A 57,671-nucleotide genomic window follows, 5' to 3' on the forward strand; every position below is an offset into this window, starting at 1 on the left:
CCGGCCAGCTCATCGACACTCACATGGGTCTCCCCCGCCGAGGAGTAGGTCAGCGTGATCGTCGACCCCGCCGGCAACGCCTTGACCGACAGCGCGACCACCGTGACCGCGCGGTCACCCGCCGACCCGTCGTTGACGTCCCGAACCACTGCATACGTGTTGCCCGCGCTGTCCTTGACCGACACGGCACCCGTGATGCTCGTCGAGGACAACAACGACGACACCACCAGGGTGTGCCCCGCCTGCACCCCGCTCGAGCCGACCGTCAGGGCGGTCGTCGTCCGCGCCGCCGACGCCGTCGCCGACGCGACCCGACCCACGTAGCCCGCCGCCACCGCGGCCTGCGGAGTCGCCGACACCTCGTTCGACAACGGCGACGTCCCGACCGCGTTCACCGCAGCCACCCGGTAGAAGTACGCCGTCCCGTTGCTGACCGACGTGTCGGTGAAGCTGGTCCCGCTCACGTTCGAAGCGACCGGCGTCGCACCTTCAGCGCCCGCGCTCGTCCCGCGGTACACGTTGTACCCCGTCACCGCCGACCCACCATTCGACGCCGGAGCCGTCCACGACAACGCCACCGTCGCGTTTCCGGCCACCGCCGCCAACGACAGCGGGCTCGACGGGGGCGTCGCCCGAGGAGTCGCCGATGCCTCGTTCGACAGAGCCGACGTCCCGACGGCATTCACCGCAGCCACGCGGTAGTAGTACGCCGTCCCGTTGACCAACCCGGTGTCCGTGAAGCTGGTACCGCTCACGTTCGAAGCGATCGCAGTCGCGGACTCACCACCCGCACTCGTGCCCCGGTAGACGTTGTACCCCGTCACCGCCGACCCACCATTCGACGCCGGAGCCGTCCATGTCAGCGCCACCGTCGTGTTGGTGGCCGCCGCCGCCAAGGACTGCGGGGCCGACGGCACCGTCGCAGCAGACTGCGGGGTCGCCGACGCCTCGTTCGACTGCGGCGACGTGCCCACGCCGTTCACGGCTGCGACTGTGTAGAAGTACGTCGCGCCGTTGCTGACGGACGTGTCAGTGAAGCTCGTCAAGGCCACGTTCGAAGCCACCGGCACCGACGACTCACCACCCGCGCTCGTCCCGCGGTACACGTTGTACCCGGTGATTCCCGAACCGCCGTCCGACGCCGGCATCTGCCAGGACAGGGCCACCGAGGTGTCGCCCGCCGAGGCCACGAGGCCCACGGGCGCCGACGAGACCGTCGCGCGCGGGGTCGCCGACGCCTCGTTGGACTGTGGCGACGTGCCGACGGCGTTCACCGCAGCCACCTTGTAGTAGTACGCGCTGCCATTCACCTCGCCCGTGTCGGTGAAGCTCGTCGCCCTGACGTTCGTGGCGATCGGGGTCGCACTCTCCCCTCCGGGAGCCGAACCGCGGTAGATGGTGTAACCCGTGATCGCCGACCCACCGTCGGACGCGGGCGCCGTCCACGAGAGTGTCACGGACGCGTTACCGGCCACCGCCGCCAACCCGGTGGGCGCCGTGGGCGCCGTCGGTTGCGTGGACTGAGGCGTCGCGGACGCCTCGTTCGACTGCGGCGACGTGCCGACCGCGTTCACGGCCGCAACGGTGTAGAAGTACGTCGTGCCGTTGACTCGGCCCGTGTCGGCATACGTGGTCGTCTTGACGTTCGTCGCGATCGGCGTCGTGCTCTCGCCCCCAGCGCTCGTGCCGCGGTAGATGGTGTAGCCCGTGACAGGCGACCCTCCATCGGACGTCGGCGCGGCCCACGACAGGTTCACCGAGCCGTCGCCCGCGACGGCGGCCAGGCTCTGCGGCGCCGTTGGGGCCGCGGCAGCCGCCGTCCCGATCTGGACCCAGGGGTGCGACTCGTCGATCCGGCCGCTGACGAAGCTGCCGTTGACGCAGTGTCCGCTGTCGACTCCACCCCCGTTGAGCACCTGGCCCGAGTCAAGGTAGGTCGTCGTGGCCCCGCCCAGGGTGATCTTCACGTCGGGGATGGCACCGGAGTTGACGCATGATGCCGTGTTCCCCCCGTTGTAGGAGTTGGGAGCGAAGTCCGAGCCGTCGAAGTTGGTCGAGTTCTGCGCGCCGGTTTCGGTGAGGACGAGCGTCCCGTGCGCCTTGACCGTCAGGTTGGAACCCCAGAGGTTGTAGGTGCTCGAGCCGATCGTGACCACCGGGTGGATGCCGGTGACGTCGACACTGCCGGGATTGTCCAGACGGAGCGCTGCCGCGTCCCAGCACGTCGTGCTGTTGGGGTATGCCGGGCATGGCGAGCCGACGTAGCTCGTCGGGTCGGTGTATGGCCACGGTTTCGGCTGCTTCGCACTCGACGCGACGGAGTGCGTGTCCATGTAGCCGACGAAGACGTTCAGGGGCGTCGCAGCCTCTGCAGGCGCGAGCACCGACCCCACCGACTGGAGGACCAGCGCGGCGACGCCAACCACAGCGGCGACGGTGCTCCTGGCCATCCATCGACGCCTCGGGTGCGGGTGATGTGCCCCGACAAACCATGAAAAAAACCGGAACAGCCTGTGCCATGACGGAATTCGCATCACGCACCCCTCCCGACAACTCCCACTCCACCTCATCAAAGGTTGCGCTCAGGGCGCGGGAAGGCACTCATGCGAACGTACTACGTCTTTGTCGAGGGCCGCCGCGAACACGACCCCGAGCCCCACGAGTCCGAAGGCGGCCGACGCGGCCACGGTCGCGGCATACGCTCCGCGGGTGAATCCGGCGAACAGGATCGTGCCGGCGATCGCAGCGCCCAGGGAGGAGCCTTGGTCACGTGGCGCCGTCTTGCGTCGTCAGCCCGTCCGCGCGATGCGCCCTGTGGTTTCTCGTCCAGCTGCCGGTCCAGGGTGATCGCGGGTCGATGAGGGAGAGGAAGCTCGGGGCTGACCCTGGCGACAGCGCGCGCTACGGCGGCGAGCGGACCGCCGTCGTCGGCTCCGGCCACTCGGCCCTGACCGCGCTGGTGGCACTGGCGACCCTGGCCGACCGGGTGCCGGGCACCACGGCGGTGTGGGTGCTGCGTCGCAGGGCTGTCGACAGCGCGTTCGGCGGCGGCGACGCCGACCAGCTTCCCGCCCGCGGCGCGCTGGGCCTGCGGGCGCGCGATGCCGTGGCCGCCGGGCACATCGAGGTCGTCACCGGCTTCCGCACCCAAGCCATCGAACACGCGTCCGAGCAGACGCGCGGCGCTGGCTCGCTGACGCTCGTCAGTCAGGACGGGGCCCGTATCGACGGCGTGGACGAGGTCATCGGCCTCACGGGGTTCCGGCCCGACCACTCCATGCTGTCCGAGGTGCGGCTGCGCCTCGACACCCGCCTCGAGGCCCCGGCCGCGCTGGCCCCGCTCATCGACCCGAACGTCCACTCCTGCGGCACCGTGTACCCGCACGGCGCGACCGAGCTATCCCACGACGAACAGGACCTCTACGTCGTCGGGCTGAAGTCCTACGGCCGCGCGCCCACCTTCCTGGCCCTCACCGGCTACGAGCAGGTCCGCTCCGTCGCCGCGGCCCTCGACGGCGACCACGAAGCAGCCTCCCGTGTCGAGCTCACCCTCCCGGAGACGGGCGTCTGCGGCGGTGCCGGCCTCTTCGACGACGCTGCTCCCGAGGGCAACGGCGAAGGCGGTGGGGGCTGTTGCAGTCCCACCCCGGGAGTGGATCAGCGGTCCCTTCCGGTCGCCGCGATGCCGACGGTGCGCGCCGCCTCGCAGCTGATCCCGATCGGCGTCTTCGCCGGCGGCGCGGGAGCGTGCGGGCCCTCCGGATGCTGAGCCACAGCGCGGAGAAGGCCCGGCCCCCTTTCGGGGAGCCGGGCCTTCTCGCCAGCGAAATGCCACTCTGATGATCCGCGACATTGCTGACCAAGTGAATGTCACTCGTGCTCAAGCAGTTTGCGACATTCCTTGAGGGTTGACTGTCAGCTGCAGCCGCTGGTGCTTCCGCAACCCTCGCAGACGTAGCAGGAGCCGGCGGGACGCATCTTCGTGCCGCAGGTCATGCAGATCGGCGCGTCAGCGGTGATGCCACCGAACTTCTCGAGCAGCTCGGCCGAGCTGTGCACGTCGTTCGAGATCTCACGGGCAGAGGCAGCCCCCGCGCCTGACTTGACCTCGGCAGCAGCCGCCGGCGACTCTGCCTTGGTCGCCTCGTCCGACTTGGGCTCGGCCTTCTTCGAGACCGGAGCCGACTGCTGCAGCGACTCGAGCTCGTCCTCGAGATCCTCGTCGGACTCGTCGGACTCGATCGCCTCGTAGGAGCCGGTCTCGACCTGACGGGCCCGCTCGGACGCCGTGTGGATGCCCATGAAGGAGCGAGTGTCGAAGTCGAGGTAGTCGAGCGCCAGACGGCGGAAGACGTAGTCCATGATCGACTGCGCCATGCGGACGTCGGGGTCGTCGGTGAGGCCGGCCGGCTCGAAGCGGAGGTTCGTGAACTTCTCCACGAACGTCTCGAGCGGCACGCCGTACTGGAGCCCGATGGAGACCGCGATCGAGAAGGCGTCCATCACGCCGGCCAGGGTCGAGCCTTGCTTGCCGAACTTGAGGAAGATCTCGCCGAGCTGCTGGTCGTCGTAGGTGCCGGCCGTGAGGTAGCCCTCGGCGCCACCGACGGCGAACGACGTCGTCTGCGAGCTGCGGCGCTTGGGCAGGCGGCGACGGACCGGACGGTACTCGATGACCTTCTCGACCTTGACGTCGGCGGCAGCGGCGTCCGCAGCAGCCTTGTTGTCCTTCGCCGTGGAGCCACCGTCGGACAGCGGCTGGCCGACCTTGCAGTTGTCGCGGTAGATCGCGAGCGCCTTGATGCCGAGCTTCCAGCCCTGCATGTAGACGTCCTGGATCTCCTCGACCGTGGCCGTCTCGGGGAGGTTGACCGTCTTGGAGATGGCACCCGAGAGGAACGGCTGGGTCGCGGCCATCATGCGCACGTGACCCATGGCCGAGATCGAACGAGCACCCATGGCGGTGTCGAAGACCTCGTAGTGCTCGGGCTTGAGGCCGGGCGCGTCGATGACGTGGCCCTTGTCGGCGATGTACTCGACGATGGCCTCGATCGACTCCTGCTGGTAGCCGAGCTTCTTGAGCGCGCGAGGAATGGTGAGGTTGACGATCTGCATCGAGCCGCCACCGACGAGCTTCTTGAACTTGACGAGCGAGAAGTCCGGCTCGATGCCGGTCGTGTCGCAGTCCATCATGAAGCCGATGGTGCCGGTCGGCGCGAGGACCGACGCCTGGGCGTTGCGGTAGCCGTGCTTCTCACCGAGCTTGACGACGTCGTCCCACGCCTTCGTCGCGAGCTGGTGGACGTCGGAGTCCATCGCGTCGAGCGTCTTGATGTTGTCGTTGGCGGCCTGGTGCTTGCGCATGACCCGCTTGTGGGCGTCCGCGTTGCGGGCGTAGCCGGCGTAGGCGCCGACGACCGAGGCCATCTCGGCGGAGCGCTTGTAGGCGGCGCCCGTGAGCAGCGAGGTGATCGAGGCGGCCAGGGCGCGCCCGCCCTCGGAGTCGTAGCCGTGACCGGTCGCCATGAGCAGCGCGCCGAGGTTGGCGTAGCCGATGCCGAGCTGGCGGTAGTTGCGGGTCGTCTCGCCGATGGGCTCGGTCGGGAAGTCCGCGAAGCAGATGGAGATGTCCATCGCGGTGATGACGAGCTCGACGACCTTCTGGAAGGTGACGGCGTCGAACGTGTCGTCGTCGCGGAGGAACTTCAGCAGGTTGAGCGAGGCGAGGTTGCACGAGGAGTTGTCGAGCGACATGTACTCCGAGCACGGGTTGGAGGCCGTGATGCGGCCCGTCTCGGGGTTGGTGTGCCACGCGTTGATCGTGTCGTCGTACTGGATGCCCGGGTCGGCGCACTCCCACGCGGCCTTGGCGATCTTGCCGAAGAGCTCACGGGCGTCGACGGTGTCGATGACGGAGCCGTCGGAGCGCGAGCGCAGGCCGAACTCCGTGCCGTCCTCGACGGCCTTCATGAACTCGTCGTTGACGCGGACCGAGTTGTTGGCGTTCTGGTACTGGACGGAGACGATGTCCTTGCCGCCGAGGTCCATGTCGAAGCCGGCGTCGCGCAGGGCGCGGATCTTGTCCTCCTCGCGCGCCTTGGTCTCGACGAACTCCTCGATGTCCGGGTGGTCGACGTCGAGCACGACCATCTTGGCCGCGCGGCGGGTGGCGCCGCCCGACTTGATGGTGCCGGCGGAGGCATCGGCGCCGCGCATGAAGGAGACGGGGCCGGAGGCCGTGCCGCCGGAGGAGAGCAGCTCCTTGGAGGAGCGGATGCGGGAGAGGTTGAGGCCGGCACCGGAGCCGCCCTGGAAGATCTTCCCCTCCTCCTTGTACCAGTTGAGGATCGAGTCCATCGAGTCGTCGACGGAGAGGATGAAGCACGCCGAGACCTGCTGGGGGCTCTTGGTGCCGACGTTGAACCACACCGGCGAGTTGAACGAGAAGACCTGGTGCAGGAGGGCGTGAGTCAGCTCGTGCTCGAAGATCTCGGCGTCCTCGGGCGAGGCGAAGTAGCCGTTGCTCTTGCCCGCGGCGGCGTACGTCAGCACGACGCGGTCGATGAGCTGCTTGAGCGAGACCTCGCGGGCCGCGGTGCCGACGGCGCCGCGGAAGTACTTGGTGGTCACGATCGTGCTGGCGTTGACCGACCAGAAGTCGGGGAACTCGACGCCGCGCTGCTCGAAGATCGTCTCGCCCGTCTTCCAGTTCTGCTGGACGACGTCGCGCTTCTCCCACGTCACCTCGTCGTACGGGTGCACGCCGGGCGTGGTGTAGATGCGCTCGATCTTGACGCCCTTGGCGCCAGCCTTGGAGCGTGAGCTGCGGTTACCGATCTCCGTCATGTCGTGCGGCCTCCCTGACCGTGTCTGCTGCTGGTGGTGAGTCTTGCGGGGAGCACCGACAGTGGGTGGTGCTCCGGTGGTGCGTGGAGGGTGGTTACCGCGGGGCGTCGAACCGGGCGGGAGCGCTGGGCTCCTCCCCCAGCGCGGCGCGCTCGGCTCGCAGGAGCGCGATGGCCCCTTCGAAGTCCTCGAGGCTCTCCCACGCCTGGTAGACGCTGGCGAACCTGAGGTACGCGACCTCGTCGAGCTCGCGGAGCGGTTCGAGGACGGCCATGCCGACCTCGTGCGCCTCGATCTCGGCGTTTCCCTGCGACCGGATCGCCTCCTCGACCTTCTGGGCGAGAAGGGCCAGGTCGTCCTCGCTGACGGGGCGCCCCTGGCATGCCTTGCGCACGCCGGTGAGGACCTTGGCCCGGCTGAACGGCTCCGAGGCACCCGACCGCTTGATCACGTTGAGGCTCGAGGTCTCGAGCGTGGTGAAGCGGCGGTTGCACTCGGGACACTGCCGACGCCGGCGGATGCAGGCGCCGTCGTCGGTCGTGCGCGAGTCGATGACCCGCGAGTCGGTGTGGCGACAGAACGGACAGTGCACGCCTGGTCACCTTCCCTTCCCGAGATCCAGTCGTTCCAACGAGATGCGGCCGCCCCGCATGCCGAGTGCCGCCCCTCCCCGATGCTGGTCGGTGTTCGTGGGACCGACGTGGGCTGGGGATGGAGCTGGGGACGACTTGGGGATGACCTGTGCGTAACCCCCGATTGCCTGGGGACTACATGTGGACGTCTTACATCTGTGTAACTACTAGATGTAGGGGTAACTGTAGGCATGGTGTGACCCCGATCGCAAGCACACGATGCAGGTCCGGCGCGTCGAGCCGCTGACCTGCACAAATGCCACTCGGGTCCCAGGCGCACCGGGCGTGTCGCAGCACGTGGCGCCCCCGCCACCCCCACATCTTGGGGTGGGCGACATCCGAGCATCCATCATCTTCCGCTTCCCCGACGAGCCCAGACACGCCTGCGTATGCCGTGGGGCCGGCGACCGGGGGTGCACGACATGGCACGTCCGGGTGCTTGCTCGTGGAGCGGCGATGTCAGAGGCTTCGCGGGTGACAAACCGGACACCAGTGCACGACGTCCTCGACCCGGGACAGCAGCGAGAGGAAGCGCTGGCCGTCTACGGCGTCCTCTTCGACGCACCCCAGCGCGAGCTGCAGGCCCTCGTGGACATCGCCGCCCAGGTGTGCGCGGTCCCGCGCGCCGCCATCAACATCATCACCTCGACGCAGCAGCAACAGATCGCCACGACCGGCTTCGCCGCCTCGATCTGCGCCCGCGAGGACTCGATGTGCGCCGCGGTGCTCGACGACACCGACCGGGTCGTCGTCCCGGACGCCAGCCTCGACGACCGCTTCCGCGAGAACCCCTTCGTGACAGGGATCCTGGGCACCGTCCGCTTCTACGCCTCCGCGCCCCTGACGACGCCGGACGGCGTCATCATCGGCCGTCTGTGCGTCTTCGACTCGCAGCCGCGCGAGCTGGTCGAGGCCCAGGAGGAAGCGCTCGTCGCGATCGCCGAGCGCGTCGTCGACGTGCTCGAGCTGCGCCTGCGGACCCGCGAGCTGGAGGACTCCCTCGCTGCCCTGACCCAGACGAGGGACGAGCTGCACCGCTCCAACGAAGCACTGTCGGTCTTCGCCGGCCAGGTGAGCCACGACCTGCGCACCCCGCTCACCGCGATCATGGCCAGCACGGAGATGCTAGGCCAGCAGCCCGCCGTCGCCGGTGACGTCTGGACGGGGCGCCTCGTCGCCACCGCCCATCGTTCCGCAACCCGGATGGCCGGGATGATCGAGCAGATCCTCGCCCATGCCAGGGTCGGGGCCGAGCTGCACCGGGCCGACACGGACCTGGACGTCGTGCTCGCCTCGGTGCTGGAGGACCTCGCACCGACCCTCGAAGCCAGGTCGGCGAGCGTCATGGCGGGCGAGCTGCCGACGCTGCCCGCCGACGGGCAGCAGCTCTACTCGGTGTTGCTCAACCTCGTCTCCAACGCGGTGAAGTACGCCCGCCCCGGCGTGCCGCCCGTCATCGAGGTGTCCGGCGAGCGCAGGGGCGAGAGCTGGCGACTCTCGGTGCGTGACAACGGCATCGGGATCTCGGCCGGCGACCGCGACCTGGTGTTCGGCCTCTTCAACCGGGTCGAGACCTCGGTCGACGGCAGTGGCATCGGTCTGGCCACCGTCAAGCGAATCATCGAGGCGCACGGCGGCACGATCGGGATCAGCTCGGTGGAGGGGCCGGGGACCGACGTGTGGTTCGAGCTCCCGGCGGTGGTGGATGGTCCCGACGAGTCGGATGCGACCTCGGCAGCCTGACGGGGCGGCGAGCCCGCGCGAGGGCGACCATCGCCAGCACGACGGCGACGAACGCCCGTGGGTCCTGAGCAAGGACCTGGACAAGCAGCAACATGTAGGCCCACAGCGCCGACCCGTCGTCGAGGGACCTGCCGAGAGCCTCCGCCCCCGAACGGCCGGCGTCATCGAGCAGGACCGCGGTGGCCTGGACGGCTGCACCGGCCAGGGCCGCCCCGACGGCCCAGCGCAGCCGGCGCAGCCACGGACGGGCTTGTCGCCCTGGCAGGACCGGAGTGCGTGATGGCTCGAAGCCGCTCGCCCCGGACGGCGCGCAGCCTCGGGCCGTCGGACGCAGGCTGGGCTGTGCCAGTGCACGGACGAGCACGCGCCCGAAGGCCACGACACCGAGCAGCGCGGCGGGAGAGAGTGCGTGGAGCGCGCCGTCGCCGGCGGCCGTCCCACCCGCCGTGATCCAGCCGACCACGACGTACGGCAGTGTCTGGAGGAAGGCCAGCGAGAGACACGCGGTGACGACGAGGCGGTCGCGGCGCGCAGCCACGGCCACCCGGTCGACGTCGGGGTCCACGTCGGGGCTCACGTCGGGGCTCACGTCGGCGTCGGCGCTCAAGGGACCAGCCTGGGCCAGCTCAGCGGGTTGGTCCCGAGACTCGGGCCCGTCGTCGTGCAGGCACGCTCGTCAGCGCCCTGGAGGACCCGGAGGTCAGGCCGGCCGGCGGCGATGACCACGAGGTTGCGCTCGCTGTCCGTGCCGGCACGCAGGTAGTCGGAGTGTCCGGCTGAGGTGCGCCCCACGTCGACGAACTCCGACCTGGAGTGCAGCCAGTGGTTGCAGCCGGACCCGGCCTTCTTCAGCGCGAAGGTCGACAGCCGGGTCGCGCCGGCCACCTCGGCGGCCGGTGTGCCGTGCACCATCCACCCGTAGTTGAAGACGTCGTCGCCGACCGCTCCCAGGACGTTGAGGGAACCGGGCTTGAGCGCGCTTCGCGACACGTCGGAGAACGGCAGCCCGGGCGCGCCGAAGACGGCCACGTCGTCCACGGCGCTCGTGCGCAGGGACGCGAAGCCCGCGAGCGTGGCCCCGTAGGAGTGGGCCCACACGGTCTGGTGGGCGGGCCGGTCACGCCCCGCCTCGATGCCGGTCGCGAAGTCGGCGAGGGCTCCGGCATTGTCGCGGGCGAGCTTGGCGTTCAGCACGTTCCGGTCGATGGAGCTGACGATCTCGTGCACCTGCGGGGCGTCGTAGCCCATCCAGGTCACGATGGCGACGTCCTGCCCGGCCGCGACCGACCGGGCTTCGGAGCGCATGCGCACGAAGATGTCGTCGTAGCGGCGCAGGTCCGTGCCGACCATCGTGGACAGGCCACCCACGAAGGTCACGACATGCTCGGCCCGGTCGACGTCCCCGAGCGCCACCACCGCCTTGACGTCGAGCCCCCTCGGGTCGATGAGCAGGAGCAGCCGCTCGCCACCGTCACGACGTGCGAGCACGTCGCGGACCGCCTGGAGTGCGGCGACGTGCTCATCGGCGCGGGTGCGCTCTGCGGCGTTGCCGACCCATCCCGAACGTCGTGCCTCACGGGCCTTGGTCCACGCCACCTCCTCCGCTCGCGCGAGCAGCACGAGGTTGGCTTCGTGGCGTGCCGTGGCAGGCACACCGTCACGCGGCCCCACCCACTCCGGGTGGTCACGGATCGCCCTGCGACGCTCCTCGTCGGTCATCGAGCGCCACCAGGCTGCAGAGGCGAACACCTGGGCGCTGACACCCCCGGCGGCCGAGGCGGTCGGTGGCGGTGCCAGTGACCCGAGCACCGAGGCACCGACACCGGCACCGGCACCGGCTGCCGACGTCGCGCCTCGGGCCGATGACAGCAGTGCGCGAAGCAGCTCGTCGTCGGTCTCGGCAGCCGCCCGGCGCGCCTGGGCCAGGCACGCATGCACCTCGGCACGCAGCAGCTCGTCGAGGCGGGCACGGCGTGCCTCCAGGGCGGGATGACCGAGTGAGGCCCGGACCGGGAGGAAGAGACGCCCGTCGTCATCGATCCACGCGCCCTCGTCGACCGCGCGCCGGTCGGCCCGACGAACCAGGTCGATGGCCGCCTCCAGGCGGCCGGCCGCGTGTCCCACGGCCTGACCAGCCACGGCGATGCTCGCCGCCAGCCGACCCAGCCCGGCAATGACGACGGCGTACCGGTCTGCGGCGGCCGATGATGCGGCACCCGACCATCGTGGGGCGGCTGCTCGACGCCAGAGCACCAGCTCGGCCAGCACCACGACCCGTCGCCGACGGTCCTCGAGGCCCCTGCTGACGGCAACGAGGGACTGCGGACGGCTCGCGCGGATGTCGCGCACCGACAGCGTCAGCGACCCACCGGCAACGGTCACCGGAGGCCGCCGAACGATCCTTCGACGCTCTGCCGCGCTGCACGCTCGACCGCGTCGTAGGTGTCGGCTGCCGCTGCCAGGGATCGCCCCAGCTCCTTCAGCTCCCAGCGCGTCCCGGCCAACCGAGCCGTCCACGCCGCGGCGACGTCACGCAACGCTGCGCCGGTCCGGCTGCCCGGAAGGGCCGCGGCCACCGGCGTCAGCTCGTCCGCGATCCCGAGTCGTTGAACCCGCACCAGGACCTCGTCGATCGTGCTGACGTCGTCGCGCAGTGCGGCCGTGTCCACCTCGTAGCGCATGCCCTGCTCCTCTCCCCAGGACGGCAACGCTAGGCCGCACGCGGCGCGGCGCTCGTGCGTCATCCACAGGCCCCGGGACGACAGCAGAACGCCGCACCCCTGGTCTGGGGTGCGGCGTCCGTGGCGGGAACGACGGGGTCGAAGCGCCGCTACCGCCAGCCGCTGAAGGTGGAGCCAACGCGGCGGATCAGGTGGGATGGTCGAAGCGCAAGCACGGACGCGGCATACGCGATCGACCAGAGCCCGGATGGGCTGGCCGAGGTCAACGTCCCGGGATGACGAGCTGCTGACCGGCGTGGAGCGCCGTGGAGCTGAGTCCGTTGGCGACCTGGAGCTCGACCACCGCGTCCGCCGTCGACACCCCGGGCAGCTCACGGGCGGCGACACCCGACAGCGTCTGGCCCGACTGGACCGTGACGGTGCGCGGCTCGCCGGTGGCCGACGCGAGCTGGCCGGCCAGACCCACACCGAGAAGGGCGACGACCGTCGCGACGAACAGGGTCACGACGAGCCGACCGAACCGCGTCAGGCGCACGGGTGGCCGCGTGAGGCGCGCCGCGCGGGCGGCCCGGGTGGCGTCCCGGCCGGTGGGCACCAGGACGAGACGGGGCCGACCGGTCGGCAGCGACCGCGCAGGCTCCTCGGTGTGCGGCGAACGAACGGCCTCGAGGACGATGGCGCTCATGGTGACCTCCCCTTGCTTCGGATCTGGCGAACACATGTTCGATAGAACGTCTGTACGAGTTCTAGCACGTATGTTCGATGAAGTCGAGACACGCCTCGAACAGGTGTTTGGCAACTGTGTTCGAACCTCGTAGTCTCTGCTCACACCAGAAACCTCACCAGCCACCACTGACACTGGCCCCGCGCCGAGCGTCACACCGCGGTCTGACGAGCTGACGAAAGGGACACCATGGGCGTCACCGAGCTTCCCGATCGCGAGACCGGCGACGGCCTCACCGTCCGCCAGCGACGGGTGCTCGAGGTCATCCGCAACTCCGTCGACCGCCGCGGCTACCCCCCGAGCATGCGCGAGATCGGCGACGCGGTCGGCCTGGCCAGCCCCTCCAGCGTCTCCCACCAGCTCAACGCCCTCGTCGCCAAGGGCTACCTGCGGCGTGACCCCAACCGGCCGCGCGCGCTCGAGGTCGTCTCCCCCGACGCCAAGGCCGAGGAGCTGGGCTACCGCGGGGGCGACGCGACGCCGCAGCGTGCGCGGGGCGACCAGTACGACACCGACACCGACTCGGGCGACGCCCGCCCGGAGGCCTCCTACGTCCCCGTGCTCGGGCAGATCGCCGCCGGCGTGCCGATCACGGCCGAGGAGGTCGTGGAGGACGTCTTCCCGCTCCCCAAGCAGCTCGTCGGCGAGGGCGACCTCTTCCTGCTCAAGGTCAACGGTGACTCGATGGTCGACGCCGCCATCTGCCACGGGGACTGGGTCGTCGTGCGCCAGCAGCAGCACGCCGACAACGGTGACGTCGTGGCGGCCATGCTCGACAACGAGGCGACGGTCAAGACGTTCAAGCGCAAGGACGGCCACGTGTGGCTAATGCCGCACAACCCCGACTTCTCCCCCATCGACGGCGACCACGCCACGATCCTCGGCAAGGTCACGGCCGTCCTGCGTCGCATCTGAGCCCGCGGTCCGATGACACCGTCACGCACTCGGGACGTCGTCCTCACCTACCGGTACCTGCGCGGGGCGATGATCGCCCTGCTGCTCATGCTGCTGCTCTCGGTCGGCTACCAGTGGTGGTGGGAGACGGACCACTCGTGCTGGCTCGGGTCGATCAGCGCCTACTACTACACGCCCGCGCGCTCGGTCTTCGTCGGCTCGTTGTGCGCCCTCGGCGTCAGCCTCATCGCCTACAAGGGTCACTCCCCCGAGGAGGACGTGCTCCTGAACTTCTCGGGCCTCATGGCCTTCGTCGTGGCCATGGTGCCGACCGTGCCCGACGCACGGTGCGGACCGAACGCCTACACCCAGACCCCGGTGGAGATCGCTGCCGCCGTGCGCAACAACATCTGGTCGCTCGTCGTCGTGGCGGTCAGCGCCGCGGTCGTCGCCGCCTGGCTGAAGCGCGGCGCCACGACCCGCGATCCCAGTGAGCTCCCCACCGCGCGCTCGGTCGTCATCACCGTCGTCTGCGGTGCGGTCCTGCTCGGCGAGCTCACGCTCTTCCTTCTGCTGCGCGACCGGTTCATCGCGTTGAGCCACGGCATCGCCGCAGGCACCATGGTGGCGGCAGTCATCGCTGTCATGGTGCTCAGCGCGCTGCGCGCGGAGGAGCGCCACCAGTCCGTCGCCTCCCACCAGGGTGCCACCTACAAGCGGATCTACATCGCGATCGCGGTCGCCCTGGCCGTCGCCCTCGTGGTGACGGTGCTGACGGCCCTGACCTGGAGTGGACTCGACCACCTCGTCCTCATCTCCGAGGCCATCATCATCGTGCTCTTCTGCACCTACTGGGGTGTGCAGACCAAGGAGCTGTGGGACCTGCGCGACGGCACAGAAGCGCGACCGGTGAGGTCCGTAGCCGAGTAGCCTTCTGGTCGTGGGCGATTCGTCGCCATCCGATGCCGACGATGCTCAGGCGTTCGGAAGCTCAGAAGGTCAGGGAGCAGCGGAGGTCCTCCAGGGTCGGGCCGAGCGGGGCGTGCAGCCGCAGCGTCGCCTGCGCGTCGCCCCGCGTGGCCGAGCGCGTGACGATCGCGACCGGCACGCCGCGCTGGTGCGCGCGACGCACGAAGCGGTACCCGCTCATCACGGACAGCGACGACCCGAGCACGAGCACCGCGCCGGCGCCCTCGACGATCGAGAAGCACTGCTCGACAAGGGCTTTGGGCACCGACTCACCGAAGAAGACGACGTCGGGCTTGACGGTGTCGTTGCCGCAGACCAGGCAGCGCGGCGCGTGGAACGAGTCGACGAGCGCGTCGGCGAGCACGATGTCACCGTCGGGCCGCACCTGCTCCCCCCACTGCGAACCCACCGTGCGTGCAGCCTCGGCGAAGCGCTCCATGAAGCCGGGGTTCGCCTCGGTCATCCTCTGGTGCAGGCCGATTCGCGAGGTGTACTCACCGCAGGTGAGACAGACGGCACGGTCGAGGGAGCCGTGCAGCTCGATGACGTCGGTCGCTCCCGACGCCTGGTGCAGGCCATCGACGTTCTGCGTGATGATCGGCCCGACGTACCCGGCCGCCTGCAGGTCGGTGACGACGCGGTGGCCCTCGTTGGGCTCGGCCGCGTTGAAGCGCTGCCAGCCGATGTAGCTGCGGGCCCAGTAGCGTCGTCGCGCCTCGGGCGATCCCGCGAACTCGCCGTACGTCATCGGCTCGACGCGGCGGGTCCCGTCCGGTCCCCGGTAGTCGGGGATGCCGGACTCCGTCGAGAGGCCGGCACCGCTGAGCACGACCACCCCACCACCACTGACCAGGTCCACGAGGTCGTCGAACGTGCCGAGGTCGTGCGTCTCGAGCGGCAACGTGCGCGAGGTCGAGAGCCGCGTCGTCGCCGCGGTGAGCGTCGGTTGCGGAGGTATGCCGTTCAGCTGATGCACCCGGTCAGCCTACGTCGGCTGCCGCCGCCTCCCGGTCCCATGTCGAGGGTGTGACAGCACGTCGGCGAAGCTCCGCCTTGCGCACCTTGGCCGTGGGAGTTCGCGGCAGCTCGTCGACGAGCTCGACGTAGCGCGGACGCGCGAAGCGCGGCAGGACGGAGTCGACGCGCTGGACGAGCTCCGCGCAGTCGAGGCTCACGCCCGGGGCGGGGACGACGGCCAGCATCACCTCGTCCTCGGTGCCGGCAGGGACCGACGGCACGGCGTAGGCGGCCACCTCGGCGACGCCCTCGAGTGCCGCGACCGCGCTCTCGACCTCGAAGGACGAGATGTTCTCGCCGCGGCGACGGATGCAGTCCTTGGTCCGGTCGACGAAGGTCACCCAGCCCTCGGCGTCCATGACCCCGGAGTCTCCGGTGTGGAACCAGAAGCTGCGCCACGCCGCGACCGTCGCCTCGGGCAGCCCGTGGTAGCCGGCCATGAAGCCGAACGGCACCCGCGGGCGGACCATGATCTCCCCGACGGTTCCTCTCGGTACCGGCGCGTCGGTTTCCGGGTCGCGCACCTCCACCTCGAACCAGCGGTCGAGGACGAGACCGGCCGTGCCGGGCCGCGACTGCCCCAACCGGCCGTAGAGCGGGATGTTGACCTCCGTCATGCCGTATGCCGTCACGACCTCGGGCACGCCGAAACGCTCCCGCCACGCGGCTTCGTGCGCGGGAGGGTTCGGCACGGGACACACGACGCGGAGGCCAAGCTCCCGGTCGTCGGCGCGGGGCGGCTGGGCGATGACGAACTCGGACATCGAGCCGAGGAGGTTGGACACCGTGCAGCGGTGCACGCGCACGTCCCGGCTCCAGGAGCTCGCGCTGAACCGGGGGCGCAGGACCGCGCTGGCCCCGGCCAGGATCGTCGCCCCGAGCTGCATGAAGAGCCCGTTGGCGTGGAAGAGCGGCATCGTGACGTAGTAGCGGTCCTCGCCCGCCAGGCCCAGCCCCTCGATGCTGCCCACACCGAAGAGGACGCAGTGGGCGTGCGGCATGACGACGCCCTTCGACGGGCCGGTGGTGCCCGAGGTGTACATGACGCAGGCGGTGTCGGCAGCCCGCGGCAGCGGCCCGTCCCATTCCGGCGCCGACTGCCATCCGGTGAGGTCGATGACCTCCAGGCCTGCGGCGGACCCGAGCGCGTCGCGGACGGCACGGGTTCCGGCGGCGTCAGCGACGACGAACCGGGCGCCGCAGTCGTCCAGCTGATGGGCGAGGAACGCACCCTCGAGGGCGGTGTTGACAGGCACGATGACGGCACCGAGCCGGCCGAGGCCCAGCCACACCCGGACGAAGTCGAGGCCGCTGGGGAGCAGCACCGCCACCGGGTCTCCGCGGCCCACCCCGACGGACGCGAGTCGGGACGCCACCCGACGCGCGTCACGTGCGGCGGCGGCATACGACAGCGAGCCCTGCCCGATGACGTGGACCAGCTCGCGACCACCCAGCTCGTCGGCTCGCTGCTCGAGCACGAGCGGGAGCGCCCAGCGAGTCACGTCATCGTCGAACATGACTGCCAGACAACCACTCCCACGCGGGGATCCCCGTGTGGCGGGACGATACTGGCGGAGCGGCGAAGTGGCCGCCCGACCCACGGCAGGTCTCGGCACGCGAGCTAGCGTGAGCCGCATGAGCCTGCGCGACGCCTTCGGCACCGATGTCCTCGTCACCGGTTGGGGCCACACCCGGTTCGGCCGCCTCGACGACGAGTCCCTGGAGAGCCTCGTCGTCAGCGCGGCCAGCGAGGCCCTGGAGTGCGCAGGGGTCGAGCCGGGGCAGGTCGACGAGGTCGTGCTCGGCACCTTCAACTCGGGGATGTGGCCGCTCGGCTTCGCGTCGTCACTCGCCCTCCAGGTCAGCGACGACCTCGCGAACGTGCCCGCGACGCGCGTCGAGAATGCCTGCGCGTCGGGCTCGGCGGCCGTGCAGCAGGGCGTCAAGTCGATCCTCGCGGGGACGGCCCGGACCGTCCTCGTCATCGGCGCGGAGAAGATGACGCACGCACCCGCCGACGTCGTGGGCGCAGCACTGCTCGGCGCGGACTACGAGCTGGCGGGACGCGCGTCGACGACGGGCTTCGCCGGGCTCTTCGCCGACGTCGCCCGGCACTACGAGAAGCTCCACGGCCCGGTCGTCGACACCCTCGGCTCGATCGCCGCGAAGAACCACCGCAACGGCGTCCTCAACCCCTACGCGCAGCTGCGCAAGGACCTCGGCGAGGACTTCTGCCGGACGGTGTCGGACCGCAACCCCGTCGTCGCCGACCCGCTGCGCCGGACCGACTGCTCACCGGTGTCCGACGGCGCCGCCGCCCTCGTGCTCTCGACGCGCCCCACCGGTGGCCGTGTCGACCCGGTGCGCCTCGCCGGCTTCGGCCACGCCAACGACTTCCTGCCCGCTGGCAAGCGCGACCCGCTCGCGTTCGCGGGGACCACGGCCGCCTGGGAGCGCGCGCTCGCCATGGCCGACGTCGACGTCGCGGGCCTCGACCTCGTCGAGCTCCACGACTGCTTCACCATCGCCGAGCTCGTCGTCTACGAGGCGATCGGCCTCGCGGCGCGGGGCGAGGGGCACCGACTCCTCGAGGCCGGCGCCGTGCACCGCGACGGCCGACTGCCGGTCAACGTCTCCGGCGGGCTCAAGGCCAAGGGCCACCCCGTCGGCGCCACGGGGGTCTCACAGCACGTGCTGGCCGCGATGCAGCTGTCCGGCACGGCCGGTGACATGCAGCTGCCGACGGCGCGGCGAGCCGCCATCCACAACATGGGCGGTCTCGCAGTGGCCAACTACGTGAGCGTCCTCGAGTCGGTCTAGGGCCGGCTCCGGCCGCCGGCGCCCCATCCCCAGGGTCTACGCGACATCCAGATTCTACCGTTTTCCATAATCATCGGTTATGATGGACGCATGATCGATGCTGCCGGCCTGCGGGTCATGAAGGCCATCGCCGACGAGGGAAGCTTCACGAGCGCCGCCAACGCGCTCGGCTTCACCCAGCCGGCCATCTCGCAGATGGTCCGGCGCCTCGAGCAGCGCACCGGAACCGTCCTCGTCGAGCGCTACGGCCGCCAGGTGCGCCTCACCGAGGCCGGTCAGGTCCTCGCCCGCCACGCGGTCGGCGTCCTCGCCGCTCTCGACGCCGCCGAGGAGGAGATCACGGCCATCGCCGGGCTGCGCGCCGGACGGGTCCGCCTGCAGGCCTTCCCCAGCTCGTCGGCCACGCTCGTGCCGCGCACGCTGGCCATCCTCAAGGCCCGCCACCCCGACATCACCGTGACCTTCACCGAGGCGGAACCGCCGGAGTCGCTCGCTGCCCTGCGGCGCGGCGACTGCGACGTCGCGGTGGCGTTCGCCTATGAGGGCGGCGACCTGGGCGAGCTCGAGGAGGACCTCTCGCTGCTCGTCACGCGCCGGCTCATGGACGACGAGGTGCGACTCGTCGTCCCCCGTGCCCACCCGCACGCCGGCGACGAGGCGGCGTCGCTCGCCGACTTCTCCGGCGAGGAGTGGATCGCCGGGTGCCCTCGCTGCCGCGGCCACCTGCTGTCCCTCGCCGACACCGCGGGGTTCCGCCCGAACGTCGCGTTCGAGACCGAGGACTACGTGGCCCAGCTCGGGCTCGTCACCGCCGGTCTCGGAGTGGCGCTCGTGCCCGACCTCATCCTCAACGCCGCCAAGCACGACGAGGTCGCGACCCTGCCGCTCACCCCCGCGTCGCGGCGGCAGATCCTCGCCGTCACGACCTCCGACCTCCAGCGCGTCCCCGCCGTCGCCGCGGCGCTCGACGCACTGTGCGAGGCCGCCGGCGCCGACCCCAAGGCGTCCCCCGCACAGCTGGTGGCAGCCAAGGCCTGACGGCCCCCAGCGCGCGGGCGCGTGAGGGGCGCGTGGCCACCACCCGGCATACGGTGGCCTCATGGGTGACCACGAGCGCATCTCCTACCTGCCCGTACCCGAGCGCGACGACGTCCCGGAGGGCGTGAGCCGCCTCTGGGACAAGGCGCAGGAGGCGTTCGGCTTCGTGCCCAACGTCTTCCGCGCCCAAGCCGTCAACGGCGAGCAGTTCCTCGCCTGGTGGGGCTACTTCAACCTCCTCGTCAACAAGGAGGGGCACCTGTCGAATGCCGACCGCGAGCTGCTGGCTGTCGTCGTCAGCAGCGTCAACCGCTGCACGTACTGCGAGGTGAGCCACGGCGCCGCGCTCCGCGAGTACACCGGCGACGCCGTCACGGCCGACCTCGTCGCGTCGAACTGGCGGCAGGCGGGGCTCGCCGAGCGGGAGTACGCCATGGCGTCCTACGCCGAGAAGCTCACGCTCCACCCCGCCGAAGTCACCGAGCGCGACCTCGAACCGCTGCGCGCCGTCGGGCTCGACGACCACCAGGTGGTCGAGCTCGTGCAGGTCGTCGGGATGTTCAACCTCACCAACCGCGTGTCGAGCGCCCTGGGCTTCGTGCCGAACCCGGAGTACCACTCGATCGGCCGAGCGACGTCATGACCCGGGTCGCGCTCTCCGCCCCGGGTCCGGGGGCCCTGCGGGCCGGACTCGAGGTGGCCTCCGAGGGCGGGAACGCCGTCGACGCGGCGATCGCCGCGTCCCTGGCCGCCATGAGCACGGAGCCCGGGGTCGTCAGCCTCATGGGGGGCGCCTTCGTCAACGTCTGGCTCGCCGGCTCCGACCCGGTCGTCATCGACGGCAACGTCGAGATGCCCGGCCGCGGCCTCGACGCGTCGGCGTTCGGCCACGGCGTGCGCCAGGTCCCCACCACCTACGGCGGCGGCGTGACGATCGGCGCTGGACACGCCGCGGTCGCGAACTCCGGTGCCGTGCAGGCACTGTCGGTGGCCAGGGACCGTTTCGGACTGGTGCCGTGGCGACGCCTCGTCGAGCCCTCTGCCCGGGCCTGCCGCGAGGGCTACCGAATCGGCGCAGCCGCGGCCCTCTACCTCGCCATCGTCCGCGACACCCTCTTCGGTCAGGATGGCGAGGCTCACGCACTGGTGACCGGGGCGGACGGCGGCCCGCTCGAGCCGGGCGAGACGTCCCTGAACGTCGATCTCGCCGACATCCTGGACCTGCTTGCGGCACAAGGCGTTTCACTCTTCACCACAGGCGCCGTCGGTCGGGTGCTCGCCGAGGACATGGCGGCGAACGGGGGCCTCGTCACCCAGGCCGACCTCACGGCATACCAAGCGGTCGTGCGCGCACCGACGATGCGGACCGTCGGGTCATGGGACATCGCCCTCAACCCGCCGCCTTCCGTTGGCGGCCCGATGCTCGCGGCGATGCTCGGCCAGCTCGCGCGACACGAGGACTGGACGTGGGCCGAGGTCATCGAGATCCAGCGTCGTGTCCTCGCCTACCGCCTGTCCGTCCACGACCAGTCCCGTGACCTCGACGCAGCGGGCCACGCACTTCTCCAAGCGGTCGAACGACACGGGCTGGCGGGACTGCCGACATCGGCCTCGACCGCTCACGTCTCTGCCGTCGACGAGCACGGGAACGCCTGCGCCATCACGATGTCCTGCGGATACGGCGCCGGCATGGTGATCCCCGGCACCGGCATCCTGCTCAACAACGCGCTCGGTGAGCCCGAGCTCAACCGTCTGGGCGTTCACGCCGTCGCGCCCGGGACCCGGCTCGCGTCCAACATGGCGCCGACGACCGGACGGAGCGCCTCCGGCACCGCGCTCGCGGTCGGCTCGCCCGGTGCCGACCGGATCACCACAGCCCTCATGCAGGTGCTCGGTCGTGGACTCCTGCGCGGCCACGACCTCCAGCACTCGATCAACGCGCCACGGTTGCACGTGCGGTTCATGGACGACGGCTCCCCACGCGTCGAGCACGAGCCGTCGGACGACATCGCCGCCGCGATCGAGGCCAGTGGTCTGCCGGCCCACCGTTTTCCCGGACCGCACATGTACTTCGGTGGGGTGGGCGCGGCCGTGCTCGGCCCCGACGGTCTCGTGGCCGCGGGCGACGCGAGACGCGACGGGGCCGTGGGGGTATCTCCATGACGGCTTGGCGCACCCTCCCATCCGACGCGCCACCGGCCCCGAATCATCCCGAGTAGACCCCAACGAGAGGCCACCCCGATGACCATGACCGACGACCGCCCCGACGCTCCCGTCTCAGCTACGGCCTCCTCCCGAGCGAACGGCATCGCTGCGCGGCTGGCGGCCGTCGTCGAGCCCCTCTTCGGCGGCCGTCTGCCCGTGCGCCTCAAGGCGTGGGACGGCACGGTCGCCGGCCCCACTGACGCGCCGACCGTCGTCCTGCGCGACCCGGCTGCCCTGCGCCGGCTCCTGCGCCACCCCGGTGAGCTCGGCCTCGCCCAGGCGTACGTCACGGGTGAGCTCGACGTCGAGGGGGACCTGCTCGACGGGTTCCGTCGTGTGTGGTCGACGGCCCGAGCCCTGACGGATGGTCGCCCGTCGGCCGGCGCCGTGGCCGCCGTCGCGAAGAACGGCATCCGCACCGCCTTCGACCTCGGCGTCGTCGGCCTGCCGCCCGAGCCGCCCGTGTCGCAGGCTCGGCTGCGTGGGCGCCTGCACACCAAGACCCGCGACCGCAGTGCGATCGAGCACCACTACAACCTGTCGAACGACTTCTACTCCCTCATCCTCGACCCGCACATGGCCTACTCCTGCGGCTACTGGACGAGCACCGAGCCCGGCTACGCCGGCGAGGACGCCCAGCGCGACAAGCTCGACCTCGTTTGCCGCAAGCTCGGGATCGAGCCCGGAGGCCGCCACCTCGACATCGGCTGCGGCTGGGGCTCGCTCTCGCTCCACGCAGCCGAGAAGTTCGGCGCGCACGTCGTCGGCGTGACGATCTCGAGCGAGCAGAAGGCGTTCGTCGACGCGCGGATCCGGGAGCGTGGGCTCGAGGAGCGGGTCGAGATCCGGTTGCAGGACTACCGCGAGGTCCCCGACGGCCCGTTCGACACGATCTCCTCGATCGAGATGGGTGAGCACGTCGGACAGCGCAACTACCCGACGTTCACCGGCCAGATCCACCGCCTGCTCAAGCCCGGTGGCCGGGCGCTGATCCAGCAGATGTCGCGCACGACCCGCCCCGGCGGTGGCCCGTTCATCGAGGCCTTCATCGCGCCCGACATGCACATGCGACCCGTCGGCGAGACCGTCGACCTCATCGAGCAGGCCGGCCTCGAGGTCCGCGACGTGCACGCGATGCGGGAGCACTACGTCTGGACCGTCAACGCGTGGTACAACACGTTCGAGGCCAACTGGGACCAGGTTGTCGCCATGGTCGGCGAGGAGGTCGGGCGCGTCTGGCGCCTCTACCTCGTCGGCGGCGCCCTCGCCTTCGAGGAGGGCCGGATGGGCGTCGACCAGATCCTCGCCGTCAAGCCGACGGCCGACGGCCGCAGCGGTATGCCGGCCGTGCGGGCCTGGTGACCACGGTGTCGTCGGCCTGGCCGACGTTCGCCCCCGCCGTCGAGGCCACCGGCTTCGACGGCGGGGCCTTCGGACGCACGCTGCTGCTCACGGCTCTTGCCGTCGTCGTCGTCCTCGGCATCACGTTCGCCGTGGCGCTGCGCGTCGGCAAGCAGGCCGTCATCGACGTGACGTGGGGGCTCGGTTTCGTGGCCATCGCCCTCACGGCCTTCGCCACGAGCGGCGGCCACGGGGACGACCTCCGACGCTGGCTCGCCCTCGGCCTCACGGCCGTGTGGGGGCTCCGGCTCGCCGGACACATCTTCAGCCGGTCGCGCGGCAAGGGCGAGGACCCCCGCTACGAGGCCATGCTCAAGCGCGCTGACGGCAACCCCAACGTCTACGCGCTGCTGCACATCTACCTGCCCCAGGGCGTCATCATGTGGTTCGTCTCCCTCCCGGTCCAGATCGCGATGTTCGTCGAGGGCGGGATCGCCTGGGTGCTGTGGCTCGGCGTGGTCGTCTGGGCCGTCGGTTTCTTCTTCGAGTCGGTGGGCGACCTGCAGCTGACCCGTTTCCGCAACGACCCTGCCAACAAGGGCACGGTGCTCGACACCGGGCTGTGGCGCTACACCCGGCACCCGAACTACTTCGGCGACGCCAGCGTGTGGACCGGACTCTTCCTCGTGGCGGCGAGCGCGTGGCCCGGCGTGCTGACGATCCTCTCCCCCGCCGTGATGGTGTGGAACCTCTACGGCGGTACCGGGAAGAAGCTCTTGGAGAAGGACATCGGCGACCGCCGTCCGGACTACGCCGACTACGTGCGCCGCACGAGCGGCTTCTTCCCGTGGCCGCCGAAGCCCGCCGACCCGTCGGCGACGAAGGACTGAGCACACGTCGCTGCGGGTCGAGGATGATGGGCGTCATGCGCCCTTCTCTCGCCGAGCTCCTCGACCTGCAGCCACACCCGGAGGGCGGGTGGTACCGCCAGACGTGGGCCTCACCCGAGAGCGTGACCCTCACCGACGGACGGGTCCGTGCGACGGCCACGCTCATCCACTTCCTGCTGCCAACGGGTGAGTCCTCGGCGTGGCACCGGGTGTCCTCGGACGAGGTGTGGCTCGCCCACACCGGTTCGGTCGCCCTCGAGCTCGGGGGCGACGGAGCCGTCCCGGAGGCTGACGGCGACGCGGAGACCGTCGTGGTGGGTCTCGACCTCCCGGCCGGCGAGGTGGCCCAGGCCGTCGTGCCGGCCCACGTCTGGCAGCGCACCGTGCCGGGTCCAGCTGACGCCCTGGTCAGCTGCCTCGTCTCGCCGGGGTTCGACTTCGCGGACTTCGAGCTCGCCAGACCCACCGGCCCCGACGGTGACGTGCAACGCGCCTCGGCCGGTCCCGAGGACGAGCCGGTCGACCCGACGGCGCCGACCAACCCAGCCTGATCCCTCGGCCGGCGGAGCGTCTCACCTCGACACGGCTCGAACCGTCCCCCCGCTGGCGACGACCGCGACGTCACCCTCGAGGTCGGTGCGATGGACCTCGAACCCCCTGTCCTGCAACGACTTCATCGTTGCCGGCGCAGGATGGCCGTAGTCGTTGCCCTCCCCGACGCTGATCAGCGCGAGCCGCCCGTCGATGTGGTCGAGGATCCGGTCGTCGCGGTTGCTCGACCCGTGATGGGCCACCTTGAGCACGTCGATGTGTCCCCAGCGTTGCGGGTCGAGCTGGGACTCGTGCAGCACCTGTCCCGCGGCTTCGCGCTCGATGTCGCCGGCGAGCAGGATGGTTGTGCCGCGCAGGTGCATCGTCAGGACGACGGAGCCGTTGTTGGGCACCGACCCGGCGTCGATGCGACGTGCCGGCCACCAGACGTCTGCCGTGACCGACCCCACGGTGAGCCGTTGTCCGGCGCGCAGCTCGCCGAGCGGCACCTTGGCGGCAGCGGCCAACCGCGCCACCCGAGTCGCCTCGGCAGGCGGGTCGAGCACCGGCGACGCCCGGATCTCGGCCACCGGCCGCTCGAGGACGGCGCTGAGGCCCCCGACGTGGTCGGCGTGGTAGTGCGTCAGCACGAGGAGGTCGACGGCTGTCGCGCCGATGCGGTCCAGGCAGGCACGCATCGGCTCGGGGTCCGGGCCGGCGTCGATGACGACGACGTGCCCGTTGCCGTTGTCCGCCACGAGGCCATCCCCCTGACCGACGTCGCAGGCGATCAGGGCCCAGCCCGGCGGCGGCCAGGCGATCGGCGCCGTCGGCAAGCCGACCCCCGCCGTGAGCACGACGACGGCCACGGCCACCGTCGGTCGGTGCCGGCCGCGATGCCAGGCCCACGGCGCGGTGGCGATGACTGCGGCGGTGAGACCCGCGAGCAGGACCGCAGCACCCGCGGAGTCTCCCCAGTCGAGGCTGCCGAAGGGCAGCCCGGCAGACCACCTGGCCACGGCAGCGATCGCCTGCGCCGGGAGGGCCGCTCCCCAGGCGAGCCACCCGGCTCCCGTGACCCAGACGACCGACACGAGCGCGACCACGACACCGATGACGGTCGTCGGGGCCACGAACGGCGCTGCGAGGAGGTTGGCGAGGACCGCAACGAGGGACACGCTGCCCTGCAGTGGCACGACGAGCGGGGCACAGACCGCCTGGGCGGCAACCGGGATGGCGAGCACCGGTCCCAGCGGCTTGAGCGGGCCCGGCAACCGACGTGCCACGGCGCGACCCCACGGCTGGGCGAGGACGAGCAGTCCGAGAGTGGCGACACTCGAGAGCGCGAAGCCGTAGGAGCGGGAGAGCCACGGGTCCCACACGAGCAGCACCGCGATCGCAGCGGCGAGCGCAGGGACCCCGGCCCGTCGACGGGACGTCGAGAGCGCGAGCAGGCCGACGAGGCCCATGACGGCCGCTCTCACGACACTCGGTTCGGGCCGGGCCAGGACGACGAAGCCGAGCAGCCCGACGGCGGCCACCGGTGGCCGCCACGGGCGCCGGATGCCCATGCTCCCGCAGAGCCACAGGACGGCAGCGAGGACGAAGGTCACGTTGCTGCCGGAGACCGCACTGAGGTGGCTGAGCCCCGTCTCGAGCATGACCGCGGTGAGATCGGGCGGGGTGTGGGAGGTGTCTCCGACGACCAGTGCCGGGACGAGCCCCCGGGCATCGGGCCAGAGGCCGGCGGTCGCCGAACGGAACCGCTCGCGAACGGCATCGGCCGCCTCGAAGACACCGCCCGGTCCCGCGACGACGCGCACCGCACCCTTCGGCGTCGCGACCGCGACGACGTCGTCGCCGGGCTCGGACGGGCCGAGCCGCACCGCCACCTGGACCTGGTCGTGCCACCTCAACGCCGACCAGTCCGAGCCGCGACCGATGACGAGGATCGGTGCGCTGACGGTGGTCGTGAGACCACGACCGGACACTTGCGCCACGTCGAGACGGACCACGGTGACCGCCGGCGCCGTCGGTCCGTCCCCGTTCGCGTGTCCCGCACCCGACACGGCACGTGGTTCGGCCGCGACGGTGGCGCGGACGGTGACGACGGCTCTCTGCGACGCCAGGTCGGTGACCGGGCCGGCCGTCCGCACGGCCCGGTGACCAGCCGCGGCGCCGAGCAGGAGACCGAGCACCGCGCATCCCGCGGCCACTGCACGCAGACCCTGATGCCCTGCCGACGAGGCGCGCCGCGCGGCTCCGGTGGTTCTCCCGCTCCGTCTGACGCCCGGTCGCCGGTGCTGCCGGGAAGTGCCGGCGAAGCCCGTCAGACCGCCGACCGCCAAGGCCACGAGCGCCGCGGCCGTCACGAGCCAGACCGGCGCGACCAGGGCCCAGAACGCCACGACCGGCCAGGCGAGCACCACGGGCACGAGCAGGCGGAGGTCGATCCTGAGCCGGGACCGCGGCCGGACCCGGCGCACCGTCTCCCGACCGGTGAGCACGACGAGGGACGGCCCGCGCGGCCTCTGTTCGCGCTCCCTCCGCGACTGAGACGGCGGCGCCGTCACAGCGTCACCTTCGGCCGCAGCTGCGCGAGGAGCTTGTCGCCGATGCCGCTCACCTCCCCGAGCTCGTCGACCGAGGTGAATCGGCCGTGCTGGGTGCGCCAGTCGATGATCCGTTGCGCGAGAACCGGTCCGACACCGGGAAGGGCGTCCAGGGCCGCGACATCGGCGGAGTTGAGGCTCACCGGTGCGCCCGAACCAGAAGGGGATCCCGGCACCCCGGCGCCACCACCGGAACCCGGGGGCCCAGCCATGCCGCTCCCGGGCGCCGGCGCCTCGCCCGGCCCCGGCACTCGAATCTGCTCGCCGTCGATGACGAGCCGCGCGAGGTTGAGCGCAGCGAGGTCCGCCCCCGGCCGTTCACCCCCGGCCGCCGCGATCGCATCGGCCAGCCGAGCTCCTGGTCGCAGCCGGACGAGGCCGGGTCGCACCACCTGCCCGACGACGTGCACGACCAGCTCCGCGCCTGCTGGCGGCACGACGGGAACCGAGCCGGAGATCGCCCCGGAACGACCCGTCGCTGTGGCCGCTCCGCCCGGGACGGCGGCCCTGGTCGCCGCGCCACCGACGACCTGGAGGGACCGCGACGCTCCGGGTGCGACGTCCGGCACCGACGTCGACCGCTCGGCCCACAGCACGCGGAGCACGAAGACGCACCCGACGGCCAGCACGAGTGCGAGCAGCGACACGACGGCCGCGCTGCTGACCGCGCGACGGCCCGTGCGCAGCTCGTCAGGCACCGTGAGCAGGCCGGGTCGGCGGGCTCGGCGCAGGTCCGCGTCGAGTCGGCTGACCTCGTCCTCCTCGGTCACCCGGGACGACAGGCGCTGCACGGCCGACGCGACGCGGCCCCCTCCCGGCGCGTGAGGAACCCAGCCGCCGTCTGCCTCCGCCGCCGGGCCTGGACCGTCGGCACGCGCCTCTCCTGGTGGGTCCGCCGCCGAGCTGGATCCGAGGACCCGGGCGACCCGCTCGAGGTCAGGCGGTCTCGGGGCAGGTCGGAACGGCATACCCCGACCGTAGGAAGCCGGGCGCCCGCCAGAAGGTGCCCGGGCACCCGCTGGGGACAACCCCGCCCGAGGCCAGAGGGGTGTGGACGGCCACAGCACGAGACGGCCCGCGCGTCGATGCACTCCCCCGCGCCCGACTGGTCCAGACTGCTCCAATGGCTCGGCACATCATGACCCTCACCTGCGACGACCGGCCCGGGATCGTCGCGGCAGTGTCCGCGGCGCTGCTGGCGGTCTCGGCGAACATCGTCGAGAACCAGCAGTACTCCGATGAGGACACCGACCTCTTCTTCATGCGCACCGTCTTCGACGCCGAGCCGCACGAGGTCGACCAGGTCCTCGGAGACATCCGCGAGAGCCCGGCCATCGCGCACCACCACCTCGCGGCCCGGCCCGAGGACGAGCACTGCCGGACGGTCATCCTCGTCAGCAAGTTCGACCACTGCCTGCTCGACCTGCTCTACCGGTGGAAGTCCGGTGACCTGCCGATCGACATCGTCGGCGTCGTCAGCAACCACGAGGACTGCCGCGGTCTCGTCGAGTACTACGGCCTGCCCTTCACCGTCATCCCCGTGACGAAGGAGACGAAGGCCGACGCCGAGGCCGAGCTCCTGCGGATCGTCGAGACCGAGGACGTCGGCCTCGTCGTGCTTGCCCGCTACATGCAGATCCTCAGCGACAGCCTGTGCCGTGCCCTCGAGGGCCGCGCCATCAACATCCACCACTCGTTCCTGCCGGGGTTCAAGGGCGCCAAGCCCTACCACCAGGCGCATGACCGCGGCGTGAAACTCATCGGGGCGTCAGCCCATTACGTCACAGCCGACCTCGACGAGGGCCCCATCATCGAGCAGGACGTCGTCCGCGTCACCCACGCCGAGTCCCCCGAGCGCCTCGTCGCGATCGGGCGCGACGTCGAGCGTCGCGTCCTGTCGCGGGCGGTGCGAGACCACGCCGAGTCGCGGGTCTTCCTCTCAGGCCGCCGCACGATCGTCTTCTGACGCGTCCCCGAACGTCTGCCGATCGCCTCGCGGACAACACATAGCCGACTCATAGCAACTCCCGTCACATCTTCCAGACTGCACGCCTACGGTCACCCCTGACGCTCGCGAACGGAACGTACGGAGACGGTGACAGATGGCTGGAGCACGACGGGGGCCTGGACGGCGCGGCCGGAGACTGATCGGAACAGCCGTGGCTGCGCTGCTCCTGGCCGGCGCGGGCGGCGCCTATGCGGTCACCCACCGTTCAGCGAGCGCGCAGCCACAAGCGCGCACCCTCACCGTCACGCGTGGGACCGTGCAGCAGACGGTCTCGGCGAGCGGCACCCTCGAGCCGGCGACCGAGGCCGACCTGTCGTTCCAGTCCGCCGGCACGGTCAACAGCGTGGGCGTGAGCGTCGGTCAGCAGGTCACCAAGGGTGAGGTGCTCGCCTCGATCGACACGACGGCCCTGCAGGGCCAGGTCACCCTGGCGCAGGCTGTGGTCACCCAGGCCCAGGCCCAGGTCACCGCTGCGGGATCGAGCGGCTCGGCCAGCCAGATCGCGGCGGCCGACGCCCAGCTGGCCTCGGCACAGGCCAAGCTCCTCGCGGCACAGCAGGCCCTGTCGCAGGCCCGGCTCACCTCGCCGATCGACGGGGTCGTCGCCGCGGTCGCCGTCAAGGTGGGCTCGACCGTCGGCGGCTCGGGCACGTCAGTCTCCTCGGGATCGAGCTCTTCGGGTGCAGGTCGAGTCGCGAGCGGCGGGGGCACCGGAAACTCGGCCGCCGGCACCGGCTCGACCGGGGCGTCCGGCTCCTCGAGCGCGGCGGTCTCGGTCATCTCCACGAACGCGTGGGTCGTGCAGACGCAGGTCGGCAACGCGGACCTGGCCAGCCTCAAGCAGGGCATGCAGGCCCAGATCCTGCCGACGGGGTCGCGCACGACGATCTACGGCACCGTCGAGTCCATCGGCATCGTGGCCTCGTCGAGCTCGAGCGGCACGTCGCAGTTCCCTGTCACCATCGCCGTCACCGGCGCACCTACCGGGTTGTATGCCGGCACCGCGGCGTCCGTCTCCATCATCGTCAAGCAGATGGACGACGTGCTCACCGTGCCGACCGCCGCGCTGAGCAGCTCGAACGGGCGCACCACCGTCACGGTGCTGCAGAACGGTCAGCAGGTGACGACGGCCGTGACAGTGGGACGCATCTTCGGCGCCCGCACCGAGATCACGGCCGGCCTCTCCGACGGCGCTCAGGTCGTGCTGCCCGGCACCTTCGGCACACGAGGCACCGGCACCGGGGGCACGGGGGGCACGGGAGGCACCGGCACGCGCACCGGCGGGTTCGGCGGTGGCGGGTTCGGCGGTGGCGGGTTCGGCGGTGGCGGGTTCGGCGGTGGCGGGTTCGGCGGCACCACGGCCCGGAACGGCGGCTGACCCGTGACCGAGCTTCCGATGTACGTCGACACCGACGAGGCCGACGCGGCGGACGGGTCCGACGAGCCCGACGAGACCCTCGACACCGGCGGCCGGCCGACGCCGATCCTCGACCTCGTCGACGTCGGCAAGACCTACCGCAGCGGCTCCCTCAGCGTCGACGCGCTGCGTGGGGTCACACTCTCCGTCGCCGAGGGCGACTACGTCGCGGTCATGGGCCCGTCCGGTTCCGGCAAGTCGACCCTGATGCACATCCTCGGCTGTCTCGACGTGCCCACGAGCGGCCGCTACCGCCTCGCGGGAGAGGACGTCAGCGGTATGCAGGAGCGAGAGCTGGCCGACATCCGCAACCGCCGTATCGGCTTCGTCTTCCAGCAGTTCAACCTGCTGCCGGCGATGTCGGCGTGGCGCAACGTCGAACTGCCGCTCGTGTATGCCGGTGTGCCGCGGGCCGAGCGCCGCGCGCGGGCCGTCGAGGCCCTCGGACGGGTCGGGCTCGCCGACCGCATCGACCACCGTCCCGGCGAGCTGAGCGGCGGCCAGCAGCAGCGGGTGTCGGTGGCGCGGGCCCTGGTCACCAATCCGAGCCTCATCCTGGCCGACGAGCCCACCGGCAACCTCGACTCCGTGTCGACGGCCGACGTGCTCGGTCTCTTCCGGGAGCTGCACGAGCAGGGCCGCACCGTCGTGATCATCACGCACGAGCCTGACGTGGCCGGCCAGGCTGCACGCACCATCCACATCCTCGACGGGCAGGTCGTCGACGACCACGCGGTGACGGCAGGGGTGGCGTCGTGACCTGGACCGAGACGCTGCACACGGCATACGACGCCATCCGCACGCGGCGGATGCGCTCTGCGCTGACGATGCTCGGGATCCTCATCGGTATCGCCGCGGTCATGTTGACCGTCGGGCTCGGGCAGGGCGCCCAGGCTCAGGTGGCCAGCCAGATCGACGCACTCGGATCCAACCTGCTCATCGTCACCCCTGGCAGCTCGACGCAGGTGGGCGGCATCCGTGGTGGTCGTGGTTCGGCGACGACCCTCACCACGGCCGACGCGGCGGTGCTCTCCGACACCCGAGTGGTTCCCGACGTCGCCGCAGTCGCCCCCGTCTCGACCTCGTCACAGAGCGTCGTGGCCAACGGCCAGAACTGGACGACGAGCATCGTCGGCACGACCCCGCAGTGGCCTGTCGTGCGGGCGCGCTCGACCGACTCCGGTCGGTTCTTCACCCAGGCCGAGCTCAGCGGCGGCGTCCCGGTGGCGGTCATCGGCTCGACGACCGCCCAGCAGCTCTTCGGCGGCCGCTCTCCCGTCGGGCAGTTCCTCTCGATCGGTGGCGTGCAGCTGACCGTCGTGGGTGAGCTCAACACGGCCGGGTCGACGGTCGGCGGGGACCAGGACGACCAGGTGGTCATCCCGGCGACGACGTTCGCGAACGACTTCTCGTCGGGCGGCACCTCGGTCTCCTCGATCTACCTCCAGGCCGCGAGCCAACAAGACCTCTCTGCCGCCTACCAGGAGACATCGAACGCGATGCTGACCGCGCACGGGGTGACGCCGGCGACCGCCGACTTCCAGGTCAACAGCCAGGCCTCGCTCGTTCAGACCGCGACCAGCACGGCGCGCACCCTCACGGTGCTGCTCGGCGGCATCGCGGCGATCTCCCTGCTCGTCGGTGGGATCGGCGTCATGAACATCATGCTCGTGTCGGTCACGGAGCGGATCCGTGAGATCGGCCTGCGCAAGGCTCTGGGGGCCACCCCGCGCGTCATCCTGCGCCAGTTCCTCACGGAGGCAAGCCTGCTCGGGCTCGTCGGAGGGGTCCTCGGCGTGGGCCTCGGCATCGTCGGCGCCCTCACGCTCCCCCAGTTCCTCGGCCAGCCGGTCGCACTGTCCACCACGGCGGCGCTCGGTGCGCTCGTCGTCTCCCTCGTCATCGGCATCGTCGCGGGGGTCTACCCTGCGAACCGCGCTGCCCGTCTCGCCCCCATCGACGCCCTGAGAAGTGAGTGACCCCAGCATGAAGCGCATCGTGATCGTCATCGCCGCCGCCGCCGCCCTGGGACTGGCCGGATGCAGCAGTTCGGCACAGTCCGCGCCATCGACCGGTTCGGGGCAGACGGCGGCAACCGGAGGCTCGACGGGCACCGGTCGCACCCCCGGCGTCTCGGGTCTCGTCGCGGCCGTCACGGGCTCGACGGCACAGGTGCAGGGCGCCAACCAGCAGACCGCCGTCACGTGGACGCGCACGACCCGGTTCACCGACCAGGTCGTCGTGTCCGCCTCTGCCGTCACGGTGGGCGAATGCGTCATGGTGCGACCCGCTCGCGGCGGCCGCGGCGCGCAGGGCAGCAGCGGATCGTCGACCTCCGTGGCCGCCGCCTCCGTCGAGCTGCTTCCCAAGCAGGGGGGCACCTGCGCGTTCGGCGGGTTCGCCGGCCGCACGGGCCCCCGGCCGTCGGGCGCGACCACCGGCACGGCGGTCCCCCGACCGGGCGCCGGCACCGGTGCCGGAGGCCGCGGCTTCGGTGCCGTCGGCACCGTGTCGGCCGTGCGCTTCGGGCAGTTCACCGTCACGCCGGTCGTCCAGCCCGGGGCAACCGCCACGGCTCCGGTCTCGGTCACGTACACCTCGTCGACGGTCTTCACCCGCCTCACCGCGACGAGCGCCTCGGCCGTCAAGGTGGGCGTGTGTGTCACGGCCCAGGGCCGCACCGACGACACGGGCGCGATGACGGCGAGAACCATCACCGTCAGCGCTGCCACCAACGGCGCCTGCGCGAGCGGCTTCGGCGGCCGTGGTCCCGGCGGTGGCCGCGTAGCGGGTGGCGGTGCTGGCAACGGCGGTGGGGGTGGCACCGGCGGCGCCTCGAGCACCGCAGGGGCCGGCAATGCCTGACCGTTCTCGCATCGGCCGCGGGCCGCTCGTCGCGGGCGGCAGCCTCCTCGCCGTGCTGATCGCGGCCGGTGGCGTCTACACCGCCTCGGCGAGCACCGGCACGGCCGCATCGGCCGACTACCGCACCGCGACCGTGAGCCGGGGCCCGGTCAGCCAGGTCCTGACCCTGACCGGCACCGCCCAGCGCGTCGACCAGGTCACCGCGGCCTTCCCGACCAGCGGCACCGTGACCGGCATCAGCGTCAAGGTGGGCGACCACGTGTCGGCCGGGCAGTCGCTCGCCACCATCGACCCCACGGCGCTCCATGCCGGCCTCCTGGCAGCCCGGGCGGCGCTCGCCCAGGACCAGGCCTCGCTGATCGCCGACGAGACGGCGTCGACAAGCAGCGCCACCAGTGCCACCAGTGCTGGCAGCGGGGGCACTGGGGCCAGCGCGTCGAGCTCGGGCTCGGCCTCGCAAGGTGGTGCCGGCTCCGGCAGCCGGACCAGCTCGGGACCGCGCCCGGCCGCAGGCGGCAGCGCCGGGGCGACGGGCGGCACCGGCGGCACCGGTTCGACCGGCGGGGCTTCGACTGGCGGCGGTTCGGCCAGCACGGGTCACTCGGGCGGGTCGGCCCCGACCGCTGGAGGACATGCCGCCGGTGGGTCCAGCCTCCCGAAGCTGAGCACCAGCGCCATGCAGCGCGCCGTCGCCGAGGCGCAGCAGGCCCTGCTGGCCGAGGAGCAGGCGTGCGCGCCCGTGCTCGGCACACCATCGTCGTCCGGCACGAGCCACCACCGTCCCTCGACGGGCCCGACGGGCCCCTCGTCGTCGCCACGCGTCAACCCCGCCGCCTTCACCCCGCAGGCGACGCCCGGGCCCGCAGCCACCGGGACAGCAACCCCCACCACCGGTGTCCCCTCCGGCACCCCGACCGTGCCGCCCACCGGCACCGCGACCGTGCCGCCCACCGGCACCCCGACCGTGCCGCCGACCGGCACCCCGACCGTGCCGCCCACTGGCACCCCGACGGACACGCCGAACCCGACCGGCTCGCCCACGAGCCCGGCTCCCGGCCACGGCAGCACGACACCGAGCGCCGACCAGCTGCGCACCTGCGCCACCGCGATGGCGTCGGCCTCGAGGACCCAGCACGCGGCAGAGACGGCACTGACCGGCCTCGCCACGCAGATCGCCCACGAGTTGACCGTGATCATGCAGGCGGCCACGGCGACGTCCTCCGGGTCGAGCTCGTCGGCGCATCCCTCGGGCTCGTCCGCAGCCTCGTCCGCAGCCTCGTCCGCAGGCTCGAGTGGCGGCGCAACCTCCTCTGCAGGCTCGTCCGCCGGCGTCGCGACGAGCGCCACGCGCAGCACCGGCGGTTCCGGGAGCGCGGCCGGAGGCGGCAGCAGCTCCGCCACCCGCGTCGCCGCCGACGAAGTCGCCATCCTGCAGGACCAGGACGCGGTGACCCAGGCCCAGAGCGACCTCGAGGGCGCGACCCTCAAGGCACCCATCGCCGGCACGGTCGGCAGGATCGACCTCACGGTCGGACAGGCGGCGAGCACCTCGACCGGCATCGTCATCGTCGGGGCCGGGGCCGCTGACGTGACGGTGAACGTCCCCCTGGCCGACATGGGTCTCGTGCACGCCGGCCTGGCCACCGAGGTCACCCCTGCCGGTGACGTGACCGCCGTCCCCGGCACGGTCTCCAGCGTCAGCCTGCTCCCGTCCTCGTCGACGGCCACGACTCCGACGTACCCCGCCACGATCGTCGTCCCGGCGCCGCCGCGATCGATGGCCAGCGGGTCCGTTGCATCCGTCGCCATCACGGTGGGACAGGCTGCGGACGCGGTGCGCGTGCCGGTCTCGGCGCTTGCCGGCGTGCAGTCCGGCACGGGTCAGGTGCAGGTCCTCACCGGCAGCGGGACCACGACACGTGCGGTGACCATCGGCGCCGTCGGAAGTGGCTTCGCCCAGGTGATGACCGGTCTCGCAGTCGGCGACCGTGTCGTGCTCGCCGACGTCAACGCAGCGCTGCCGTCCAACCAGTCGAACGGCCTACGCGGCCTCGGTGGCGGTGGGTTCGGTGGACGGGGCGGCGGCGCCGCTGGAGCGGCAGCGGGCGGACGTCCAGGAGGGTGATGCGCGCGGCCACCCCCGGACATCAGAGCCGCACCGGTTCTGGGCTGCCCTCTCGACCACCCGGGACCGGCTCGTCCATCGGTAGCGTGCAGCCATGAGCGAGTCGAGGTTCGTCGTCGGGCAGAGGCACTTCGGACGGCTGACCCGAACCCCGGAGGAGAACGACGCGGCCCTGACCGCCGCGAGGGCAGACCTGACGTCCGCTGTCGAAGCCGCGCCTGGCGATGCCGCAGGCAGCGCCGTGCTCGACGCCGCCGTCGACCTCGCCGAAGCCCTGACGATCGCCGGGAGGGAGCACGAGGCGATGACGCTGGCCGGTCCCGCCGCGGGTGTCGCCCGGGAGACCGGCCGCGACGAGACCCTCCGCTGTGCCCTGCTCGTGCTCGCGACGGCCGAGCACTACGCCGACGAGGAGGCCGAGGCCGAGGAGCACTTCCGCGAGGCGCTCGCCCTCGCCCGCGCCTCGGGGGACCGGGTCCTCGAGCACTACACGTTGCACCACGTCGGCCGGTTCCTCGTCGACACGGCTCGCACCGACGAGGCGGTCGAGTGCTTCACCCTGTGCCTCGCGATCCGCGAGGAGCTCGGAGAGCCCCGCGCGGAGTCCACACGCAGGGCTCTCGCCGCCCTGAGCTCAGCCGGGTGAACCACGGTTGGACCCCGGGCCGTCCGCACGGTCGCGGACGAGGGCCCGGCTCAGGGCAGGCGTCGCTGGCGCCACCAGCCGACGACGTTCTTCCGGTGCCGGGCGAGCACGAGCAGCCCGATCGCCATGAGCCACAGGCCGGTCCACACGTCGCCGGGTGCGTGTCCCGTCCAGATGAGGACCGCGACCACGAGCATTGCCAACGCCCCGAAGATGGAACCGGCAGCGACCCAGCGCGTGAGCAGCACCGCGACGGCGAAGACCACGACGACGACGAGGGCGAACCACGGGTGCACCCCGAGGATCACCCCGAGCGTCGTGGCGACCCCTTTGCCGCCGCGCCCCTTGAGGAAGGGCGACCAGATGTGTCCGAGCACGGCCGCGATGCCGACCGCGTAGGCCGCGTGCGCGCCGAAGAGCTGACCCGCGACCAGCGTCGGGACGAGTCCCTTGAGGACGTCGAGCACGCCGACGACGACGCCCCACTTGCGGCCGAGAACCCGGCCGGCATTGGTCGCTCCCGGGTTGCCCGACCCCGACGACGCGAGGTCCTTGCCGAGCAGCCGGGCGATCATCGTCGCCGGGTTGAGCGAGCCCACGAGGAAGGCTGCGAGCACCCCTCCTGCCCAGGCGAGCGCGGTACCGACGTTCACGACCCGGCGACCTCGCCCGGTGACGGCGACTCGGGCAACGGCTCGCCGGGACGCGGCGACACGGCGATGGCGACGGTGCCGGGACCCACGTGCGCGCCCACCACGGCCCCGAGCTCGACGACGAGGACCTGGGGCGATCCGGGGACCAGGGTGTGCAGCTCGCCCGCGATCTGCTCCGCGCGGGCTGGTGCGTCGAGGTGGTGGACCGCGATGTCGACGACGTGGCCTCCCTTCGCGACCTGGTCGAGGACCATCGCCTCGATGCGCGCGACCGCCCGCGACGACGTGCGGACCTTCTCGACCGGCACGATGCGACCGCCGCGGACGGCGAGGATCGGCTTGATCGCGAGGGCCGACCCGAGCAGCGCCGAGGCGGCGCCGATGCGTCCGCCTCGGCGCAGGTGCTCGAGGGTGTCGACGTAGAACAGGACTCCGGAGGGGCCGAGCCGCGAGTGCACGGCCTCCAGGACCTCGGGCACCTCGGCGCCGTTGGCGGCTGCCTCGGCCGCAGCCACCACCGCGAATCCCATAGCCATACCGATGGTCTCGCTGTCGATGACCTCAACTGGCACCGGCGCTTCAGCGGCTGCGAGCCGGGCCGCCTCCACCGTGCCAGACATCTGGGACGACAGGTGGACCGAGACGATGGACGTCGCGCCCTCGGCGGCCAGACGCTGGTACGTCTCGGCGAAGACCTGCGGCGTGGGCCGCGACGTGGTGACGATGGTGTACTCGCGCAGCGCAGCTGCGACCTGCGCCGCCGAGATGTCCCGCCCCTCGACGAAGTCCCGCCCGCCGACGACGACGTGGAGCGGGACGACCTCGAGGCCGTGCCGCTCGACGACCTCTCTCGGCAGGTAGGACGTCGAGTCGGTGACGACCCGTGTGCTCACGTCGCGCTCCTTCCGTCGCCGGTCGTCTGAGGGACTACACCGGGACGACGTTGACGAGCTTCGGCGCCCGGACGATGACCGTCCGGACACCGCCCTCGGTCGCCGCCCTGACCTTGTCACGGCCGAGCGCGAGCTCGCGCAGGTCGTCCTCGGAGATGTCAGGGCTCACCTCGACCCGGTCGCGGACCTTGCCCTTGATCTGGATGACGCAGGTGACCTGCTCCTGCACGATCTTCGCGGGGTCGCTCACGGGGAACGCGGCATACGCCACCCCGTCGTCGTGACCGAGCCGCTGCCACATCTCCTCGGCGATGTGCGGGGCCACGGGCGCCAGCATGAGCACCATCGCCTCGACGACCTCGCGCGGGGGTGCGTCCAGCTTCGTCACGGCGTTGTTGAGCTCGATGAGCTTGGCGATCGCGGTGTTGAAGCGCAGCCCCTCGAAGTCCTCGCGGACCCCGGCGATCGTCTGGTGCAGCTGCGTCGTCAGCGCCTGGTCGAGGGCCGCGTCGACGACGCGCACCTCACCGGTCGCCTCGTCGATCACGTTGCGCCACAGGCGTTGCAGGAAGCGCTGGCTGCCGACGACCGCGCGGATCTCCCACGGCTTGGACAGCTCGAGCGGCCCCATCGACATCTCGTAGACGCGGAAGGTGTCGGCGCCGTAGGCGTCGTACATCTCGTCGGGGCTGACGGAGTTCTTCAGCGACTTGCCGATCTTGCCGTACTCACGGTTGACGGGCTGCCCCTGCCACGTGAACGTCGGCTCCTCGCCATGACCGCCGGGGTGCTCCTCCACCTCGGACGCGGTGACGTACTGACCGCGGCTGTCGGTGTAGGCGTAGGCCTGGATGTAGCCCTGCGAGAAGTACTTCCGGAACGGCTCCTCGCTCGTGACGTGGCCGAGGTCGAAGAGGACCTTGTGCCAGAAGCGGGCGTAGAGCAGGTGCAGGACCGCGTGCTCGACGCCGCCGACGTAGAGGTCGACGCCGCCCGGGTCGCGCGTGCCGGCGGGGGCGCCCGCGACCGGGGTGTCGTGACGGCCCAGCCAGTAGGCCTCGTTGGCCGGGTCCACGAAGGCGTCGTGGTTCGCCGGGTCGAGGTAGCGCAGGTAGTACCAGCACGAGCCGGCCCAGTTGGGCATCGTGTTCGTCTCGCGGCGGAACTTCCGCAGTCCGCGGCCGTCGCCGAGGTCCTTCTCGACCTCGACCCACTCAGGCACGCGCGACAGCGGCGGCTCGGGGCTGCTCTGGGCGTCGTCCGGGTCGAACGTCTTGGGGCTGTAGTCCGGCACGTCGGGGAGGGTCAGCGGCAGCTCGTCGTCGGGGACGGCATACGCCACCCCGTCCTCGTCGAACATGATGGGGAACGGCTCGCCCCAGTAGCGCTGGCGGCTGAAGAGCCAGTCGCGGATGCGGTAGCTGATGGTCCCCTCGCCGAGCCCCTCGTCCTCGAGGAACTCGATGATGCGCGCCTTCGCCTCGGCGACGTGCAGCCCGTCGAGCGAGATGCGCTCGTTGGCACTGTTGATCGCGACGCCGTCGCCGAGGAACGGCTCGTCGTCCGGGTGGCCCTCGGCCGGCTGGACGGTGCGGACGATCGGGATGTCGAACTTCTCGGCGAACTCCCAGTCGCGCGTGTCCTGACCGGGGACCGCCATGATGGCGCCGGTGCCGTATCCCATCAGCACGTAGTCGGCGACGAAGACCGGGATCCGCTCTCCCGTCAGGGGATTCGTCGCCCACGAGCCGGTGAAGACGCCGGTCTTGTCCTTGCCCTCGGTCTGTCGCTCGACATCACCCTTGCGTGACGCCGCGAGCTGGTATGCCGCCACGGACTCCTTCGGGGTCGCGCTCGCGTCGGCGTCCGACCCCTTCCAGGCGTCCTTGGTCCCGTCGGGCCAGTTGCCTTGCGGCACCAGTGAATCCACGAGCGGGTGCTCGGGCGCGATGACCATGAACGTCGCGCCGAAGATGGTGTCGGGGCGCGTGGTGAAGACGTCGATACCGTCCTGTTCGCCCGTGCCGGTGATGACGGGGAAGGTGACCCGCGCGCCCTTGGACCGGCCGATCCAGTTGCGCTGCATGAGCTTGACCTTCTCGGGCCAGTCGACGCCGTCGAGGTCGTCGGCCAGGCGGTCGGCATACGCCGTGATGCGCATCTTCCACTGGCTGAGGTTGCGACGGAAGACCGGGAAGTTGCCGCGCTCCGAACGGCCCTCGTTGGTGACCTCCTCGTTGGAGAGCACGGTGCCGAGGCCCGGGCACCAGTTGACCGGCGCCTCGGACGTGTAGGCCAGGCGGTGGCCCTCGATGACCGTGGCGCGTTCGGTGGCGGACAGGTCGGCCCACCCCCGGCCGTCGGCGTCGAGGACGGCTCGGCGGCCGGACTCGAACTCCTCGACGAGCTCGCTGATCGGGCGCGCCTTGCCGCGGCCACCGTCCTCGCGCACGGCCTCGGTGTCGTACCACGCGTCCCAGATCTGCAGGAAGATCCACTGCGTCCAGCGGTAGTAGTCGTCGTCGATCGTCGCGAACGTGCGGCGGTTGTCGAAGCCCAGCCCGAGGCGGCGCAGCTGGCGCTTCATGTTCGTCATGTTCTCCTCGGTGGTCTTCCGAGGGTGCTGCCCGGTCTGGACGGCGAACTGCTCCGCGGGCAGGCCGAAGGCGTCGTAGCCCAGGGCGTGCAGGACGTTCTTGCCGAGCATCCGGTGGAAGCGGCTGTAGACGTCGGTCGCGATGTAGCCGAGCGGGTGGCCGACGTGCAGGCCGACGCCGGAGGGGTACGGGAACATGTCGAGGACGATGAGCTTCTCACCGCGAGCGGCCACCTTCTCGGGCTCGGCCCACGGGCCGGCCGGGTTGGGGGCGTTGAACGTGCCGTCCTCCTCCCACCGGTCCTGCCAGGAGGTCTCGATCTGCTGCGCCATCGCCGCGGTGTAGCGGAACGGGGTGTCGTTCGTCTGCTCGCTCATGTCGTCTCTCTCGTCGCTGCTCGTCTGGGCAAAGAAAAACCCCTCGCACAGGAGGGGAAGCCGCGTTGATGTCGGGAGTCCCGACCTTGGTCAACGCGGCTGCGGAAGGAGCAGCAGTCCAGCCATGCGCCCAAGGTTAGCGCAGGGCCCGGTCCGGACCCGATCGGGCGCGCCCCCCTGTCCCGACTCAGTCGCACGAGCGGTGGGTCCGGCCCTCACTCGCCCGTCAGCGGAAGAGGGCGACGACGATGAGGGCTTGTGCGACGTGGTAGGTCACGATGACCGTCAGCGGGGCCCAGCGCCGCTCGTGGACGAAGCGGTCGTGGCCGAGCACCGCGTCGGAGACCACGAAGACCGCACATCCGAACAGCAGCAGCCAGTCCCCCTTCCACGCCGCGACGAGCACGAGCGCACTCAGCACGAGCTGGTAGACGAAGACCGGGACGCGCTGCGCACCCGCGTGGCGCACGATGTCGCGCCCGACCCTCGCGTGCAGCAGCACGAGGGCCGGCACGGCCACCAGCAGCGGCCACGGGAAGCCCTCGACCCCCGGCGTCTCGAGGATCGCCCAGATGTACGCGACGTGTGCGGCGAGGAAGGCGGCGAGCCCGACGAGGAAGCGGGTCTCGGTCGCCCGCAGCAGCGCGACGTCCCCGACCAGGCAGAACGCGAGGGCCACGACCACCGGCAGCAGCGGCGGGGAGCCCGGTACGCGCCCCTCCCAGTGGAGCGACCAGGCGAGCCCCATGAGGAGCAGCACGACGAGCGGCTTGGTCAGCCGCTCGACGAAGTGGTCGCCGCGCAGGACGGATCGCCAGTTGATGAGCGCCGTCACGCCGAGCGCCACGCTGATGACCCACAGGTGGGTGGTCACGGCCCCAGATTCCCAGCAACGACTCAGGTTCACGGTGCAGACACGCTGCAGGGCCCCCACCACCAGCCGAGACGAATCGGCGAACGTCCGGTTCTCTGCCAGACTCGTCCAATGCCCATGCGCAAGTTCCAGCACACGGTCACCGCCGACGACACATCCGCTCGGGTCGGCAGCGGTGACCTCGACGTCCTCGCGACACCCCGCCTCATCACCTGGTGCGAGAACGCCGCGTTCCAGGTCTGCAAGCAGACCATCGACGCCGACCACACGACCGTCGGCACGACGGTGAAGCTCGAGCACGTCAGGGGCAGCGCCGTCGGCGCCGAGATCACCGTCCTGTGCGCCGAGCCGATCAACGACGGACGTCGCCTCGTGTGCCACGTCACCGTCAAGGACTCCGAGGGCGAGGAGATCGCCAAGGGCGAGATCCACCGTGCGGTGGTCGATCCCGATCGTTTCATGAGCAAGTGCCAGCGGATCCTCTGACCCGCAGCCCCCTCCCAGCCGCGGTTGCCACGATGTCCGCGTGACGCCCGGACTTCTCGGCGCCCTCCTCGCGGCGCTCGCCTACGGCGCCGCCACCGTGCTCCAGGCCGTGGGCGTACGCCGCGCCGGCGCCCTGCCTGTCGGCACCCCGCTGTTCGCACGCGTGCGGGCCGGGTGGCCGTATGCCGCCGGCCTCGCCCTCGACGGACTCGGCTTCCTCGCGTCCGTGGCCGCCTTGCGCACGCTGCCCCTCTTCCTCGTCGAGAGCGCGGTCGCGGCCTCGATCGCCGTCACCGCCGTGCTGTCCGTGCTCGTGCTCCACGTCCGCCTCGGGGCGACCGAGGTCGTCGCGCTGGTCGCCATCGGGGCCGGACTCACCGGCCTCGCCCTGACGGCCGCGGAGGGCCCGGCCGTGCGCCCCGGGCCGTCCGCGCCGTGGTGGTTGCTCGCGGCGGCCGCGCTCGTCGGGGCCCTGCTCGTGATCGGCGCCGTCGACCGGGACAGGGGCCGCGGGGCCGTCGTGCTCAGCATCGCCGCGGGGCTCGGGTTCGGCGGAGTCGGGGTCGCGGCCCGACTGCTCGAGGTCCCCTCCCCCGTGTGGGCGCTCGCCACGGACGCCACCGCCTGGGCGCTCGTCGGGCACGCCGCGCTGGCGACGGTGGCCTACGGGCTCGCCCTGAGCCGCGGCCGCGTGACGACCGTGGCGGCCCTGACCTTCGCGACCGAGACGGTCGTCCCCGCAGTCATCGGCCTGGTGGCGCTCGGCGACCACGTCGTGTCGGGACATGCGCCGGCGGCGGGCGTGGCGTTCGCCGTGACCCTGGGCGGGTGCATCGCGCTCGCGGGCCGCGCCGAGCCGACCGGCCCGGCCACCCCCTCGGACGGCGTGCAGACGACACCTCCGGCACGGCAGGACGTCTCCCAGCAGCCATGACGTCGGGTCACCGACGGCGCAGCCGGTCCATCTCGCTCTCGATCTGCTCCTCGGAGGGAGCGTCGACGGCGTAGGCATCCACGGCGTTCGCCACGAGGCCGATGCCCCAGCCGGCGATCACCCAGGCGGGCCAGAAGAAGCCCGCTCCCGTCATGGCCCAGATCAGGACGAACATGCCGTTCACGAGCAGGTAGATGAGCAGGTGAACGCGGAAGTCGGCCTTCTTCTTGAGCCGGCGGAGGGCTCTGCCGCGGAGATCGACCTCGGGGACGACGCGGTCGACCGTCGGGTCGGGCACGTCAGCGTGGGGTTCGACCGGAAGCTGGTTCGCGGTCATGATCTTCACCGCTCCTTCGTGGGCCGCCGTGTGGCGGGACCCACACGGCTCCCTACCTCCAGCGTAGGTCGGCCGCCGGCGTGCGGACCGAAAGGGTGCGGGAGATCACCCTCGGCCGCGGGGCGTATGCCGTCCGGTCCGGCGGATGCGTCACAGGACGTACGCGTCGCCGTCCCGGCGGAACCCGAGGTTCTCGTAGTACGGCTCGAGCATGTCCGGCGGCGTCAGCACCCGTCGGAACCCGCGCCGACGGAACGGCCCCTCGGGCCCGAAGACGAACTCGCCCGGTGTGAGGTCGCGGTGCCGCGGCGTCACCCAGTCCAGCAGCAGCTGCGCCGTGCCCTCCCCCGCGTCGCGCATGAGCACGACCCCGACCGTCTCGTCCCCGCGGAGCACGAGGTAGGACGGGTCGCCCGCGAAGGGGTCGTGCACGAACTGCGGGTTGTAGCGCCGGATGTCGCCCTCGTGGACCCGAAGCACGTGGCGCAGGTAGGTGTCGTCACCGGCGACCTCGAGCACCTCGTAGACCTCGGCGTCGTGCTTCTCCCGGGACATCCGCGTGAGGTAGAAGACGTTGATGCCGGCGAGGACGACGTTGAGGCCGACCATCGGCCAGACGTGGTTGAGCGTGTTGTAGACGATGAGCACGACGCAGCCCACGAGGTTGATGACCCGGAGCCGGCGCAGCCGCGTCTGCAGCAGCGACCAGACGAGGATCGCGGAGCCGACCCAGCCCAGCAGCTCCAGCCACGGGGTACCCATGGGCGCGACCCTAGCGCTGCCGCGCCGGCCCGTCCGTGGATCCGACCGACCGAGAAGGCTCGTGCCCGATGATCTTGAGCCCGACGACCGCGGCGACGATGCCCACGAGCAGGGCGACCTTGACCGCGGAGAAGTCCTCCCCGCCGGTCGTCATGGCCCACGTCACCGTGAGCGCCGCTCCGAGACCCGTCCACACGGCATACGCCGTCCCGATGGGGATGGTGCGCACGGCCCGCGCGAGGCCGACCATGCTGAGCGTGCCGGCGACGAGGAAGACGACGGCCGGGACGGGACGCGAGAGGCCCTCCGACGCGGCGAGCGCCGACGCCCAGACCGCTTCCAGGACGGCGCTGACGAGCAGGACGACCCACGGCATCACGCCACCACCTTGAGCCCGGCGACGCACGCGACCAGGACGACCAGCAGCGCGGCCCGGCCGGCACCGAGCCGCTCCTCGCGGCGCGCGACCGCGAGCAGGACGGTGCCGACGGCACCGATCCCGACCCACACGGCATACGCGGTGCCGGCGGGCAGAGCGGTCATCGCCCACGCGAGGCCGGCCATGCTGAGCACGAGCGAGACGGCGAAGAGGGCGGTCGGCCGGGGGCGGCGGAAGCCGTCGGACGCGGCGAGCGCGGTGGCCCAGACGGCCTCCAGCGCGCCGGAGAGGACGAGTACGAGCCAGTGCACGGCGATCCCGATCTGGCCGTCTTGTCGCAGGGCGGGTACGGCTCCCTCGTCCGCGAGCACGGCTCGCGCGCTCACCTCCAAGGCTACCCGGTGCAGCTGGGCACGTCCCGGTCGAAACGGTGTATCAGGGGCACGGCCCGGCGTACTGTCGAGTGCAGGCGCGCTCCTGCGAACAGAGGATCGCCATGAGCCGTGACTATCTCGACTTCGACGTCGCCGTGACCCCCGAGGGTCAGGGGTATGCCGCACACGTGCTCGCGTCGCCCGCTGGCGACGCGTCGGCACCGTTCACCCTCCCGTTCTCGGCCACCGACCTCGCCCAGTTCATGATCGCCGTGGGGCCGCCACGCGTCTCCTCGAGGCGGCTCGTCCCGGCGGAGGCGCGCGTCGTCGACGTCAAGGAGTACGGGCGGCGGCTCGGGGACGCACTGCTCTCCGGCGACGTGGGCAAGACCTTCCGAGCGAGCCTGACCGCGGCCCAGGCCGGTGGGCGGGACCTGCGGCTGCGGCTGCGACTCGACGCCGTGCCCGATCTCGACCCGGTCCCGTGGGAGTACCTCTACGACTCGGCCCTCGGCCGCTTCCTCACCCTCTCCCAGGAGACGCCCGTCGTGCGCCTGCTCGACTCGCTCGAGCGGCCCCCGGTCGTCCAGGTGGAGGCGCCGCTGCGGGTCCTCGTCATGATCTCGAGCCCGAGTGACATGCCCGAGCTGGCGGTCGAGCGCGAGCGCCAGCTGCTCGTGGCGACGACCGGCGACCTCGTCACGAGCGGCCGTCTGACGATCACGGTCCTCGAGGACGCCACCCTGACGGGGCTGCAGCGCGCCCTGCTCGACGACTTCCACGTGTTCCACTTCATCGGCCACGGCGGCTTCGACCAGCAGGCGCAGGAGGGCGTGCTCGTGCTCGAGCGCGACGACGGCACGGCACACCGCGTCTCGGGCGCCCGCCTCGGCACCCTGCTCCACGACGCCCGGACGATGCAGCTCGCCGTCCTCAACGCCTGCGAGGGGGCGCGGACCTCCGGACGCGACGCGTTCTCCGGGGTCGCCCAGGCGCTCGTGCGCCAAGGCCTGCCGGCGGTGGTCGCGATGCAGACGGAGATCTCCGACCGGGCCGCGCTCGTCTTCAGCCACGAGTTCTACTACTTCCTGACGCGCGGGCTCGGCATCGATGCCGCCATCTGCGAGGTGCGCAAGTCGATGGCGGTGTCCGACGAGGCGTCGGAGTGGGGCACCGCGGTGCTGCTCCGGTCAGGCGCCGACCAGCCGTTCTCGTTCACGACGAGCGCCACCGAACCGGTCGAGCGTCCCGAGAGCCGGCTCGAGTCCCTCTACGACGCCGCGAACGGGGCGATGACGGCGAGCGCCCCGGCGACCGCCCTGCCGCTGCTCGAGCAGATCGCGGCCGAGCACCCCGACTACCGCGACGTCACGCAGCTGCTCGAACGCGTACGGCCGGCTGCTCAGGCCGGGCTGCCTGTGCCGGTCGAGCCGGTCGAGCCGGTCGAGCCGGTCGAGCCGGTCGAGCCGGTCGAGCCGGTCGTGCCGGTCGAGCCCGCCAAGCCCAAGGATGGCGGCGTGGACCGGCCGGTGGTGCAGGACGTGGTGCAGGACGAACCCGTGGTGATGGACGAGCCGTCCACCAGCGAGGCGCAGACCCGGCCCCGTCCTGCGCCACCCGTGGGGCGGGGTGGCAGCAAGGCGGGGAAGCGCGTCTCGACGTGGGTCCGGGCCGGTCTGCTCGTGGCCGTCCTCGCCGGCGGATGGTTCGCCTGGCGAGTCCTGCCCTCCCTGCTCCAGAAGGCCGAGCCGCTCGTGGCTGCGGCCTGCGGGACGAGCGCGACCACGCCGGCGGCGACCGACGTCACGATCGGCTGCGCACCGGTCGCCCCCACGATCGACGGGTCCTTCGACGACTGGCGGTCGGTCCGCGAGAACGACACGGATACGGCGGTGTTCGGCGCGGCGCAACGCCGACCGGGACTCACTGCCACGTGGCAGGCGCTGTGGGACACCGACGCGTTGTACCTGCACGCCGTCGTCGTGGACCCGGTTGTCACGCCGACCCAGGGACCCGCGCCGCAGTGGTGGAACGGCGACGCCGTCTCCTTCGAGATCGGCCCCGACGCCCGGACGCTGGCTCGCACCGCGCCGTTGCGGCCGGGACAGGACTTCCACGTGATCCTCGCGGTGCGGGACGACACCGACCGGCGCGCGGCGGCCGACGTCAACACCGTGGGCACCAGCGCGCAGGGCAGGGTCGTCTTCGCGACCGGCACCGAGAGGCCCGCGATCTCCGTCGTGGCCCGGTCGCGGGACGACGGCTACGAGCTCGAGGCCAGGATCCCCTGGACCGAGGTGGGCCGGAGCGTGGCTCCCCAGCGCGGCGACGTGCTCGCGATGAACGTCAACCTCAGCGACGCCACCGGCCCCGGAGCGAGCTGGGCCCTGCGCACGATGCTCAGCAGCAACCCCCAGCGCTCGGGCGCCAACCAGAACCTGCCCGCCCGGTGGCAGAGCGTCGCCCTCGGCGACTCCGGGTGACCATGGCCGGCCGGCTCTACGCCCTCCTCGTCGGGATCGACGCCTATCCGCCTCCGATCCCTGCGTTGTCCGGGTGTGTCAACGACGTCACCGGCTTCGCCGAGGTCCTGCGTGAGCGCGTCGGCGCGGACGCCCTCGACCTCGTGGTGCTGGCGGACGGCGAGGCGACGAGGTCCGCCGTGACGACGCACCTGAGCGACCACCTCGGACGCGCCACCGCGCAGGACGTCGCGGTCTTCTACTTCAGCGGGCACGGCTCGCAGCAGGCGACGCCCGAGGAGCTCTGGTCGATCGAGCCGGACCGGCGCAACGAGACGCTGGTGTGCGTCGACAGCCGCTCCCCGAACAGCTGGGACCTCGCCGACAAGGAGCTCGCGGGCCTGCTCCACGGCATCTCGGCGTCCGGGTGCCACACGCTCGTCGTGCTCGACTGCTGCCACTCCGGCGACGGCACCCGCAACGCGGACGAGGTCGTGCGGCTCTCACCCCCCGACCCCCGGTCGCGCCCCGCAGCCACCTTCGTGGCGCTCGACGGCCCGACCGCCGCCGTCCGCGGCACCGGGCGCTGGACTCCCGCGGGTCATCACGTGCTGCTGGCGGCCTGCAGGTCGTCGGAGAAGGCCAAGGAGGTCACCGCCGGGGGGCGCCGCCACGGTGCCCTGTCCGCGGCGCTCGACGCCGCCCTGCTCGGCTTCGACGGGCGGCCCACCTACCGCGACGTGCTGCGCCTCGTCACCGCCGACGTGACGGGCCGGGTCACGGACCAGCACCCGCAGCTCGAGACGACCGACGCGACCGAGCTCGACCGGCCCTTCCTCGGGGGCGCGATCCAGGCCACGCCCCGCCCGCTCACCCTGAGCCGGCTGCCAGACGGGTGGTCCATCGACTCCGGCGCCGTGCACGGCGTGCCCGAGCCCCGCGGTGACGACACGACCGAGCTCGCCGTCTACCCGTTGACGGGCGAGACGTCGGGCTCGCCCCTCGCGACTGCGTCGGTGACCAAGGTCCTGCCCGACCGCAGCCTGGTGCGCCTGACGCCCGAGCTCGACGAGTCCTTCATCTACCGCGCCGTCGTCACCTCGATCCCGCTCGATCCACTCCTCGTGGGGGTCGTCGGCGACGCTGTCGGCACGGCGGCCCTGCGCCGCGCCGCCGACCACGCCGACGAGACGCTCGTCGACCTCGTCGATGTCGGCCGCGACGGCACCGTCAGCGGCGGCACCACCGTGGCGGACCTGCTCGTCGAGGCCACCTCGGAAGGCTTCGTCATCACTCGTCCCGGCGTCACGCGCCCCCTCGTTCCCGTCGTCGAGGGCGAGGGACGCGAGGAGCGGACCGTCCTCGCGCTCGAGCGCGTCGCCCGCTGGCTCCGCCTCTCGGCGCTGACCAACGCGACGACGGCCCTGGGCGCCGACGCCGTCCGCGTCGAGGTGGACGCGGGGACGGGCGCGGTGGGCGCCGGCGGCACGCTGACCATCGCGTATGCCGGGAGCGACGCCCCTCGCTTCACCGTCCGCCTCACGAACACCACCGCCGCCCCCCTGTGGGCCGCGCTGCTCGACCTCACGGAGACGTACGGCATCTTCACCGACGCGTTCCCGGCGGGGTCGGTTGCGCTGGGACCGGGTGAGTCGACGAGCGTCGACCTGGTCGGCCAGGTGTCGGACGCGCTGTGGGAAGCCGGGACCGCGTCGCTGCGGGACCAGCTCATGGTCGTCACCAGCACGCTCGAGTTCGACCCGCGCACGCTCGAGCAGGAGGAGCTCGACGTGAGCGAGGTCCCGGCCGCCGGGACCACGAGAGGCGCCGACATGGCCCCGAGCCCGAGGTCCAACCTCGAGCGGGCCCTGGGCGGCACCCGGACCCGGCGTCTGGGACGAAGTCCCGAGTCGGCCGGGGTCGCCGACTGGCGGACGGACTCGGTCTTCGTCGTCACCGTGCGGCCTCGCTGACGAGGAGGCTTGACAGCGGGGTCGATCGGGCGTGGGCTGGCATCCCATGACAGAGGGTTGGGCCTTCACGGGCGGGCCCCCGACCACGCCCAGCATGTCGACGGTGTCCCTCGTCGAGGGACGGTCCTTCTGCGTCTCGGAACCATCCGGTGACATCGGTGCGGCCGGAGGGCATGGGCTGGTGGTCAAGGACACCCGCTTCCTGGACCACCTCGAGCTGCGCGTCGACGGCGAACCGCTCGAGTCGCTGACCGTGGAACACACCGGGCCACATGCCGCGACCTTCGTCACGCGCCGTCGGCCGCGCCCCGGGCTCGCCGACAGCACCCTTCTCGTCGTCAGACGCCGCTATGTCGGCAACGGGATGGTCGAGGATGTCACGCTCGAAAACCTCAGTGCCGGGGCCGTGACCGTGACGCTGACACTCACGGCGAGCACCGACTTCGCGGGCCTCTTCGACGTCAAGGAGGGCCGCCTCGTCAAGCGGGCGGACGCCATCGAGGTCACGACGGACGACACCACCCTTCGTCGACGCATCGACCGGGCGGACTCCCGGGCGGTCGAGATCAGCGCAACCGGTGAGTACCAGGTGTTCCGGCACGGCCTGATCTGGCACCTCACCGTCCCGGCCCGAGCCACCACGGAGTTCACCCTGCAGGTCGTGCCCGTCTTCCGGGAGGTTCCGCTCCGGTCGCCGTACCTCCCAGGGGTGTCTCGTCGCGAGAGCCACCCGGAGAGAGAACACCGACGGTGGCGCGAGCGCAGCCCCGTCGTCTCCTCCGCCGACCCCCGCCTCCACCGGCTCGTCCGCAACAGCACGGAGGACCTGTCCGGCCTGCGCATCACCGACTCGCGGCACCCGAGACGCATCGTCCTGGCTGCGGGCGCGCCATGGTTCATGACGATCTTCGGGCGCGACGCCCTGTTGACCAGCTGGATGCTGCTCCCCCTGGACGCGCGAGTGGCCCGGGGCACGCTCGAGACCCTCGCGGAGACCCAGGGACGGGTGGTCGAACCCCGCACCGAGGGACAGCCGGGCCGGATCCTCCACGAGATCCGCTCCGGGTTGCTGGACGACGCGGACGCGGGCGAGGAGACCGTCTACTACGGCAGCGTCGATGCCACCCCGCTGTTCGTCATGCTCGCCGGCGAGCTCCACCGATGGGGTGGCACGACGCCGGAGATGGCCCGACTGATGCCACACGTCCGACGGGCGCTGGACTGGATCGAGGACTACGGCGACGCCGACGGGGACGGTTTCGTCGAGTACGAGCGGGCCACCGACCGCGGTCTGGTCAACCAGGGCTGGAAGGACTCCTTCGACGGCATCACGTATGCCTCGGGCGCCCTGGCCGGGGCTCCGCTGGCGCTTGCCGAGGTCCAGGGCTATGTCTATGCCGCGCTGCTCGCGGGGGCGCGGCTGTCTCGGGTCGCACACGACGACGACCTCGCCCGGCGGCTCGAAGAGCAGGCCGCGACGCTCAAGCGCCGTTTCAACGAACAGTTCTGGTTGCCGGACCGCGGCTACTACGCGCTCGCTCTCGATGCCGACAAGCGGCCGGTCGACGCCCTCGCCTCCAACATGGGGCACTGCCTGTGGACCGGCATCATCGAGGAGGAGCACGCGCCGGCGGTGGCAGCAGCACTGATGTCACCCGAGATGTTCACCGGCTTCGGGATCCGGACCCTGTCCACGTCCGCCGGCGCCTACAACCCGATGAGCTACCACAACGGCTCGGTGTGGCCGCACGACAACGCCATCATCGCTGCCGGCCTGCGCCGCTACGGCTTCGCGGCCGAGGCCAACCGAGTGATCCTCGCCCTGCTCGATGCGGCGGAGGGCTTCGGCGACCGCCTCCCCGAGCTCTACTGCGGGTTCGACCGGGACGAGTTCGCCCACCCCGTCCCCTACCCGACATCGTGTTCGCCGCAGGCCTGGGCCGCGGCTGCCCCCCTCCTGCTCGTCCGGACCCTCTGCGGCCTGGAGGTGGACCTGCCACGCGGGCTCCTGGGGCTCGACCCACACGTGCCCGAGCAGCTGCTACCGCTCTCGGTCGAGCAGCTGCACATCGGCAGGGACATGGTCGGCGTCGCCGTCGACACGTCGGGATGGCACGTCACCGGCCTGACGAGCGCCCTGAGCGTCCAGTGACGGTGGAGCGAGAGGTCGAGTGAGGCCGGTCCGGTGAGGCAGGTCGCCATCCGCCTTCCACCACCTCGTTTGCCGAGTACCGTGAGGGTGAGTTCCCCGGCAGGACGGTGTGGGGCCGTCACGGACCTTGTGGGTGGTGCACAGTGTCGACGACATCGACGTCCACCGCATCGCCACGCGTCGTCCTGCGACCGCGACCGCTGCGCATCGCCATGGTGGCGCCGCCCTACTACACGGTGCCCCCGCAGGGTTACGGCGGCGTCGAGTCCGTCGTCGCGGGGTTGGTCGACCGACTCGTCGCGCGTGGACACCACGTCACGCTCTTCGCCGCCGGCACACGCGGGACAGCCGCGCAGGAGTTCGTGCGCACGTGGGAGCTCCCGCCGGCGGAGCAGCTGGCGCTGGCGCTGCCGGAGGTCGTGCACGCGGCCAGGGTCGAGGGCCTGCTGCGGGCGCACACCGTCGACCTCGTCCACGACCACACCCTCGCCGGGCCCCTCACGGCGGCCGCACGTCGCTCGCCCACCGTCGTGACCGTTCACGGCGCGATGGACGAGCTCTCCGAGATCTACCGGCCGTTGGGGAGCACGGTCAGCCTGGTGGCCGTGAGCGAGGCACAACGAGCGCGGGCCCCGGACCTGAACTGGGTGGGGACGGTCCACAACGGCATCGACGTGGACAGCTTCCCCTACCGCGCCGACAAGGACGACTACGTCCTCTTCCTCGGTCGTTTCCACCCGCAGAAGGCCCCGCACCTCGCGATCGAGGCCGCGCGGCGGGCCGGGGTCCGCATCATCCTCGCCGGCAAGTGCACCGAGAGGATCGAGCACGAGTACTACGCCGGGCAGGTGGCGCCGCTCCTCGGGCCCGACGCCGTCGAGGTGGGGGTTGCCGACCCGGCCGTGAAACGGCGCCTGCTGGCCGGCGCCCGCTGCCTCGTCTTCCCGATCCGGTGGGAGGAGCCGTTCGGACTGGTCATGGTCGAGGCGATGGCCTGCGGGACGCCGATCGTGGCCCTGGCCCGCGGCGCCGCGCCCGAGGTGGTCGCGCACGGTCGCACGGGTTTCGTCGTCGAGCGGCCCGAGGAGCTCGCAGCGGCCATCTCGGCCGTCGCCACCCTGGACCCCGCCGACTGCCGCCGCCACGCGAGCAGCCGCTTCAGCCTCGATGCCATGACGACCGGCTACGAGAGCGCCTACCGCCGGCTGCTGGCTTGTCAGGGCGCCGGGCCCACGGCGAGCTCCCGACCGACCCCGAACCGCACCGTCGTCTGATCGGGAGCAGCCAGACCTCACACCCCGGGAACCGAAGCGGCAAACGAAGAAGGACCGGACGGCGAACGCGTCCGGTCCTTCTCTCTGGTGGAGCTGAGGGGACTCGAACCCCTGACCCCCTGCATGCCATGCAGGTGCGCTACCAGCTGCGCCACAGCCCCTTGCGGGTGTCACCTCGTCGAAGCGACTGCGTAACCATAGCGGGTCCGCGGCCGTCCGCCAAAATCCGGGACGGCCTGCCGGATCAGACGTTCCAGGGGCCGAGGTTCCAGCCGCTGATGCGCCACCTGGTGATCTCGGAGAAGCTCTTCCCGGCCTCGACGAGCTCGATCCAGTGGCAGTTGTCGAGCCCGCGGAACACCGCATCCGACGTGTCCTGGTCGAGCCCCACGAGCTCGCTCGCCGCGACCCGGGCCGAGACCCCGTGCGCCACGACGATGGCGGTCTCGCCCGACTTCAGCTCGTCCGCGATCTCGCGCAGGGCGCCTCCCGCCCGCTGCGCCACGTCCGCCCGGGTCTCCCCGGTCACCCCTCGGGGGGCGTCCTCACCGCGGTCCAGGGCCGCGATGACGTCGGGATAGCGCGCGCGCACCTCGTCGGCGTGCAGGCCCTCCCACTCCCCCACGTGGACCTCCCGCAGACGCGCGTCGAGGCGCACCTCCCGACCTGTCAGTCCGGCGATGGCATCGGCGGTCGAGGCCGCGCGCCGCAGGTCGCTCGAGACGATGAGCGCCGGCGCGTAGGCAGCGAGGTGCGGCGCCGCGGCCTGCACCTGCTCGCGCCCGCGGTCGGACAGCTCGGTGTCCTTGTGGCCCTGCCAGACCCGCGCTGCGTTGTCCACCGTCTCGGCGTGACGCACGATGACGACGCGACGCGGCCCGGCGGGCGGCACGGTTGCGGCGGCGGTCACGCCTCGTCGGCCGCGTCGGCGTCGCTGGCGGCACCGCTCCGGGCCGGGGCCGCGACGGTCGCCAGGTCGATCTCCGGGCAGTCCTTCCACAGACGCTCGAGCGCGTAGTACTCGCGCTCCTCCTCGTGCTGGACGTGCACGATGATGTCGCCGAAGTCGATGAGGACCCAGCGGCCCTCGCGCTCACCCTCGCGGCGGACGGGCTTGCTGCCCAGCTCACGCAGCCGGTCCTCGACCTCGTCGACGATGGCGCCGACCTGACGCTCGGACGGGGCCGAGGCGATGACGAACACGTCGGTGAGCGGCATCTGCTCACTCACGTCGATGGCGAGCACCTTCTCGGCGAGCTTCTCCTCGGCGGCCAGCGAGGCCACCTTGGCGAGCTGGATCGAATGGTCTGCTGCGGTCACGAATCTCCTTGTGGTGGCGAAAAAGCCCTGACGGGCTCCGCGGGCGTGGCCACGCGCGCGTTGTGCTGATGGTGCACGAGGGGCGGCGCCCCCTGTGGCTTGGAGTAGAGGTGGTACTTGTTGATGTACTGGACGACCCCGTCGGGGACGAGGTACCAGACCGGCTCGCCGTCGGCGACGCGCGCCCGGCAGTCGGTGGAGCTGATCGCCATCGCCGGCACCTCCTGGAGCGTGACCCGCTGCCCGGGCAGTCCCTTGTCGGACAGCTCGTGCCCGGGCCGGGTGACCCCGATGAAGTGCGCCAGCTCCCACAGGTGCTGGGCGTCCTTCCACGACAGGATCTCGGCGAGGGCGTCTGCGCCCGTGATGAAGAACAGCTCGTCGTCGGGGCGCTCTGCACGGATGTCACGCAGGGTGTCGATCGTGAACGTCGGGCCGGGCCGGTCGATGTCGACCCGGCTGACGGTGAAGCGCGGGTTGGACGCCGTCGCGATGACGGTCATGAGGTAGCGGTCCTCGGCCGGCGAGACGTAGCGGTCGGCCTTCTGCCACGGCTGCCCGGTGGGGACGAAGACGACCTCGTCGAGGTCGAAGCGCGACTGGACCTCGCTGGCGGCCACGAGGTGACCGTGGTGGATCGGGTCGAAGGTCCCACCCATGACGCCGAGGCGCATGGTCAGTGGTGGGTCCCGTCGGGTCCGCTCGAGCTGCCGTGCGTGCCCTCGGTCGGACGGGCGGGCCGGGGCGCCTGCACCTTGTAGGCGGTGTTGCGGAAGGTCCACGTGACGCCCAGGGCCACGAGGAACAGCGCGAACGTGATGAGGAAGTAGGCGATCACCGGCAAGGGAAGCTCGCGCGCAGCTCCCTCCCCCTCGGCGACGAGTGCGAGGACACGATCAGACATGCGCCCAGCCTAGCGCCAGCGGTCGTATGCCGGCCGCCGGGCTCACGCGCCGGCCGTTCCCCCGGGTGGGACCTCCGGCTCGCCCGCCCGCCGGAGCCACTCGTGGCCGACCGTGGCGAACGGCTCGTCCCCTGCGGCCACGGCCGCGAGGACGACGTCGCGCCAGCGCTCCGCGAGCGCCACGACCTCGGCCGGGTAGCCGAGCTCGACCTGGTGCTCCGCGAACTCGTCCTCGTCGTCGACGAAAAGATGTCCCTCGCGGGTCAGGACGACGTCGAGGTCGAGGTCGACCATCGTCACCTCCCACTCCGGCCCGGTCTCGTCGGCATCTGCAGCCTCCCGCCGCCGCCACGCCGGTTCGGTCGTCATGTCGACGTGCACGCGGATCTCGCGATGGGCGGGGTAGAAGCCCCCGGCATACGCCCCCTCGTGGGGCACGAGCGAGACCCAGCCGTCCGTCGCGACGAACTCCATGCCGGGGCGCGAGCGCCGGGTGCCCGCTGGGGAGTACCACCAGTGCCCGTGCGCGTCGGCGCCGAGGTAGTGGCCGACCCACTCCCAGTGGCGGCCCCCGCCCCACTTGGTGAAGCGTCCGGCGACCGGTGTGCCCGGCGCGAGGCCTCCCGGCGGCAGACCGCGTCCCCCTGGGAGGTGGGACGTCGGCTCGCTCACGCGGGCACCCTACCGCTGGGGCAGACAGGGGCAGCGGCGCCGACGGGCCCATAGTGCCGAGACAGCGACGTGACAGCCGTGGGCCATCCCCGGCCGTACGCTAGATCGCATGGTTCCTGAGTTGTCCGTGGTCATCCCGATGTACAACGAGGAGGAGGTGCTCCCCCTGCTCGTCGGGCGGCTCCGACCGCTCCTCGACTCCATGGACACGACCTACGAGGTCGTCGCGGTCGACGACGGGAGCAAGGACCTGACGGCCGCGCTGCTCCAGCGCTACCACCGCGAGTGGCCGGCACTCCGCGTGGTGCGCCTGCGCGCCAACGCCGGGCACCAGGCAGCCATCTCGGCCGGTCTCGTCAGCGCCCTCGGCGACTACGTCGTCACCCTCGACGCCGACCTGCAGGACCCCCCCGAGATCATCCCCCAGATGCTCACCGCTGCGAAGGACGACGGGGTCGACGTCGTCTACGGCGTGCGCAACGACCGCTCCACCGACACGTGGTTCAAGCGGGTCTCGGCCCGGGCCTTCTACCGGTTCATCGGCCTGATGTCCCAGACGTCGGCGCACGCCGACGCCGGTGACTTCCGGCTCATGTCGCGCGCCACGGTCGACGCCATCAACAGCCTGCCCGAGCACAACCGAGTCCTGCGCTTCATCGTGCCGGCCCTGAACTTCCCCTCCGACACCGTGCACTACAAGCGCGAGGAGCGGGCGGCCGGGGACTCCAAGTACCCCCTCCTGAAGATGGTCAAGCTCTCGCTCGACTCCCTCACGGGCTTCTCGACGGCGCCGCTGCGGCTCGCGACGTTCGCCGGCTTCGGCGGCGCGGTCCTCGCGGTGCTGCTCGTGCTCTACACGCTCATCTCGCGCTCGCAGGGACACACCGTGGCCGGCTGGACCTCGACCGTCGCCATCGTCGCCGGGGTCGGCGCGGTCCAGCTCGTCTGCGTCGGCATCCTCGGCGAGTACATCGGACGGATGTACGCCCACATGCAGGGCCGGCCGACCTACTTCATCGCCTACGACTCGATGACGGCCGACTCCGGGTCACACGGACCGACCGACACGCCGTTGCCGGCGCACCCGACCGGGACGCAGCGACAGATCAGCCCGGAGCCCGCGGCAGAGGCGCAGCCTGTCGTCGCGGCGCAGCCTGCTGTCGAGGCGCAGCCCGCCGTCGAGGCCCAGCCGAGTCAGCTGCGCGGCTGAGCCCGGAGGAGCAGGCTGACCCCGGGCAGGCTGCCGACCGGGAGGTAGCGCTCGGCCGTGATGATGGAGCGCAGGCCGAAGTTGACGATCGGATGCACGTCGTCGAGGTCGGAGCCCGAGCTCGTCCTGCGCCGCATCGCCACGACGGGGCGCAGCAGCACGTTCCACGAGCGCACGTCAGTGACCTCGAACCCGCCGCGGTCGAGCAGGTCGAGCAGGCCCTGTCTCGTGTAGCGGCGGACGTGGTCGACCGCCTCGTCGTGGTCGGACCACAGCTTGGGGTCGGCCGGGACCGCCACGAGGTAGGTTCCGGTCGGCTTGAGGACGCGACGCACCTCGGCCACCGCCGCGTCGTCGTCCACGAGGTGCTCGAGCAGGTCGAAGGCCACGACGAGGTCGAGCGAGGCGTCCGCGAGCGGGAGCCGGGTCGCGTCACCGCGCACGGTGGCGAGGCCCCGGCCGTGGGCCACCTCGGCCCCGTCGGCGCCGTACTCGAGGGCGATGGCGTCCCAGCCGTGCTGACGCAGGACGCGGGTGTTGCCACCGCCTGCGGCCCCGATGTCGAGGGCGCACCCAGGGGCGAGCCCCGAGATGGCCTTGGCCAGGAGGTGACGTCGCTCGCGATACCACCAGTGGTCGTCCTCGAGCTCAGCGAGCTTGCGGACCTCGGTGCCTTCCATGGTCGGACATCATGCCATCCGCGGCGCCCGGCCCCCGACACGGTGTCAGCGGGTGTGACCGTCGCCCTCGACGACCCACTTCGTCGTCGTCAGCTCAGGTAGCGCCATCGGGCCCCGGGCGTGCAGCTTCTGGGTCGAGATGCCGATCTCGGCGCCGAAGCCGAACTCGCCACCGTCGGTGAAACGGGTGCTCGCGTTGACCATGACGACTGCGGCGTCGACCTCCGCCGTGAAGCGTCGGGCGGCCGCACGGTCCTCGGTGATGATCACCTCGGTGTGCCCCGTGCCGTAGCGACGGATGCGGTCCATGGCCTCGTCGAGGTCGTCGACCAGCGCCACGCTCATCTCCAGGCC

51 protein-coding genes, 1 tRNA gene and 1 riboswitch (1 of these 53 running past the window's edge) are annotated in these 57,671 nt (G+C 71.6%); of the genes, 25 read left to right on the forward strand and 27 right to left on the reverse strand.

Going from position 1 to position 57,671, the window contains the following annotated elements:
• A partial coding sequence (locus tag AB4030_RS16310) for a fibronectin type III domain-containing protein (protein ID WP_442280264.1) occupies positions 1-2,450 on the reverse strand: 2,450 nt, incomplete at its 3' end.
• A gap of 407 nt (positions 2,451-2,857) precedes the next feature.
• Between AB4030_RS16310 and AB4030_RS16315 the strand changes: the two genes are divergently transcribed.
• Positions 2,858-3,769, forward strand: coding sequence for a hypothetical protein (locus AB4030_RS16315; RefSeq protein WP_442280265.1), 912 nt, complete (start codon positions 2,858-2,860; stop codon positions 3,767-3,769).
• Between the two features lie 146 nt (positions 3,770-3,915).
• On the opposite strand, the gene AB4030_RS16320 is transcribed toward AB4030_RS16315, so the two are convergent.
• Complete coding sequence (locus AB4030_RS16320; RefSeq protein WP_442280266.1) at positions 3,916-6,846, reverse strand: vitamin B12-dependent ribonucleotide reductase; 2,931 nt, start codon at positions 6,844-6,846, stop codon at positions 3,916-3,918.
• A 94-nt stretch (positions 6,847-6,940) separates the two neighbouring features.
• On the reverse strand, positions 6,941-7,438 hold the full coding sequence (gene nrdR / locus AB4030_RS16325; protein ID WP_442280267.1) for a transcriptional regulator NrdR: 498 nt from the start codon (positions 7,436-7,438) through the stop codon (positions 6,941-6,943).
• 514 nt (positions 7,439-7,952) lie between these two features.
• On the opposite strand from nrdR, the gene AB4030_RS16330 reads away from it, so the two are divergent.
• Positions 7,953-9,221 carry a sensor histidine kinase gene (locus tag AB4030_RS16330; RefSeq protein ID WP_442280268.1) on the forward strand — a complete coding sequence of 423 codons (1,269 nt, stop codon included), beginning with the start codon at positions 7,953-7,955 and terminating at the stop codon, positions 9,219-9,221.
• On the opposite strand, the gene AB4030_RS16335 is transcribed toward AB4030_RS16330, so the two are convergent.
• From AB4030_RS16335 to AB4030_RS16350, 4 genes are all read right to left on the reverse strand, one after another.
• On the reverse strand, positions 9,127-9,828 hold the full coding sequence (locus AB4030_RS16335; protein WP_442280269.1) for a hypothetical protein: 702 nt from the start codon (positions 9,826-9,828) through the stop codon (positions 9,127-9,129). The genes AB4030_RS16330 and AB4030_RS16335 overlap by 95 nt on opposite strands.
• A complete protein-coding gene (locus AB4030_RS16340) occupies positions 9,825-11,603 on the reverse strand; it encodes an alpha/beta hydrolase (protein WP_442280270.1) in 1,779 nt (592 codons plus the stop codon). Before AB4030_RS16340 ends, AB4030_RS16335 begins: the two co-directional genes overlap by 4 nt.
• Positions 11,600-11,902 carry a hypothetical protein gene (locus AB4030_RS16345; protein ID WP_442280271.1) on the reverse strand — a complete coding sequence of 101 codons (303 nt, stop codon included), beginning with the start codon at positions 11,900-11,902 and terminating at the stop codon, positions 11,600-11,602. Before AB4030_RS16345 ends, AB4030_RS16340 begins: the two co-directional genes overlap by 4 nt.
• 262 nt (positions 11,903-12,164) lie before the next feature.
• A complete protein-coding gene (locus AB4030_RS16350; protein ID WP_442280272.1) occupies positions 12,165-12,587 on the reverse strand; it encodes a LysM peptidoglycan-binding domain-containing protein in 423 nt (140 codons plus the stop codon).
• Positions 12,588-12,815: 228 nt separating this feature from the next.
• Between AB4030_RS16350 and lexA the strand changes: the two genes are divergently transcribed.
• Positions 12,816-13,541, forward strand: a complete 726-nt coding sequence (gene lexA / locus AB4030_RS16355; protein WP_442280273.1) for a transcriptional repressor LexA — start codon at positions 12,816-12,818, stop codon at positions 13,539-13,541.
• A gap of 12 nt (positions 13,542-13,553) precedes the next feature.
• Positions 13,554-14,450, forward strand: coding sequence for a hypothetical protein (locus tag AB4030_RS16360; RefSeq protein WP_442280274.1), 897 nt, complete (start codon positions 13,554-13,556; stop codon positions 14,448-14,450).
• Positions 14,451-14,511: 61 nt separating this feature from the next.
• Here AB4030_RS16360 and AB4030_RS16365 read toward each other — a convergent pair whose 3' ends face one another.
• Both AB4030_RS16365 and AB4030_RS16370 read right to left on the reverse strand, forming a co-directional pair.
• On the reverse strand, positions 14,512-15,465 hold the full coding sequence (locus AB4030_RS16365) for a Sir2 family NAD-dependent protein deacetylase (RefSeq protein ID WP_442280275.1): 954 nt from the start codon (positions 15,463-15,465) through the stop codon (positions 14,512-14,514).
• Positions 15,466-15,469: 4 nt separating this feature from the next.
• A complete protein-coding gene (locus tag AB4030_RS16370) occupies positions 15,470-17,023 on the reverse strand; it encodes an AMP-binding protein (protein ID WP_442280276.1) in 1,554 nt (517 codons plus the stop codon).
• Between the two features lie 118 nt (positions 17,024-17,141).
• Here AB4030_RS16370 and AB4030_RS16375 point away from each other — a divergent pair, with 118 nt between their 5' ends.
• The 7 genes from AB4030_RS16375 to AB4030_RS16405 all read left to right on the forward strand — a co-directional run bounded on the left by AB4030_RS16375 (position 17,142) and on the right by AB4030_RS16405 (position 24,351).
• The gene (locus tag AB4030_RS16375) at positions 17,142-18,326 is read left to right on the forward strand and encodes an acetyl-CoA acetyltransferase (RefSeq protein WP_442280277.1); all 1,185 of its coding nucleotides are present in this window, start codon (positions 17,142-17,144) and stop codon (positions 18,324-18,326) included.
• Between the two features lie 90 nt (positions 18,327-18,416).
• Positions 18,417-19,364, forward strand: coding sequence for a LysR family transcriptional regulator (locus tag AB4030_RS16380; protein WP_442280278.1), 948 nt, complete (start codon positions 18,417-18,419; stop codon positions 19,362-19,364).
• Positions 19,365-19,425: 61 nt separating this feature from the next.
• Positions 19,426-20,007, forward strand: a complete 582-nt coding sequence (locus tag AB4030_RS16385) for a peroxidase-related enzyme (RefSeq protein ID WP_442280279.1) — start codon at positions 19,426-19,428, stop codon at positions 20,005-20,007.
• Positions 20,004-21,527, forward strand: coding sequence for a gamma-glutamyltransferase (locus tag AB4030_RS16390; protein ID WP_442280280.1), 1,524 nt, complete (start codon positions 20,004-20,006; stop codon positions 21,525-21,527). The genes AB4030_RS16385 and AB4030_RS16390 overlap by 4 nt, the downstream gene beginning before the upstream one ends.
• Positions 21,528-21,605: 78 nt before the next feature.
• Positions 21,606-22,931, forward strand: a complete 1,326-nt coding sequence (locus AB4030_RS16395; RefSeq protein ID WP_442280281.1) for a class I SAM-dependent methyltransferase — start codon at positions 21,606-21,608, stop codon at positions 22,929-22,931.
• Positions 22,928-23,800, forward strand: coding sequence for a DUF1295 domain-containing protein (locus tag AB4030_RS16400; protein WP_442280282.1), 873 nt, complete (start codon positions 22,928-22,930; stop codon positions 23,798-23,800). Before AB4030_RS16395 ends, AB4030_RS16400 begins: the two co-directional genes overlap by 4 nt.
• A 35-nt stretch (positions 23,801-23,835) precedes the next feature.
• Complete coding sequence (locus AB4030_RS16405; protein WP_442280283.1) at positions 23,836-24,351, forward strand: cupin domain-containing protein; 516 nt, start codon at positions 23,836-23,838, stop codon at positions 24,349-24,351.
• Between the two features lie 21 nt (positions 24,352-24,372).
• Here the strand turns inward: AB4030_RS16405 and AB4030_RS16410 are convergent, their stop codons facing one another.
• Both AB4030_RS16410 and AB4030_RS16415 read right to left on the reverse strand, forming a co-directional pair.
• Positions 24,373-26,904, reverse strand: a complete 2,532-nt coding sequence (locus AB4030_RS16410) for a ComEC/Rec2 family competence protein (RefSeq protein WP_442280284.1) — start codon at positions 26,902-26,904, stop codon at positions 24,373-24,375.
• Complete coding sequence (locus tag AB4030_RS16415) at positions 26,901-27,911, reverse strand: ComEA family DNA-binding protein (protein WP_442280285.1); 1,011 nt, start codon at positions 27,909-27,911, stop codon at positions 26,901-26,903. The genes AB4030_RS16410 and AB4030_RS16415 overlap by 4 nt, the downstream gene beginning before the upstream one ends.
• Positions 27,912-28,066: 155 nt before the next feature.
• On the opposite strand from AB4030_RS16415, the gene purU reads away from it, so the two are divergent.
• The 7 genes from purU to AB4030_RS16450 all read left to right on the forward strand — a co-directional run bounded on the left by purU (position 28,067) and on the right by AB4030_RS16450 (position 36,004).
• Positions 28,067-28,909 carry a formyltetrahydrofolate deformylase gene (gene purU, locus AB4030_RS16420; RefSeq protein ID WP_442280286.1) on the forward strand — a complete coding sequence of 281 codons (843 nt, stop codon included), beginning with the start codon at positions 28,067-28,069 and terminating at the stop codon, positions 28,907-28,909.
• 193 nt (positions 28,910-29,102) lie between these two features.
• On the forward strand, positions 29,103-30,329 hold the full coding sequence (locus AB4030_RS16425) for an efflux RND transporter periplasmic adaptor subunit (protein WP_442280287.1): 1,227 nt from the start codon (positions 29,103-29,105) through the stop codon (positions 30,327-30,329).
• Positions 30,330-30,332: 3 nt separating this feature from the next.
• Complete coding sequence (locus AB4030_RS16430; RefSeq protein WP_442280288.1) at positions 30,333-31,127, forward strand: ABC transporter ATP-binding protein; 795 nt, start codon at positions 30,333-30,335, stop codon at positions 31,125-31,127.
• Positions 31,124-32,347 (forward strand): ABC transporter permease, encoded by a 1,224-nt coding sequence (locus tag AB4030_RS16435; protein WP_442280289.1) that lies wholly within the window; start codon positions 31,124-31,126, stop codon positions 32,345-32,347. The genes AB4030_RS16430 and AB4030_RS16435 overlap by 4 nt, the downstream gene beginning before the upstream one ends.
• A gap of 7 nt (positions 32,348-32,354) precedes the next feature.
• On the forward strand, positions 32,355-33,233 hold the full coding sequence (locus AB4030_RS16440) for a hypothetical protein (protein WP_442280290.1): 879 nt from the start codon (positions 32,355-32,357) through the stop codon (positions 33,231-33,233).
• On the forward strand, positions 33,226-35,358 hold the full coding sequence (locus AB4030_RS16445) for a hypothetical protein (protein ID WP_442280291.1): 2,133 nt from the start codon (positions 33,226-33,228) through the stop codon (positions 35,356-35,358). Before AB4030_RS16440 ends, AB4030_RS16445 begins: the two co-directional genes overlap by 8 nt.
• Before the next feature lie 94 nt (positions 35,359-35,452).
• Entirely contained in the window at positions 35,453-36,004 is a 552-nt protein-coding gene (locus tag AB4030_RS16450) for a hypothetical protein (protein WP_442280292.1), read from the forward strand.
• A gap of 50 nt (positions 36,005-36,054) precedes the next feature.
• On the opposite strand, the gene plsY is transcribed toward AB4030_RS16450, so the two are convergent.
• The 4 genes from plsY to AB4030_RS16470 form a co-directional block, all read right to left on the reverse strand.
• Entirely contained in the window at positions 36,055-36,657 is a 603-nt protein-coding gene (gene plsY, locus AB4030_RS16455) for a glycerol-3-phosphate 1-O-acyltransferase PlsY (protein ID WP_442280293.1), read from the reverse strand.
• Positions 36,654-37,550 carry a DegV family protein gene (locus AB4030_RS16460; RefSeq protein ID WP_442280294.1) on the reverse strand — a complete coding sequence of 299 codons (897 nt, stop codon included), beginning with the start codon at positions 37,548-37,550 and terminating at the stop codon, positions 36,654-36,656. Before AB4030_RS16460 ends, plsY begins: the two co-directional genes overlap by 4 nt.
• A 34-nt stretch (positions 37,551-37,584) precedes the next feature.
• Complete coding sequence (gene leuS, locus AB4030_RS16465) at positions 37,585-40,524, reverse strand: leucine--tRNA ligase (protein WP_442280295.1); 2,940 nt, start codon at positions 40,522-40,524, stop codon at positions 37,585-37,587.
• A 226-nt stretch (positions 40,525-40,750) separates the two neighbouring features.
• Positions 40,751-41,398 carry a lysoplasmalogenase gene (locus AB4030_RS16470; protein ID WP_442280296.1) on the reverse strand — a complete coding sequence of 216 codons (648 nt, stop codon included), beginning with the start codon at positions 41,396-41,398 and terminating at the stop codon, positions 40,751-40,753.
• Between the two features lie 111 nt (positions 41,399-41,509).
• On the opposite strand from AB4030_RS16470, the gene AB4030_RS16475 reads away from it, so the two are divergent.
• Together AB4030_RS16475 and AB4030_RS16480 are read left to right on the forward strand one after the other, a co-directional pair.
• Positions 41,510-41,884, forward strand: coding sequence for a thioesterase family protein (locus AB4030_RS16475; protein WP_442280297.1), 375 nt, complete (start codon positions 41,510-41,512; stop codon positions 41,882-41,884).
• Between the two features lie 40 nt (positions 41,885-41,924).
• Positions 41,925-42,818, forward strand: a complete 894-nt coding sequence (locus AB4030_RS16480) for a hypothetical protein (RefSeq protein WP_442280298.1) — start codon at positions 41,925-41,927, stop codon at positions 42,816-42,818.
• A gap of 7 nt (positions 42,819-42,825) precedes the next feature.
• Here AB4030_RS16480 and AB4030_RS16485 read toward each other — a convergent pair whose 3' ends face one another.
• The 4 genes from AB4030_RS16485 to AB4030_RS16500 form a co-directional block, all read right to left on the reverse strand.
• A complete protein-coding gene (locus AB4030_RS16485) occupies positions 42,826-43,155 on the reverse strand; it encodes a 2TM domain-containing protein (RefSeq protein ID WP_442280396.1) in 330 nt (109 codons plus the stop codon).
• Positions 43,156-43,305: 150 nt separating this feature from the next.
• Positions 43,306-43,917: a hypothetical protein gene (locus tag AB4030_RS16490; RefSeq protein ID WP_442280299.1), complete on the reverse strand. Its 612-nt coding sequence runs from the start codon at positions 43,915-43,917 to the stop codon at positions 43,306-43,308.
• A 10-nt stretch (positions 43,918-43,927) separates the two neighbouring features.
• Positions 43,928-44,293, reverse strand: a complete 366-nt coding sequence (locus AB4030_RS16495; protein ID WP_442280397.1) for a DMT family transporter — start codon at positions 44,291-44,293, stop codon at positions 43,928-43,930.
• Positions 44,293-44,607, reverse strand: coding sequence for a DMT family transporter (locus tag AB4030_RS16500; protein WP_442280300.1), 315 nt, complete (start codon positions 44,605-44,607; stop codon positions 44,293-44,295). The genes AB4030_RS16495 and AB4030_RS16500 overlap by 1 nt, the downstream gene beginning before the upstream one ends.
• Positions 44,608-44,618: 11 nt before the next feature.
• Positions 44,619-44,683: riboswitch (guanidine-III (ykkC-III) riboswitch) on the reverse strand.
• A 109-nt stretch (positions 44,684-44,792) separates the two neighbouring features.
• On the opposite strand from AB4030_RS16500, the gene AB4030_RS16505 reads away from it, so the two are divergent.
• From AB4030_RS16505 to AB4030_RS16520, 4 genes are all read left to right on the forward strand, one after another.
• Positions 44,793-47,153 (forward strand): CHAT domain-containing protein, encoded by a 2,361-nt coding sequence (locus tag AB4030_RS16505; protein WP_442280301.1) that lies wholly within the window; start codon positions 44,793-44,795, stop codon positions 47,151-47,153.
• A gap of 2 nt (positions 47,154-47,155) precedes the next feature.
• Positions 47,156-49,105, forward strand: a complete 1,950-nt coding sequence (locus AB4030_RS16510) for a caspase family protein (protein ID WP_442280398.1) — start codon at positions 47,156-47,158, stop codon at positions 49,103-49,105.
• 94 nt (positions 49,106-49,199) lie between these two features.
• On the forward strand, positions 49,200-51,257 hold the full coding sequence (locus AB4030_RS16515) for an amylo-alpha-1,6-glucosidase (protein WP_442280302.1): 2,058 nt from the start codon (positions 49,200-49,202) through the stop codon (positions 51,255-51,257).
• A 143-nt stretch (positions 51,258-51,400) separates the two neighbouring features.
• On the forward strand, positions 51,401-52,531 hold the full coding sequence (locus AB4030_RS16520; RefSeq protein WP_442280303.1) for a glycosyltransferase family 4 protein: 1,131 nt from the start codon (positions 51,401-51,403) through the stop codon (positions 52,529-52,531).
• Positions 52,532-52,616: 85 nt separating this feature from the next.
• Here AB4030_RS16520 and AB4030_RS16525 read toward each other — a convergent pair.
• The 6 genes from AB4030_RS16525 to AB4030_RS16550 all read right to left on the reverse strand — a co-directional run bounded on the left by AB4030_RS16525 (position 52,617) and on the right by AB4030_RS16550 (position 55,427).
• Positions 52,617-52,692 (reverse strand) — tRNA-Ala (locus AB4030_RS16525).
• An 83-nt stretch (positions 52,693-52,775) separates the two neighbouring features.
• On the reverse strand, positions 52,776-53,441 hold the full coding sequence (locus AB4030_RS16530; RefSeq protein ID WP_442280304.1) for a histidine phosphatase family protein: 666 nt from the start codon (positions 53,439-53,441) through the stop codon (positions 52,776-52,778).
• Positions 53,438-53,851: a ribosome silencing factor gene (gene rsfS / locus AB4030_RS16535; RefSeq protein WP_442280305.1), complete on the reverse strand. Its 414-nt coding sequence runs from the start codon at positions 53,849-53,851 to the stop codon at positions 53,438-53,440. The genes AB4030_RS16530 and rsfS overlap by 4 nt, the downstream gene beginning before the upstream one ends.
• A complete protein-coding gene (gene nadD, locus AB4030_RS16540) occupies positions 53,848-54,510 on the reverse strand; it encodes a nicotinate-nucleotide adenylyltransferase (protein WP_442280306.1) in 663 nt (220 codons plus the stop codon). Before nadD ends, rsfS begins: the two co-directional genes overlap by 4 nt.
• Positions 54,511-54,527: 17 nt before the next feature.
• Entirely contained in the window at positions 54,528-54,755 is a 228-nt protein-coding gene (locus tag AB4030_RS16545) for a hypothetical protein (RefSeq protein WP_442280307.1), read from the reverse strand.
• Between the two features lie 42 nt (positions 54,756-54,797).
• Entirely contained in the window at positions 54,798-55,427 is a 630-nt protein-coding gene (locus AB4030_RS16550; protein ID WP_442280308.1) for a DUF402 domain-containing protein, read from the reverse strand.
• A gap of 109 nt (positions 55,428-55,536) precedes the next feature.
• On the opposite strand from AB4030_RS16550, the gene AB4030_RS16555 reads away from it, so the two are divergent.
• Positions 55,537-56,637, forward strand: a complete 1,101-nt coding sequence (locus AB4030_RS16555; protein ID WP_442280309.1) for a glycosyltransferase family 2 protein — start codon at positions 55,537-55,539, stop codon at positions 56,635-56,637.
• Here the strand turns inward: AB4030_RS16555 and AB4030_RS16560 are convergent.
• Together AB4030_RS16560 and AB4030_RS16565 are read right to left on the reverse strand one after the other, a co-directional pair.
• A complete protein-coding gene (locus AB4030_RS16560; protein WP_442280310.1) occupies positions 56,622-57,317 on the reverse strand; it encodes a class I SAM-dependent methyltransferase in 696 nt (231 codons plus the stop codon). The two genes, AB4030_RS16555 and AB4030_RS16560, sit on opposite strands and share 16 nt — an antisense overlap.
• Before the next feature lie 45 nt (positions 57,318-57,362).
• On the reverse strand, positions 57,363-57,671 hold the final stretch of the coding sequence (locus AB4030_RS16565; RefSeq protein WP_442280311.1) for a glutamate-5-semialdehyde dehydrogenase. It continues 975 nt past the right edge of the window; the window shows 309 of its 1,284 coding nt (coding positions 976-1,284); the start codon falls outside the window, past its right edge — the gene reads right to left on this strand; its stop codon occupies positions 57,363-57,365.

Source organism: Terrabacter sp. 2YAF2, from assembly GCF_052114705.1.
Taxonomy (GTDB): domain Bacteria; phylum Actinomycetota; class Actinomycetes; order Actinomycetales; family Dermatophilaceae; genus Terrabacter.

What these genes read in the sequence shown, in the direction of transcription:
- AB4030_RS16505 (WP_442280301.1), top strand. Translation starts at nt 44,793, where the DNA reads ATGAGCCGTGACTATCTCGACTTCGACGTCGCCGTGACCCCCGAGGGT.
- purU (WP_442280286.1), top strand. Translation starts at nt 28,067, where the DNA reads ATGGCTCGGCACATCATGACCCTCACCTGCGACGACCGGCCCGGGATC.
- AB4030_RS16380 (WP_442280278.1), top strand. Translation starts at nt 18,417, where the DNA reads ATGATCGATGCTGCCGGCCTGCGGGTCATGAAGGCCATCGCCGACGAG.
- AB4030_RS16360 (WP_442280274.1), top strand. Translation starts at nt 13,554, where the DNA reads ATGACACCGTCACGCACTCGGGACGTCGTCCTCACCTACCGGTACCTG.
- nadD (WP_442280306.1), bottom strand. Translation starts at nt 54,510, where the DNA reads ATGGGTGGGACCTTCGACCCGATCCACCACGGTCACCTCGTGGCCGCC.
- AB4030_RS16545 (WP_442280307.1), bottom strand. Translation starts at nt 54,755, where the DNA reads ATGTCTGATCGTGTCCTCGCACTCGTCGCCGAGGGGGAGGGAGCTGCG.
- AB4030_RS16370 (WP_442280276.1), bottom strand. Translation starts at nt 17,023, where the DNA reads ATGTTCGACGATGACGTGACTCGCTGGGCGCTCCCGCTCGTGCTCGAG.
- AB4030_RS16475 (WP_442280297.1), top strand. Translation starts at nt 41,510, where the DNA reads ATGCCCATGCGCAAGTTCCAGCACACGGTCACCGCCGACGACACATCC.
- AB4030_RS16490 (WP_442280299.1), bottom strand. Translation starts at nt 43,917, where the DNA reads ATGGGTACCCCGTGGCTGGAGCTGCTGGGCTGGGTCGGCTCCGCGATC.
- AB4030_RS16395 (WP_442280281.1), top strand. Translation starts at nt 21,606, where the DNA reads ATGACCATGACCGACGACCGCCCCGACGCTCCCGTCTCAGCTACGGCC.
- AB4030_RS16415 (WP_442280285.1), bottom strand. Translation starts at nt 27,911, where the DNA reads ATGCCGTTCCGACCTGCCCCGAGACCGCCTGACCTCGAGCGGGTCGCC.
- AB4030_RS16320 (WP_442280266.1), bottom strand. Translation starts at nt 6,846, where the DNA reads ATGACGGAGATCGGTAACCGCAGCTCACGCTCCAAGGCTGGCGCCAAG.
- AB4030_RS16350 (WP_442280272.1), bottom strand. Translation starts at nt 12,587, where the DNA reads ATGAGCGCCATCGTCCTCGAGGCCGTTCGTTCGCCGCACACCGAGGAG.
- AB4030_RS16385 (WP_442280279.1), top strand. Translation starts at nt 19,426, where the DNA reads ATGGGTGACCACGAGCGCATCTCCTACCTGCCCGTACCCGAGCGCGAC.
- AB4030_RS16445 (WP_442280291.1), top strand. Translation starts at nt 33,226, where the DNA reads ATGCCTGACCGTTCTCGCATCGGCCGCGGGCCGCTCGTCGCGGGCGGC.
- AB4030_RS16450 (WP_442280292.1), top strand. Translation starts at nt 35,453, where the DNA reads ATGAGCGAGTCGAGGTTCGTCGTCGGGCAGAGGCACTTCGGACGGCTG.
- lexA (WP_442280273.1), top strand. Translation starts at nt 12,816, where the DNA reads ATGGGCGTCACCGAGCTTCCCGATCGCGAGACCGGCGACGGCCTCACC.
- AB4030_RS16375 (WP_442280277.1), top strand. Translation starts at nt 17,142, where the DNA reads ATGAGCCTGCGCGACGCCTTCGGCACCGATGTCCTCGTCACCGGTTGG.
- AB4030_RS16315 (WP_442280265.1), top strand. Translation starts at nt 2,858, where the DNA reads ATGAGGGAGAGGAAGCTCGGGGCTGACCCTGGCGACAGCGCGCGCTAC.
- AB4030_RS16485 (WP_442280396.1), bottom strand. Translation starts at nt 43,155, where the DNA reads ATGACCGCGAACCAGCTTCCGGTCGAACCCCACGCTGACGTGCCCGAC.
- AB4030_RS16440 (WP_442280290.1), top strand. Translation starts at nt 32,355, where the DNA reads ATGAAGCGCATCGTGATCGTCATCGCCGCCGCCGCCGCCCTGGGACTG.
- AB4030_RS16510 (WP_442280398.1), top strand. Translation starts at nt 47,156, where the DNA reads ATGGCCGGCCGGCTCTACGCCCTCCTCGTCGGGATCGACGCCTATCCG.
- AB4030_RS16345 (WP_442280271.1), bottom strand. Translation starts at nt 11,902, where the DNA reads ATGCGCTACGAGGTGGACACGGCCGCACTGCGCGACGACGTCAGCACG.
- AB4030_RS16515 (WP_442280302.1), top strand. Translation starts at nt 49,200, where the DNA reads ATGTCGACGGTGTCCCTCGTCGAGGGACGGTCCTTCTGCGTCTCGGAA.
- AB4030_RS16555 (WP_442280309.1), top strand. Translation starts at nt 55,537, where the DNA reads ATGGTTCCTGAGTTGTCCGTGGTCATCCCGATGTACAACGAGGAGGAG.
- AB4030_RS16405 (WP_442280283.1), top strand. Translation starts at nt 23,836, where the DNA reads ATGCGCCCTTCTCTCGCCGAGCTCCTCGACCTGCAGCCACACCCGGAG.
- AB4030_RS16560 (WP_442280310.1), bottom strand. Translation starts at nt 57,317, where the DNA reads ATGGAAGGCACCGAGGTCCGCAAGCTCGCTGAGCTCGAGGACGACCAC.
- AB4030_RS16390 (WP_442280280.1), top strand. Translation starts at nt 20,004, where the DNA reads ATGACCCGGGTCGCGCTCTCCGCCCCGGGTCCGGGGGCCCTGCGGGCC.
- leuS (WP_442280295.1), bottom strand. Translation starts at nt 40,524, where the DNA reads ATGAGCGAGCAGACGAACGACACCCCGTTCCGCTACACCGCGGCGATG.
- AB4030_RS16495 (WP_442280397.1), bottom strand. Translation starts at nt 44,293, where the DNA reads ATGCCGTGGGTCGTCCTGCTCGTCAGCGCCGTCCTGGAAGCGGTCTGG.